The organism is Roseovarius sp. A-2, from assembly GCF_002072155.1.
GTDB lineage: Bacteria > Pseudomonadota > Alphaproteobacteria > Rhodobacterales > Rhodobacteraceae > Roseovarius.
Window position 1 is genome coordinate 55,380 of record NZ_BDIY01000012.1, and the last position, 47,196, is coordinate 102,575.

Genomic DNA, 47,196 nt, shown 5'->3' on the forward strand with positions numbered 1-47,196 from the left:
CCGAATTTATCGAGGTGACGTTCGAGAAGGGTGACGCGGTGGCGATCAATGGCGCGGCGATGAGCCCGGCCACGATCCTCACAAAGCTTAATGAATTGGGCGGCAAGCATGGCATTGGGCGGCTCGACTTCGTGGAAAACCGATTCGTGGGCATGAAGTCGCGCGGTATTTACGAGACCCCGGGCGGCACGGTTCTGCTGGAGGCGCATCGCGGGATCGAGCAGATCACGCTCGACAGCGGTGCAGGGCATCTCAAGGATTCGCTGATGCCGCGATATGCGGAGCTGATTTACAACGGTTTCTGGTTCAGCCCCGAACGCGAGATGTTGCAGGCGGCCATCGACAAGAGCCAGGAACATGTCAGCGGCACGGTGCGGCTCAAGCTCTACAAGGGGGCGGCGACGACCGTCGGGCGCTGGTCCGATCACAGCCTTTATTCCGAGGCACATGTGACCTTTGAGGAGGATGCCGGGGCCTATGATCAGAAGGACGCGGCGGGCTTCATTCAGTTGAATGCGTTGCGGCTGAAATTGCTGGCCGCGCGCAACAGGCGCCTCAAGGGCTGAGGGCCACAGCGCGCAGTCGGTCATAGGCGGGCATCGCCGCCTCGGCCAATGCGGCGCGCGCACCATCAAGCGCGGGCGGGGGCCCCTCGGCGGCGGCAAAGCCGGTGCTGTCATGCACCGCCCCGTACCAATGCGCCGCCCAGACCCCGTCATCAGCATGGCCACCGCGCGGCCACGCGAGCATGGAGGGCGTCCAGTTCAGGCCGATGGCGGCGCAGAGACGTTGCAGCATGGTCTCGGGGTCACGGCGGATATCGGCGGAATCGATGACGACTGGCGATTGCCCTGCGGATACCAGTTGATCGTAAAGCTCAACCTGCTGGACAAAGCCGATATCGGCGAGCGTCGGGTTGTCATACTTGGCCGAGAAACTGGCGGCGACGCGCGCCGGGTGGCGGATGAGAAAAACGTTGGTCAGCTCATTCACCCAGTCGCGCGGCACGCCGGGAATCATGTGCTGGGCCATGTGTTTCTGATAGAAATGCGGCTTTTGGGCCGGAACAGGACCTAATAGACCTTCCACCACGCGCAGGGGGTCTTGCGGCTGCGCAGCCATGATCGCGTCGCGCATCGGGTGATCGAGCCTGGTCTGCGCGAGGTAGGTGGCATAGAATGGCTCATCCACCACGGCACAATCGCCACGCGCGGCAAAGCTGTACATCATGGCGGTGGAAAGGTTCCGCGGCCCGGACCACGTGGCGATGCGCATCTCAGCCCCGCCCGGCAATGTGATCATTCGTCATCGTCAATCGCCCATCCCCCATGTTCACGGCATGCTAATCCTGTCTAGGATCGTCGAATCACCGATGCAACAAGAGAGGCAGGCAATGGACGCGAAGTTCTGGCATGATCGCTGGCAAGAGGGGCGGCTCGGCTTTCACGAGGGAAAGGTCAACCGGCTGCTGGAGGCGCATATCGGCGCACTGGCGCTGGGCGAGGGCGCGCGGATCTTTGTCCCGCTCTGCGGCAAGGCCGTCGATATTCCATGGCTGTTGTCGCGCGGCTATCGTGTGGCCGGGGCCGAGCTGAGCGAGATCGCGGTGCGCGATCTGTTTGACGAAATGGGCGTAACGCCAGAGGTCACCGAATTGGGTGCGCTTCGGCGCTACGTGGCGCAGGGTGTCGAGATTTTCGTGGGCGACATCTTCGATCTGACCGCTGAAACGCTTGGCGCGGTGGACGCGGTCTATGACCGCGCCGCGCTCGTGGCCCTTCCGCAGGAGATGCGCCGCCGCTATGCCGCGCATCTGGCCGCGATCACGGAACGCGCGCCACAGCTTCTGGTGACCTTCGAATACGACCAGTCGGTGATGCCGGGGCCGCCCTTTTCGCTAAGCGAGGCGGAGGTGCGCGCCTGCCACGCCGAACGCTTCACCATCGCCGAACTGGCGGATGAGGAGGTGCCGGGCGGCCTCAAGGGCATATGCCCGGCGCGGGAAAAGGCGGTGCTCCTGCGGTCGCGCTAGGCACCGCTCACCGGCCCCAAGGCCATGTGGCGATTGACATCCTTGTAGAGCAGGTAGCGGAAGGGCCCCGGTCCGCCCGCATAACAGGCCTGCGGGCAGAAGGCGCGCAGCCACATGAAATCGCCGGCCTCGACCTCGACCCAATCCTGGTTGAGCCGGTAGACCGCCTTGCCCTCGAGGACGTAGAGCCCGTGCTCCATCACATGAGTTTCGGCAAATGGGATGACGCCGCCGGGCTGAAGGGTGACAATGGTCACATGCATATCGTGGCGCAGATCCTCGGGGTCGACAAAGCGGGTGGTGGCCCAGACTCCGTTTGTGTCGGGCATCGGCGTGGGGGCGATGTCCCGCTCGTTCAGAATCAACGGTTCGGGCGCGTCGAGCCCATCGACCCACTGATACCGCTTGCGCAGCCAGTGAAACCGCACCGCCGTATCGCCGTGATTTCGCAGTGTCCAGGCAGCACCGGGCGGGATATAGGCGTAGCCACCCTCGGCCATGTCATGGGCCTTGCCCTCGATGGTCAGGTGCAGCGCTCCCTCGACGACGAAGAGCACCGCCTCGGTGCCCGGTTCGGTCTCAGGGCGGTCGCTGCCACCGCCGGGCTGCACCTCGGCGATATATTGCGAGAATGTCTCGGCAAAGCCTGATAGCGGCCGCGCGATCACCCAGAAGCGCGCCTTGTCCCAGAACGGTAGCAGGCTGGTTACGATATCGCTGAACGTGCCCTTGGGAATGACGGCATAGGCCTCGGTAAAGACGGCACGATCCGTCAGAAGCTGGGTTTGCGGTGGCAGTCCGCCCTGCGGGGCGTGGTAGCGGGGCGGGTGCATTGCGGGCCTTTCATGATCCTGTGATAGGTTGCTTATGCCATGCCGCGCGGGGCCGACACATCCCCGGGAATATTTGAAAGCCTCTCAGCAAAAGCCGGAAACTGCGCCGACGCGGTCCAGCGGGGCGTCCGGACAAAGGCTCTTGCGCGATTCCGGTAGATCGGCGGCGGCATCGCCCGCGATATGCCGCGCAACAACGGTGTCGCTGTAGCTCGGTTGGTAGAGCACGTCATTCGTGATGAGTGACACTGCACGAAATTTTTAAAACATCATCAAGACGTTAGGTGTTTTCGAGAATCGCGTCTTTGAGAGTACTTCGAGAATTTTCAGTTGCGCACGTTGTTGCGCTTTCGCATCGCCAAATGAAGCGGATGGTGCCTCAAGAGGGACTCGAACCCCCGACCTTGTCCTTACGAAGGACCTGCTCTACCAGCTGAGCTATTGAGGCGGACCGTTCGTGCGTTTAAACGCAGGGGGAGGCCCGATCAAGCGATTTCACATGGAAAGCGGAGAGAATCTCGTCGTCCTTAGGGTCTGGTCGCTCACATTCCATGATGGAGCACCAGTCGCCGCACGACCGCGAAGAATTTGTCTCATAGTGCGCCCTTCTGGTTGTCACAGATCAGTAGATCATCACACACTGGGCCTAAGCGCCCGGGCTCGCGGGTACGTGATTTGCTGCGGCGTATAGTTCCGCGTAGCCCTCCGGGTATCAATACGGAGGTGTATTCATGCGACCATTTCTGAAACTTCTCGCAATCCTCACCATCCTTGCCGCGCCGGCGCAGGCGCTGGAGCCGCGCGAGGGCTGGGTGATCCACGACACGGGCAAGAGCTTTGACGATCTGGTGCAGGCGGTGCGTGACGCGGTGAGTGCTGCGCCTATTGCCGTGGTCACACAGGCGAGCGCCTCGGACGGGGCGCGGATGCAGGGGCACAGCATCCCCGGCAACCGGGTCTTCGGCCTCTACCGCAATGATTACGCCCGTCGCATGTTGGAGGCGAGCGTCGCCGCCGGGATCGAAGCCCCGATTCGGATGTACGTCACCGAAGACGCCGACGGCACCGCGAGCCTGAGCTACAAGGCACCGACGGCGGTTTTCGCCCCTTATTTCGACGAGGGCGGAGATACGCTGCGTGATCTGGCGGCGGAACTGGATGGAATTTTCGAAACTGTCGCGGAATCCGCCATCGCCGAGTGATCTTTGGGCGGCGGGCGGGCTCCTGTTCTAGCTCTAGGCAGAAAGACGCCTATTTCGTTCGTCTTATGCGGTAGCAAGCCTGCCCTGGTCCCGTGATATGCGTTAAACTGCGGATAACGTATTGGTGAGGACCGCCCCGCACTTGTTGCGGGTGTCATATATAGCGGGCTAGCTGAGACTTGAGTGATTGCCGAAAAAGGATACCGGGCCATGCGTCATGATCAATTCGGGTGCGAGATTTCCGTATCATCCGCTACCGCCCTTGCGGCATGGGACAAGTTGGTGCTGGCCTTTCTCGCCCATGCCGCGACAACGCCCGAACATCTTGGCACGGTGCTGAGCGAGGCCCCGGAATTCGCGATGGCGCATGCCACCAAGGGGCTGTTCCTGCTGATGCTGGGCCGCAGGGAGATGAACGAGACCGCGCAGGAGGCCTATCAGGCCGCTCTTGCCTGCGCGCGGGAAGGCAATCCGACGGCGCGCGAGATGGGCTATGTGCGCAGCTTGGGCGCATGGCTCGACGGGCACCCGTCCGAGTCGGTGCGCGAGATGGAGGCGGTGCTGGCGCGCTGGCCCGAGGATGCGCTGGCGATGAAGATCAGCCACGCCATCCGGTTCATCCTTGGCGACCGGCACGGCATGCGCGCCTCGCTTGAGGCGCTGTTGCCCGCCTATGACGCGCAGAATCCAGCGCGCGGCTATCTGTTCGGCTGTCACGCTTTTTCGCTCGAGGAAACCGGCGATTATGCCCGCGCCGAGACCGCCGGGCGCATGGGGCTGAGCCTGTCGCCCGACGATGCCTGGGGGCTGCACGCGGTGGCGCATGTCTTTGACATGACTTGCAACGCGCGCGCCGGGCTCGACTGGCTGGAGGGCCGCGAAGGGGCCTGGGCCCATTGCAACAACTTTCGATACCACGTGTGGTGGCACAAGGCGCTGATGCATCTCGATCAGGGCGAGTTAGAGTCTGTCTTTGCCCTTTATGACCACGAGATTCGCCAAGACAAGACCGACGATTTCCGCGATATTTCCAACGGCACATCATTGCTGATGCGGCTGGAACTGGAGGGCCATGACGTGGGCGATCGCTGGGAAGAACTGGCTGATATCTCCGAACGGCGCTCTGAGGATGCCTGCCTGATTTTCGCCGATCTGCATTACATGCTGGCGCTGGTTGGCGACAATCGCGAGACGGCGATCAAGCAGATGATGGCGCGCATGCATCGTGACGCGAAAAAGACCAACGCGGGCGAGTTGATGGCGCGCATGGCGAATCCTGGCCTGTCGGCTGCGACGGGGCTTGAGGCCTTTGGGGAAGGGGATTACAAGACGGCGTTCCTCAACCTTGGAAGGGCGCGTCGTTCCATGCAACTGGTCGGGGGCAGTCATGCCCAACGTGATGTCTTTGAGCGGCTCACCATAGATTGCGCGATTCGCGGCGGCTTTCTGGACGAGGCAGAGACCATGCTCGAGGAACGCACGACGCAGCGCGCCGGGCGTCTCGACAGCTATGCAAGCACGCGGCTCGACCTGATCAACGTCTCGCGCGGGGACTGGGATGAGGCCGATCGCCTGCCCGCCGAGTAACCCCGACCCCACATTGCAAAAGGAGCCGACACCGCGATGACGAGTGTTGCTGATCCGGCCATGCTAAAGAGCCGCCCCAAAGAGGCGGTGGCCCCTGCCGCAACGACCCGCGATATCCGGCTGGATTTCTTTCGCGGGCTGGCGATGTTCATCATTCTCTGCGCCCATACCCCGAGAAATTTCTTTACCAGCTGGATACCGGCGCGATGGGGCTTTTCGGACGCGACCGAGATCTTCGTGTTCTGCTCCGGCATGGCCTCGGCTATCGCCTTTGGCCGCACCTTTGACCGGGCGGGATGGGCGCTCGGCTCGGGGCGCGTCGGCTTTCGCGTCTGGCAGGTCTACTGGGCGCATATCGGCATGTTCTTTGCCATTGCCACGCTGCTGGCGGCGTTCGATCACTTCGGCGATTTCGAAAAGACCTATATCGGCACGCTGAACCTGTGGAAGTTCTTTGCCGATCCGGGGCCGCAGTTGGTGGGGATCTTCACCCTGACCTATGTGCCCAACTATTTCGATATCCTGCCGATGTATATGGTCATCCTGGTGATGATGCCCCTGATGATGGCGCTGAGTCGGGTTAGTGTCTGGGCGGTATTCGCTGCGATGGGGCTGATCTGGCTCTTCGCGCAACGCGCCGTGCTTGACGCGCTGGGCCTGATTGACCTGCATCTGGGCTTCCCGGCAGAGCCCTGGTCGGATCGAAAATGGTTCTTCAACCCGTTCGGCTGGCAACTGGTGTTTTTTACCGGCTTTGCCCTGATGCGCGGCTGGCTTCCGAAACCGCCGGTGAACAAGGTTCTGATCGGGCTGGCGCTGGTGATCGTCATCGCCAATGTGCCGCTGTCGCATATCGGCATGCGCGAGCTTGGGTTTGACTGGGCGCGCGGCTGGCGCATCGCCAACTCGGGCCTCTTCAACAAGTCCGATTTCGGCATCCTGCGATACGTGCATTTCCTGAGTCTCGCCTACCTGTGCTGGGTGGCAGCGGGCGATGGTGGTGCACGACTGAAAACCGTCGGCACGGGGCTGTTGTCCCGGGCTTGGGGCGCGCTGCTCAGGATGATCCTCAAGGTCGGGCAGCAATCGCTCGCGGTTTTTGTGTTTTCGATGGCCTTTGCCCGGCTCTCGGGGTTCGTGATGGATCAAATCGGGCGCACGACATGGAACATGGTGGTGGCCAACTGCGTTGGGTTCGTATCGTTGATCCTCGTGGCCTACTCGGTGGCGTGGTTCAAATCACATCCCTGGCGAGGCGTAAAATGATCCGGCGTGACGTTTTGAAATCCTTTGGCGCGTTTGCGCTCTGGCCCGGTCTGGCGCAGGCCGGGTCCGGCACGCCCTTTTCCGAGGAGGGGCTGCTTGATCTCGCGCGCGAGGTGGCGGCGAATCCTTATGCCGAGCGCCCGAGCGTGCCCGAGGCATGGCGCGACCTGACCTATGATCAATATCGCGCCATCCGCTTCGATACCGATCAGGCGATCTGGGCTGGCACCGACACGACGCTGGAATTCGACGTGTTTCCGCCCGGCCTCTATTTCCCGCGTGCGGTTGAGGTCAATCTGGTCGAGAACGGCCAGACGCGGCGGCTCGATTTCGACCTGTCGCTTTATGAAAAGCACGAAATCGTGCCGGATCTGCCGACCGAAGGGGACTTGGGATATTCCGGGGTTCGTCTGCGCGCCGAGTTGGAGAAGCCAGGGATCTTTCAGGAATACGCGGTGTTTCAGGGGGCCAGCTATTTCCGGGTGATCGCGCGCGATCTGGTTTACGGCCTGTCGGCGCGGGGGCTGGCGGTGAATACCGGCGGGCCGGAGGGTGAGGAATTTCCTGATTTCACCCGCTTCTGGATCGAGAAACCGGCCCCCGGCGTCAGCATCCACAAGATGCATGCTCTGATGGAAAGCCCGTCGGTGACCGGGATTTACCATTTCACGATGCGTCCCGAGGGGGCGGAGACCGAGGTGGATGTGCGTTGCACGCTGATGCCGCGCGTGCCGCTGGAGAATGTGGGCATCGCGCCGCTGACGTCAATGTTCTATTTCGACGCGACCAATCGCCACCAGTTCGATGATTTCCGTGCCGGCGTGCATGACAGCGACGGGCTGAGCATTCTCAATGGCAACGGTGAGATGCTCTGGCGGCCCTTGGCCAATCCGCGCGATCTGCAAATCTCCAGCTTCGTGGACACCAACCCGCAGGGCTTTGGCCTGTCGCAGCGGTCGCGCGCCTATTCGGATTTCCACGATTTGGAGGCGCATTATCATGAGCGCCCAAGTCTGTGGATCACCCCGGGTGAAGAGTGGGGGCGTGGTGCGGTCACGCTGGTCGAGATCCCGACCGACAAGGAGATCTACGACAATATCGTGGCCTATTGGCGCCCGCGCGAGCCGCTGGCCGAGGGGACCGAGCACAGTTTCAGCTATGGCATGACATGGACCGGCGGCATCGAGGAGAAAAAGCCGGTGGCGCGGGTGATCGAGACCCGGATCGGGCGTGGTTTTCCCAATGACCTGCGCAAGGTGGTGACGATTGATTTCGCCCCGCATGACGCGCTGCCCGAAATGTATGATGACCTCGTGGTCTATGTGTATTCCAGCCGGTTGGAGATTGCCGGGGGTTTCGTGCAGCGCAATCCCGAAACCGGCGGTCCGCGCCTTGCCTTTTCGTTTGACCCGGGTGAGGTGACGGCGGCTGAAATCCGTGCGCAGCTTTTCCACGAGGGGCGCGGCGTGTCGGAAGTGTGGCTGTACCGATGGACCGCCTGACCCCCTTTCCCGGCGCGGCGCATATGCCGCCTCCTGCCCCTCTGGATCACCCGATTCAGAGCCTGAGTCGGGTGCATCGCGACCCCAACGCGCCTGCATGGCGGCCCAATCTCAATTACTGGTGGCGGCGCGCCGCTACGTTCCTGCCTGCCACGCTGATTACGGGCGCGCTTGGTTTTGCCTTTGGCGAGTGGCTTTCGGTGGGGGGAATGTGGTGGCTGGAATGGGTGCTGCTGGCGCTGGTGATGGTCACGTTCTTCTGGATCGCGCTGGCCGTGGGCACGGCGACGCTCGGACTGGCCTGTCACATGATGCACAAGCGCGCGCAGGCGCGTGCCACGCCCGCACCGCTGAGCGTAGCGCTCTTGGTGCCGATCTATAACGAGGACACGTCCGAGGTGTTCGGCAATGCCTGCGCCATGATGTCGGCGCTGCGCGCGGCAGGGGCTGCGCACTGCTTTGACCTGTTCATCCTGTCAGACACGCAGGATGCCTCTGTCGCCATGGCCGAGCAACGCGCCTTTGCCACGCTGCGCGCCGCGCTGCCCGCAGATTGCGCGGTCTGGTATCGCCGCCGGGTGCGCAATACCGGGCGCAAGGTGGGCAATATCGGGCAATGGCTGGAAAACTGGGGGGCGGCACATGACGCGATGCTGGTGCTCGATGCCGACAGCCTGATGAGCGCCGAGGCGATTGTCGCGCTGTCGGACGAGATGTCGGCCGATCCCACGGCGGGCCTTATTCAATCGGCGCCGCTGGTTGTGGGCTCGGACACGCTCTTTGGCCGGATGCAGCAGTTTTCGGCGGCGGTCTATGGCACGCTGCTGTCCGAGGGGCTGGCGGGATGGACCGGCTCCGAGGGCAATTACTGGGGCCATAACGCCATCCTGCGCACCCGCGCCTTTGCCGATTGCGCGGGGCTGCCGGAGATGCCGTCGCTGATCGGGCAGGGCGGGCTGATCCTGAGCCACGATTTCGTTGAGGCGGGGCTGTTGCGCCGGGCCGGGTGGGCGGTGCGATTCATGCCTTCGGTCAAGGGTAGCTACGAAGAGCCGCCCGCCACCCTGATCGACTATGCCCTGCGCGACCGGCGCTGGTGCCATGGCAACCTGCAGCATCTCAGTCTGCTGGCCACGCGCGGCTTTCATGCCGTCTCGCGGTTCCACCTTTTCCACGGCGCGATGAGCTATCTTCTGTCGCCCGCATGGTTCGGCCTGCTGGTGGTCTGGGCGCTTCTGGGCAATGGGCATAACAGCGTGATCAGCTATTTCTCGATGGAAAACCCGCTATACCCGGTCTGGCCGGAAATGAGCCGGGTGAGTTCGGTTCTGATCCTGCTGTTTATGTACGGCATGTTGCTGGCGCCCAAGCTGATGGGCGCGATGGCGCTTGGGCTTACGGATGTGTCGATCCGCAGTTTTGGCGGGGCGCTGCGGTTCACCGTGTCGTTGGTGGTGGAGATCGTGCTGTCGATCCTGTTCGCGCCGATCATGATGGTGCAACAGCTTGTGGCGGTGCTGCGCTCGATCATCGGGATGCGACCGATCTGGTCACCGCCGGCGCGCAAGGGCGGCGATTACAGCCCCGGCACGGTGCTGAAATTTCACCTGCTGGAGACGGTGAGCGGGGCGCTGCTGTTCGCGGGCATGGCGGCGGGCACGGTATCGCTCTGGCTGTTGCCGATCGCGATAAGCCTGGTCGCCGCCGTGCCGCTTTCGATGCTGTCGGGGCTACGTCTGGGGGATTGGCGCGGGCTGCGTCATGTCATGGCCACGCCAGAAATGATCGACACCCCGCCGATCCTGCTGCTTGCCCGCAACCACCGCACGCTGTTCCGCGCGGCGGAGATGCCGCCGATGGCGGCGGAATAGGGGCCGTCGCTCGCGTTCGCGTGTGCAGGATTGATATCCGGTTTCGGTTTCTCGCATCGACAACGCGTCCCGACGCCTCTAGTCTGCCCTGCGAAAGGGACCGTTTCATGCCTCTTCCCCAGCCTGTCTATGCCTCGCGGCCCTCTGGCTTTGATCAGGCGACGCTATCCGCGATCCGCATGGATGCCCGCCCGGAGAGCTAACAGATGAGGCCGAGGTGCTGGAATTTTTTCAGTGCCTTGCAGATCAGGCGGTGGTGGCGCGGCACGATACGTGACCTGCTACATGCCTTTGGATGTCCGGTAGCGGTATAATTCGACGTTAGATTGTCGAGCGGCCGGGCCTGCAAGCGGCGATGCACTTTAAATCCCGTAAATCACGTGCTTTGGTCAAGTTATATTACCAGAATACTTGTTTTTGCATCGCCAATCTTTACGATGGCGCGGGTGTGGTAGGCATTCAGCACCGAATCGCCTTTGCAATTGACGTGCGCCTGCCATCGGACACGACTGATGCATACGCATAAATGGGAGGATACCATGACAGACAAGGCGAAGTTTGACCGCCGTACGTTCCTGCGCCGCGCGGCGGTAGGGGCACCGGTGGCTGCTGCGAGCACGCTCGCGGCACCGGCGGTATTGGCGCAAGCGCCGATCGTGCTGAAAATGCAGACATCCTGGGGGGCCGGGAACATCTGGCAGGAATTCGCACAGGATTATGCCGACCGGGTGGAGGAAATGTCCGGTGGCCGTCTCAAGATCGACGTGCTGCCCGCAGGCGCCGTCGTGGCTGCGTTTCAGGTTCTCGATGCCGTGAATGACGGCGTCCTTGATGCTGCGCACTCGGTGCCGGTCTATTGGTACGGCAAGAACAAGGCGGCCTCGCTCTTTGGCACCGGCCCGGTCTTTGGTGGCTCGGCCACCACGATGCTGAGCTGGTTCTACGAGGGCGGCGGCAAGGCGCTCTATGACGAGTTGACGCAGGACATTCTGGGCATGGACGTCGATGGCTACATGGGCTTTCCGATGTTCGCGCAGCCCTTCGGCTGGTTCAAGGGCGAGGTTAACACTGCCGAAGACCTCAACGGCTTCAAGTATCGCACCGTGGGCCTTGCGGCGGATCTGCTGCAGAGCATGGGCATGTCGGTGGCGCAGCTTCCGGGTGGCGAGATCGTCCCCGCGATGGAGCGAGGCGTGATCGACGCGTTCGAGTTCAACAACCCGTCCTCGGACAAGGATTTCGGCGCGCATGACGTGGCGAAGAATTACTACCTGTCGTCCTACCACCAGGCGTCGGAAAGCTTCGAGTTCCTGTTCTCCAAGTTCACCATGGAAGAGCTGGACCCGGATCTGCGCGCGATCCTGAAATACGGCGTCGAGGCCGTGTCGACCGCGAACACCGCCAAGGCGATGCGTCGCTACTCGGCCGACCTCAAGTGGCTGCAGGAAGAGGCGGGTGTCACCGTGCACCGCACCTCGGAAAACATCCTGGCAGCTCAGCTCGAGGCATGGGACAAGCTGATCCCGGAACTAGAGGAAGATCCATTCATGAAGAAGACCCTCGACAGCCAGCGCGCCTGGGTCGAGCAGGTCACCTTCTATGAGCTGATGAACGCGCCGGATCTGGAGCTGGCCTACGATCACTATTTCCCGGGCAAGCTCAATCTCTGAGTTCGGGCAAAGACCTGATTGAAACAGGCCCCGGCGCAAAAAACGCCGGGGCCGCTTTCCAACTAACGGGGGCATCTCGTGATCGGTTTCATACGCTTCGCCGACAACCTGTCGGCCTGGTTCGGCAAGGCTTTTGCCTGGCTCATTGTCCTGATGTCGGTGGGGACCGGCTATGAGGTGGTTTCGCGCTACCTGTTCAACGCGCCTACGGCCTGGGCGCTCGATGTGTCGTTTATCATGTATGGTACGCTGTTCATGATGGGCGGTGCTTATACATTGTCGCGGGGCGGTCATGTGAGGGGCGATTTCCTCTATCGTCTGTGGCAGCCGCGCAATCAGGCCAAGATCGACTTTGTGCTTTATATACTCTTCTTTTTCCCAGGCGTAACCGCGCTGATCTTTGCCGGCTGGAAATATGCCGCAGCCTCATGGTCCTATAGCGAGGTGTCGGTCAACAGCCCGGCCGGCGTGCCGATCTACCAGTTCAAGACGGTGATCGTGGCCGCCGGTATCCTGCTTTTCATTCAGGGGATAGCGCAGGTCTGCCGCTGCATTCTGGCGATGCGCACCAACGAATGGCTACCCGCTGACGAGGATGTCTTCGAGACCGAAGACCTGTTGATGCAAAAGGCCTCTGAGGCCGAAAAGGACGCACATCCATGACCGATCCGCAAATCGCCCTGATGATGCTGGGCCTGTTCATCGTCTTTGTGTTTCTGGGCTTTCCGATCGCCTTCACGCTCATGGCCATGGGCATCGGCTTTGGCTATTACGCCTATTTCCAAGAGCGCCGGATGTGGCGTGACTACAACCGCCTTGACGAGGAGTTGGCCAGCACATGGGATCAATGGTCCCTCTGGCTGGAAGGGTTCTTCAACAACCGAATATTCGATCTGTTCGTGAACCAGACATTCACGGTGATGTCGAACGAGGTTCTGACCGCCGTGCCGCTGTTCTTGTTCATGGGCTATATCGTCGAGCGTGCCAACATCGTGGACCGGCTGTTTTCCACGCTCAACGTCGCGGCCAGGAACATGCCCGGCTCGATGGGCGTCGCCGCACTGATCACCTGCGCGCTGTTTGCGACCGCCACCGGCATCGTCGGCGCGGTGGTGACGCTAATGGGCCTCTTGGCGCTGCCCGCAATGCTCAAGGCGCGCTATGATCCGTCGTTTGCGAGCGGCATCATCTGCGCGGGCGGCACGCTGGGCATTCTCATTCCGCCCTCGATCATGCTGATCGTCTATGCGGCGGCCTCGAACGTGTCGATCGTGCGGCTTTACGCGGCGGCGCTGTTGCCGGGGCTGGTTCTGGTGGGGCTTTACCTGACCTACGTGATCGGGCGTGCGATCATTCAACCATCGGTCGCGCCGAAACCCAGCAAGGAAGAAGTGCCCGACATCCCGATGACCAAGCTCATCGCGATGATCGTGACCTCCTTCGTGCCGTTGGCGTTCCTTATTATGGCGGTGCTGGGCTCGATCCTGTTTGGCCTCGCGACGCCGACCGAGGCGGCCTCGATCGGGGCGCTGGGCGGGATCTTCCTCGCCTTCGTCTACCGGGCGATGACGTGGCAGCGGATGCGTGAGAGCGTCTATCTCACGGTGCGCACCACGGCTATGGTCTGCTGGCTCTTTGTCGGTTCCTACACCTTCTCGGCGGTGTTCTCCTATCTGGGCGGCGAGCATATCATCTCGGACTTCGTGCAGGGGTTGGATCTCAGCCCGCTGGAATTCCTGCTCTTGGCGCAGCTGATCATCTTCCTGCTCGGCTGGCCGCTGGAGTGGTCCGAGATCATCATCATCTTCGTGCCGATCTTCCTGCCGCTGTTGCAGTTCTTCGAGGTCGATCCGCTGTTCTTTGGCATCCTCGTGGCGCTGAACCTGCAAACCAGCTTCCTGACGCCTCCGATGGCGATGTCGGCCTATTACCTCAAGGGGATCGCGCCACCGGAGATCAAGCTGACGCAGATTTTCTCGGGCGTGATGCCGTTCCTGTTCTGCGTGTTCGTCTCCATGGCGCTGATGTATATCTATCCGCAGATCGTCTTCTATTTGCCGGAGCTGATGTATGGCGGATAAGATCGACATGCTCTCGCTGGACGCTTGCGCCTTGCGCGAGCGTCTGGCCTCCGGGGCGCTCAGGGCTGTTGAACTGATCGAGGCCTGCATCGCCCGGATCGAGGCGCGCGAACCCGAGGTGCAGGCCTGGGCATGGTTCGATCCCGACTTTGCCCGCCACCAGGCCAGGGCGCTCGATGCGCATCGGCAAGCGGGGCGGGCGATCGGCCCGCTACACGGACTGCCGGTGGCGCTCAAGGATATCATCGACACCGCGAAGATACCGACCGAGAATGGCTGCGTCCTCGATCAGGGGCGCGTGCCGAACAAGGATGCGGCTTTGGTGGAGCGGCTCAAAGCGGCGGGCGCGGTGATCATGGGCAAGACGGTCACCACCGAACTGGCCTATATGCAGGCGGGCAAGACCCGCAATCCGCACAATCCCGGGCACAGCCCTGGCGGGTCGTCCTCTGGCTCTGCCGCCGCGGTGGCCGACGGGATGGTGCCGCTCGCGGTGGGCACACAGACCGGCGGCTCGGTGATCCGGCCTGCCTCCTATTGCGGAGTGACCGGGTTCAAGCCCAGCTTTGGCGCGATCCCGCGCACCGGCGTGCTAATGCAGTCGCCGACGCTCGATACAGTGGGGGTGTTCGCCCGCACGCCCGCCGATGCGGCGCTGCTGACGCAGGTGCTGATGGGGCATGATGCGGGCGACAGGGCGACGTCGCCGCAGCCCGTGCCAGACCTGCCGGGCATCGCGCAGTCCAAGCCGCCGGTGAAGCCGGTCTTTGCCTTCGTCAAGCCGCCCGGCTGGGCCGAGGCCGACCCGCAGCTTCACGCCGCCTTTGCCGAACTGACCGAGGCGCTTGGCGATCAGGTCTTCGAGGTGGATTTGCCCAAGGCTTTCGACGAAGCTGCCGAGGTGCGCGAGCGGATCAATTTCGCGGAGATGGCGCGCTATTACTACCGCTATTCCAAGCAGAGCGACACGCTCGGCCCTCGCACGCAGGAGGCGCTGACCAAGGGCAACGCGATCCTTGCGCGCGATTATCTTGCCGCGCTCGACTGGCCGGATGTGCTTTATGCCGGTCTGGACGAGATCTTCGAGCGCTGCGACGCGATCCTGTGCCCCGCCGCCACAGGGCCCGCCCCCGAGGGGCTGGAGTTTACCGGCAGCGCGATCTTCAACGGGCTCTGGACCCTAACCGGCGTGCCGGCCGTGACCGTGCCCGCCTTCACATCCGAAAACGGCCTGCCGATGGGCGTGCAGTTGGTCGCCACGCGCGGTCAGGATGCCCGGCTCCTGCGCTCGGCGAACTGGTTTCACACCTGGCTTCACGATGCCGGGGACTGACGAAAGGAAGACGATATGAACAGGCTACTGGCGCTCTTCGCCTTCGCGGTGCTGGCCGCGTTTCTCTATATCCTCGCCAGCGAGATCGGCGAGACCGATCTGTGGATCGTTACGGTCTTTTCCGCCGGGCTGGCGGCTTATGATTTCATCACCTCCAGCAAGAACAAGAGTTGAGCCATGTCCAAACCGGTTATCTGGATTCCACGCCGCCTGTCGGATGCCACGTTGGAGCGCGCACGCCGCGATTACGAGGTGATCGTGAACGAGGCCGATACCCCCGGCAGCGCCGAGGATATCATCGCGATGAGCGCAAAGGTGGACGGGATGATTCCCTGTCATTCCGAGCATTTTTCAGCAGATGTGGTGGCGCGGCTTGATCCGCGGCTCAGGATCGTCGCCAATCATTCGGTGGGTGTCGATCATTGCGATCTCGACGCGCTGAAGGGCGCGGGCGTGGTGGTGACGAACACGCCCGACGTGCTGTCGGATGCTACCGCCGAGATTGCCATGCTGCTGATGCTGGGCGCGGCGCGCCACGCGGTGCGCGGTGATCGGCTGGTGCGGCAGGGGCAATGGGACAGCTGGTCGCCCTCGTTCATGGTGGGCAAACAGATGACTGGTGCGCGACTGGGTATCGTGGGCATGGGCCGCGTCGGTCGCGCCTTTGCCGAGAAAGCACGCGGCTTCGGCATGGAAATTCATTACCACAACCGCTCGCGGCTAACCCCTGAGGTCGAGCAGGGCGCGGTCTTTCACAAGGATGTGGACAGCCTGCTGGAGGTTGCCGATTTCCTGTCGCTGCATTGCCCGGCGACCCCCGACACCGTCGATCTGCTCAATGCCGAGCGCATCGCCAAGCTGCCCAAGGGTGCGGTCGTGGTGAACACGGCACGCGGCGCGCTGGTGGATGAAGACGCCCTCGTTGCGGGCATCGAATCGGGCCATATCGCCGCTGCCGGTCTCGATTGTTTCAAGGTCGAGCCGGGCGGCAACCCGGCCTTTGCGGCGCATGAAAACATCTTCATGTTGCCCCATATCGGCAGCGCCACCCGTGCGACGCGAGACGCCATGGGGTTCCGCGCGCTCGACAATCTCGACGCATTCTTTGCGGGGCGAGAGCCGGGCGACCGTCTGGTCTGAGGCGCAAAAGCAGGCGCCTGGATGTCACGAACCGTAGGGTGGATAAAGGGCCCACCCTACGGTCGTCAGGTCTTACCTGCTCAACCCGCCATGCAACGTCGGCACGTCCAGAGACGCGAACCCGTAATGCCGCAGCCAGCGCAGGTCTGAATCAAAGAACGCCCGCAGATCGGGAATGCCGTATTTCAGCATCGCGATTCGGTCGATCCCCATGCCGAAGGCAAAGCCCTGCCACTTGTTCGGGTCGATATTCCCGGCCTCCAGCACGCGTGGGTGCACCATGCCGGATCCGAGGATTTCCAGCCAGTCATCGCCCTCGCCGACCTTCAAGGTGCCGCCCTCCCAGCTACAGCGGATATCGACCTCGGCCGAGGGTTCGGTGAACGGGAAATGCGACGCGCGAAAGCGCAGTTCCACATCGTCCACCTCGAAGAACGCCTTGACGAATTCTTCCAGCACCCATTTCAGGTTGGCCATCGAGATATCGCGGCCAATCGCCAGCCCCTCGACCTGATGGAACATCGGCGTGTGGGTCTGGTCGTAATCGGCGCGATAGACGCGGCCCGGCGCGATCACCCGGATGGGTGCGCCCTCGGCCTGCATGGTGCGGATCTGCACCGGGCTCGTGTGGGTACGCAGGACGTGCGGCGGGCGGTCATCGCCGTCGGAGCGATGGGTATAGAACGTGTCCATCTCGGCCCGTGCCGGGTGATGGCCGGGAATGTTCAGCGCGTCGAAATTGTACCAGTCGCTCTCGATTTGCGGCCCCTCGGCCACGGCAAAGCCCATATCGGCAAAGATCGCCGTGACCTCCTCGGTCACCTGGCTCACAGGATGGATCGTGCCCTGCCGACGCGGCCGCCCCGGCAGCGTCACGTCAAGCCATTCGCCCCGCAGCCGCGCGTCGAGCGCGGCATCGCCCAGCGCCTCTTTCTTGGCCGCCAGCGCCGAATTGATCTCGTCCTTGAGCGCGTTGAGCGCCGGGCCCGCCACCTGCCGTTCCTCGGGCGTCATCTTGCCCAACTCGCGCATCTTGAGGCTGATCTCGCCTTTCTTGCCCACGGCCTGCACCCGCAGATCCTCGAGCGCGGATTCGTCGCCCGCATTGGCAATCGCCGTCAGATATTTGTCCCGCAGATTGTTCATGGCTCTTATCCCGCTGATGTCAGGGGCGAGTTACCGCGCCTTGCCCCCGCGTGCAAGCATCTGCACCCGTCACGCGATATTGTGCAGCGAGACCTCGACCGCGTGCAGAAAGGATTTGGCCGAGGAACTCGCCGACAATAGCAGGTAGTCATCCTCGCCCGTGCGCAGGATCAGCACGCCCAGATGCTCCATCACCGTGCGCGCGGCGTGACCCAGGCCAAACACCTGTGGATGCAGGTCAATCGGGCAAATCCGCTCCAATGCACGGCGAGCGTCGGGGCCAGACAGCGCCAGCGCCACCCAGACATCGGTCTGATCGGTGGTATAGAGTGCGTCGTTCAGGCGTTGCGCCACGACGCGTCCGGCATCGGGGGTCGCGTGGGTGAAAAGCGCGAAGGCCAGATCCGGGGCCAGCCGGATAAGGCGCGTGTCATCCTCGGCGAGCACGGACCGGCCAATCTCGGGGAGGTCCACCCCATAGGCGGACTTGATCGCCCGATCTGCTGCATCCTCTCTGCCCAGCGGCAGCGCCAGCGACACCAGCGCCAGATCGGCGGGTGCCCAGAGGCGCACGCCCGCAATCTCCATCTTCGTGCCCGCCAGTGGCGGCTCTGCCTGCAAAGTATACTCAGCCACGCAACCGCTCTCCTTCCGGGTCGATGAAATGCGCCGGAACCACCTCGACCTCCATCTCCCTGCCATGCACCGGGCTGACGGCGCGCAGGATTTCGCCCAACCGCGCATCGCCCCGCTTGAGAAAGCCCAGCCCGATGGAATGCCCCAGGCTCGGCGAATAGGCGACCGAGGACATCCAGCCCTGATCGTTGTCCATCATCACGGCATCCCCTTGCCCGATGAAATGCGATCCCGCGATCAGCCCCGTGTCGCGGTTCACAGGCCGGAACCCGACCAGCTTGACCGCATCCTCGCGCAACAGCTCGGGGCGGTGCGACAGCACGTTGCCGATACAGTCCTTTTTCCGGCTGACCATCCGCCCCATCCCTAGGTTATGCGCCGTGGTCTGACCGTTGAGCTCATTGCCCGCCGCATGCCCCTTTTCGATGCGCATCACGCCAAGCGCCTCGGTGCCATAGGGTACGGCGTCGAATTCCCGGCCCGCCTCCATCAGCACGCCCATCATGGCATTGCCAAACCGCGCGGGCACCGCGACCTCATAGGCCAACTCGCCCGAGAAGGAGATCCGGAACAGCCGTGCGGGCATCCCGCCGCAAACAGTCACCTCACCGCAGCCCATGAAAGGAAACGCCTCGTTCGAGAGATCATGAGCCTTATCCACCACCTTGCGCAGCAGGTTGCGCGCGTTCGGCCCGGCGACGGCGAACTGCGCCCAGCCGTCAGTGGTGGAAATCAGGTGCACATCCAGATCGGGCCACAGGCATTGTCGTGCAAACTCCAGCCGACGGAACACCGTGACGGCATTGGCGGTGGTGGTGGTCATCACGTAGTGATGCTCGCCCATCCGTGCGGTGGTGCCATCGTCATAGGCGATGCCATCCTCGCGCAGCATCAGGCCATAGCGCACGCGGCCCACCGCCAGCGTAGCAAACCCGTTGCAATAGACCCGGTTCAGGAACTCGCCCGCGTCGCGCCCCTGAATGTCGATCTTGCCCAGCGTGGTCACGTCGCAGATCCCCACCGACCGGCGCGTCATCAGCACCTCGCGATCCACAGAATCGCGCCAGCCCTGTTCCCCCTCCCGCGCGAACCACTGCGCGCGTAGCCAGTTGCCGACCTCGACAAAGGTTGCGCCATTGGCCTCGGCCCAGCGATGCGAGGGCGTCAGGCGATAGGGCCGGAAATCGCGGCCCCGAGCACGGCCTGCCAGCGCACCGATGGGCACCGGCGTATAGGGCGGGCGAAAGATCGTCGTGCCGGTTTCGGGAATCGTCTTGCCGGTGCATTCCGCCATGACCGCAAGCGCGGGGATATTGGCCGTCTTGCCCTGATCGGTGGCCATGCCAAGCGTGGTGTAGCGCTTTAGATGTTCGACCGAGCGAAAGCCTTCCTGATGCGCCTGTTTCACGTCCTTGACGGTCACGTCGTTCTGCAGGTCGAGCCAGGCGCGCGCCCGGCTTTGCGATACATGCCAGATGGGCGCGCCGTCGCGCGGTTCGTCCTCGGCACGGGGCAGATCGCCCGTGTCGGTATAGCCCAGACGCTCCGTCACCGCGACCCCATCGCGCAGCGCCGCTGCCAGTGTCATCGCCCCATTCGCGGCCCCCGCCACCACCATGCCGGGCGGCAAGTCACGCCCGGGCACGAAGGCCGCCAGATCGTCGCGCCATTCGGGTCGTCCGCGCTGATGGCAGGTCAGGTGCACATTCGGGTTCCAGCCGCCCGACACCGCGAGGCAATCGACGTCGATCATCTGCCCGTCGATCAGCGAGATCTGCCTCAGCCCCTTGCGCCCTTTCGTGTCCATCACCGCAGCGCCCCGGATATGCCGCGCGCCGTGCACATCGCAGACGGCGGGCGCGTCGCGCGTGTCGATCACGGCGGGCACCTCGACCCCCTTGGCCACCAGGTCGGCGGCGCTGCGCCAGCCGTCGTCGTTATTGGTAAAGACCGCCACGCGCCGCCCCGGCGCCACGCCCCAGCGATTTGCATAGGCACGCACAGCCCCCGCCAGCATCACCCCGGGCCGGTCGTTGTTGCCAAAGGCTATGGGGCGTTCCGTCGCCCCCGCCGCCAGCACCGCGTGCCGGGAATAGACGCGCCACAGAACCTGCCGGGGCTTGCCGCCGCTGAATGCCAGGTGATCGGTACACCGCTCCAGCATGCCATAGATGCCGTGATCATAGGCCCCGTAGACCGTGCTGCGCGGCATCAGGCGCACATTCTCCATCGCCGCCAGTTCGGCCACGACAGTGGCGGCCCAATCGGCCCCGGGCATTCCGTCCACCTCCAGCGTCTCGGCGTTGAGCCGCCCGCCCATGACGAAATCCTCGTCCGCCAGGATCACCCGCACGCCTGCGCGCGCCGCCGTGCGCGCCGCCATCAACCCGGCAGGCCCCGCGCCGATCACGAGCAGATCGCAATGCAGATAGCCCTTGTCGTAGCAGTCCGGGTCCTCCTCCATCGACAGCTGCCCGAGACCGGCAGAGGCCCGGATCGCGGGTTCGTAGAGCTTTTCCCAGAACGCGCGCGGCCACATGAAGGTCTTGTAATAGAATCCCGCCGAGAGGAACGGCGACAGCAGGTCCGTCACCGCCATCAGGTCAAACTCGAGCGAGCCGCGATGGTTCTGGCTGCGCGCCTCCAGCCCGTCGAAGAGCTCGGCTACCGTGGCGCGGGTATTGGGCTCCTGCGCGGCCCCCTTGCGCAATTCCACCAGCGCATTGGGCTCTTCCGACCCGGCGGTGAAGATGCCACGCGGGCGGTGATATTTGAACGACCGCCCCACCAGCCGCTGCCCGTTGGCTAATAGCGCTGAGGCCAGCGTATCGCCCGGATGGCCCTGCATCGCCTTGCCGTTGAAGGAAAAGCTGATCTCGGTGGAGCGGTCGATGAGACCGCCCTTGATGCGATTGACCTGGCTCATCGGCCCCGTCCCCGGGCACGCGCCACGTCGCGCGCGAGTTCGACCCGGCTGATCTCGTGGTTCACCGTGTTGCGGGTCACCACCAGCCAGGACCGGTCGCCCTGCTCGTGATACCACAGTTCCTGATGCACCCCCGCCGGGTTGTCGCGCAGGTAGCCATAGGCGTGAAAGGCCTCGGCGGCGTTTTCGGCCTGCCAGTCGGGCCGGTCGATCAGCGCGGCATCGCCGAGATAAACGAATTCGGCGGCGTCGCGCGGGCCCAGGAGCGGGTGATGGATGATCATGCGTCCGTGCCCTGTGTCAGTGGTTGGATTTGAGTATTTTGGGAACGATGAAAGGTCATGGCATGCCCTCAATGCAGGTTGGGCTGGTTGCCCATACCCTTTTCGTCGATCAGATGCCCGCGCGCGAAGCGGTCGAGGCGCATTTCGGTGGCCACCGGGTGCGGCGCATCCCTGGCCAGCAGATGAGCGTAGCACATCCCGCTTGCCGGGGTCGCCTTGAAGCCGCCATAGCACCAGCCGCCGTTGAAATAGAGCCCATCGATATGGGTGCGGTCGATAAAGGGTGAGCCATCCATCGACATGTCCATGATCCCGCCCCAGTTGCGCAAGAGGCGCGCGCGCCCGATCATCGGCATGATCGCCATGCCTCCTTCGGCCACGTCCTCGACCACCGGCAGGTTGCCGCGCTGCGCGTAGGAATTGTAGCCGTCGATATCGCCGCCGAAGACTAGCCCGCCCTTGTCGGACTGACTGACATAGAAATGCCCCGCCCCGAAGGTGATGACCCCCGGCAGCACCGGCTTCAGCCCCTCGGTGACGAAGGCTTGCAAGACATGGGATTCAATCGGCAGGCGCATCCCCGCCAGCGCCATCACCCGGCCAGAGGAGCCCGCGACGCAGACCGCGACCTTACGCGCGCGAATGGCCCCGCGCGTCGTCTCGACACCCCGGCATTTGCCGTTTTCGATGTCGAACCCGGTGACCTCGCAATTCTGGATGATATCGACGCCCCGCGCATCGGCACCGCGCGCATAGCCCCAGGCCACCGCGTCATGCCGCACCGTGCCACCGCGCCGTTGAAAAAGCCCGCCCTTGATCGGAAAGCGGGCATTGTCGAAATCGAGAAACGGCAACTCGGCGCGCAGCTGATCGGCATCGGCCAGTTCCGCATCGGCGCCTGCCAGAAACATCGCATTGGCCCGCCGCACGAAAGCATCGCGCTGCGCGTCCGAATGGATGAGGTTCAGGATCGAGCGCTGGCTGACCATTGCGTTGTAATTGAAATCCTGTTCCAGCCCTTCCCACAGCTTGAGCGACATCTCGTAGAACGGCTCGTTGCCGGGCAGCAGGTAGTTTGAGCGGATGATGGTGGTGTTGCGCCCCACATTGCCCGACCCGATCCAGCCCTTTTCCAGCACCGCCACATTGCGCAGGCCGAATTCCTTGGCGAGGTAATAGGCGGTGGCGAGGCCGTGCCCGCCGCCGCCGATGATGACGATATCATATTCGGGTTTCGGCTCCGGGTCGCGCCAAGCGGGTGTCCAGCCTTTGTTGCCGGTCAGCCCTTCGCGGAAGATCTTGAAGGCGGAATAGCGCATGGGGTCTGTCCTACGGCTCGTTCTCGCTAAATCATGGCTGATCTATCGGGGCTATACTTGTCTAATATAGTCAGTTACATGACGTTTATGGACAGAAACGGCAGACTGCGCCCTGGACCGCATCGAATTGGCATCCTGCCGATACACGGCTTTGCGCTGATGTCGTATGCCGCCACGGTCGAGCCGCTGCGCGCCGCCAACCTGTTCGCGGGGCGCACGCTCTACGAGGTGATCCATATCGCCCCGACGCCCGACCCGGTATGCAGTTCCGGCGCAGCACAGGTCAGGCCCGAGGCGGGGCTTGTCGACGATCTCAACCTCGATCATCTGTTTATCGTGGCGGGGGGCGATCCGGCCACCTACCCGGCGCGCGCGCTCACCCCGTGGCTCGCGCGTCAGGCGCGGGCGGGGGTGGTGCTGGGCGGTGTCTCGGGCGGGCCGATCATTCTGGCGCGCGCCGGGCTGATGAGCGACAGGCGGATGACCGTGCACTGGGAATATGCCGCCGCCCTGGCCGAGGTCGCGCCCGACCTGCGCATCGAACGCACGCTCTATGTCATTGGCCGCGACCGGATGACCTGCGCGGGCGGCACCGCGCCGATGGACATGATGCACGCGCTTATCGCCAGCCATCATGGGCGCACCTTTGCGCGCGAGGTCAGCGACTGGTTCATGCATACCGAGATCCGCCCGCCCACCGGCCCGCAACGCTCTGGCCTGGTGGAGCGCGTCGGCACGCAAAGCGCGGCAATTCTCGATGCGGTCGAGGCGATGGAGGGCAATATCGCCGATCCGCTAACCCTGGCGCATCTGGCGCAGATCGCCCGGCTGTCGCCGCGACAGCTCAACCGGGTGTTCCGGCAGCATCTGGGCCAGACCACCCTTGGCTATTACCGCCGCCTGCGGCTCGAAAAGGCGCGCAACCTGTTGCGCAATTCGGCGCTGTCGCTGACCGAGGTGGCGCTCGCCACCGGCTTTGCCAGTTCCTCGCATTTCTCGCGCGCCTATCGCGCGGAATACGGCCAGCCGCCGTCGCGCTACCGCTCGTCCTGATCGCGCCGCTCTCGAATGAGCGCCTCCAGGTCCGCCAGCCGGGTCAGCACCTCGTCGCGGTAGGTGTCGGTCTTTTCCGCGTCCTCGGCGTGATGCGCGTCCTGCATCGAGTTGACGATGAGACCGACCAGAAGGTTCACCACCGCAAAGGTCGTGACCATGATAAAGGGTACGAAGAAGGCCCAGGCATAGGAAAACACCTCCATTACCGGGCGCACGATGCCCATCGACCACGACTCCAGCGTCATGATCTGGAAGAGCGAATAGGCCGAACGCCCGAGGTCGCCGAACCAGTCGGGAAAGGCCGCGCCAAAGAGCTTGGTCGCCATGACCGAGCCGATATAGAAGATCATGCCCATCAGCAGAAATACCGAGCCCATCCCCGGCAGCGCCGTCACCAGCCCCTCGACCACGCGGCGCAGCGAGGGCGCAACCGACACCACGCGCAAAAGGCGCAGGATGCGCAGCGCCCGCAGCACCGACAAGCCTTGCGTTGCGGGCACCAGCGAGATGCCGACGATGATGAAATCGAAGATGTTCCAGCCGCGCCGGAAAAACCCGGTGATACCGCGCGCATAGAGCTTGGCCGCGATCTCGACCACGAAGACCGACAGGCACAGCTTGTCCAGCAGGATGACCAGTCCGCCTGCCTTCGCCATGAGCGGTTCAGATGTTTCCATCCCGAGGATCACGGCGTTGAACAGGATCACGCCGAGAATCGTGTTCTGAAAGAGCGGCGTGTCGAGAATGGCACCGATACGTTTTCGAAATGTCATGTCCTGCCTGTGGGTTCGCGCTGCAATCGCGGGTCATATGGGCGCGGCACGACGGCACCGCAAGCGGGAGCGGACGGCCCTACATCTTTTGCAGCATCCGGCCCAGCGGGCGGCCACCAATGATATGCAGGTGGAAATGCGGCACCTCCTGCACGCCATTCTCACCGGCATTGGTGATCGCGCGAAAGCCACCATCGCCAAGCTGCACGCCGGACTGACGGCAGATCTCGGCCACGGCGCGGTTGAAATCGACGATCTCGGCATCGCTGGCCTCGGTCGCGAAATGATCGTAGCTGACATAGGCCCCCTTGGGGATCACCAGCACATGCACCGGCGCCTGCGGCTGGATATCCTCGAAGGCGAGCGTGTGCCCGGTCTCCAGCACGGTTTTGTTCGGGATCTCGCCACGCAGGATCTTGGCAAAGATGTTCTGATCGTCATAGGCATAAGACATGGGCGTCCTCAATCTGCAAAAAGATGGTCGAGTGCAGCGATTTCCTGCGCCTTTTCGGGCGGAATATCAAGGAACCGCGACAACAGATCCGGGTAGCGCGCGGTATCGTCGTTTTCGCGCAGGATCAGGTGGTTCTCGAATTCGGAATCACGGATCTGATCGCTCTCATGGGTCATGTCCCCGCGGATCGTGGGTAGCAGCCGCTCCAGCGTCTCGGGCGGGGTCTGCTCGCCGGCAAGGCCTACGCGCATGGCGTGGCCAGTAAGGTAGGAATCGGTGAAATGGCACTGAATTTCCAGCAACTTGGTTACCGACCGATCGCCGCAGAAATCCTGCAATAGGTCGATGCTGCCCGGGTCCATGCAGACGATCAGGCGGTCAGTCTCGTAATAGTCGAACAGCATCCGCATCAGCGCGCGGCGATGGCGGGTGCGCTTGGCCAAGGTGCCCTGAATGCCACCCAGATCAGGCAGCGCAGTGCCCTCCTCGTTAAAGAGATACTCGATTGCGGGCAGGTTGGTGACCTGCCGGATCCGGTCGAGCAGGCGCTTGGCGACATGCCACTTCTTGCACACCACGATCATCAGCTCACGCTCGCGGCCCAGCGTGCTCTCGGTTTCCCAAAACCGCTGGGCAAAGCGCCGCCCCTCACGGCCACGCCCGGTGAGGAACTTGAACAGGCTGCGTCCCTCGTTCGAAATCTGGAACTCGGCCCGCGTGTTGTTGTAGAGCGCGCCGAGGCGGCGCTTGAGCTCCAGCGACTCGGGGCTGATCTTGCGGGCAAAGAGATAATCCTGGCTGAGCAACAGGTCGTAATGGTCGTTGTAGAACGTAACCGGCATGCCGTAATCGGTGAACATCAGAAAGGTCAGTGTGCGCGTCTCGATCTCGGTCTCGGGCACGAGATGACGCACCAGCGTCTGAAAGAACGTCTCGTCGGGAATCCAGGTGGTGCGGAAAAACCGCATCACGTCGCGCCGCCGTCGCGTGAAATCCAGGATCCATTCCACGGTGCGGCGGCGCAGGCACCACCACTGGCTGCCGATCTGCACCTGGATGTCATTCGGGATATCACGCGTGATGCCAAGTTTGCGTTGCAGGTTGAACGACGTGTAGAACCGCTTGGGCTGTGTCCGCTCGTTAAAAAAATGGCGGTAGATTAGCCGCTCCTGCTTCATCCCGGTCTTGATCCAGTCGCTGTCGAAATAATCGAAACTTTCGACGTAATCGAGATCGCGCGCATCGAGATACTCATGCGCGAAGCGGGCGGACTTGATCGGCGCGCAATCGCCTGACAGCATGTAAAAATGCGTGGCGCGCGGGAACTGATCGACCGCCGCCTCCACGGCATAGAGCGTCGCCTGCACCAATGACCATTCACCCCAACCACATTTGATGCGCTTTTTCGCGAAGGTCACGTTGGGGTTGTCGCCAAGCGCTTCACGGATCTCGCGGAACGCCTCGGGCTTGGCGCGGGCATCGAAATGGATCGACATGTAATCGCCCCCAGCCGTCAGCATCTCGGCCTGGCGAATGATCGCCTCAGGGTCTTTATGGCACAGTAGGATAAACGCGATTTTTGCCATTTCAGGAACTGTGCAAGCCTTTTTTCATAGATTGTGTATAGCATTAACCTTGAAGGTCGTCTGAATAAACAGGCTTTCTTTGGTTTTTTGAACAGGTTACAAAGCATTGAGCCCATAAAAACCGGGCCGGACGTGCGGAGGCAGCGACAATGGGGTTTCCAGGAACATGGATGACCGAGAGCCAGAGCGTGGTCTACCGCGTGGTGCCGAAATGCGCCTGCTCGACCATCGGGCAGATCATGTATTACTCCGATCACGGTGAATTCTTCGACGGCGACATCCACGATGCCACCACCGGGCTGCACAAATGGGCGCGTGAGGACAGCCAGAAACTGATCAACGCCAATGTGCGCACCCATACTTCTTATGCCTTCACTTGCGTGCGCAATCCCTACACCCGTATCCTGTCGTCCTTCTTCGACAAGATCTGCGGCATCCAGCGCAATGGCAAGCGCTATCGCGGCAAGCTGGTGCCGATGCTGATCCAGAAATACGGCATCGAAGTCGGCGGCGAGGACGGCAAACAGGAGTTCGACCAGATCAAGAGCTTTCGGCGCTTCCTGCTTTTTGCGCGCGACTCGATCCGCTTCAAGCGTCCGATGGAGCCCGATATCCACTGGTCGGCGATGTCAGGTCATGTCTCGACCTTCATCGTCAATGGCGGCACCTATGACAAGATCTTCTGGACCGAGACCTTCAATGATGGCATGGCAGAGGTGCTCAAGTCGATTGACACGCCGCATAAGGTCAATCTCAAGACCATCCCGCGTTTCAACGAATCCGAAGGCCACGGACCCAAGCGCGCCCACCCGGTCGAGGATTATTTCGACGACCTATCGATGCATCTGATCCGCGAGATCTACAAACGCGATTTCGAGGTCTTCAAATACGATTTCGAGAATCCCGCCAACAAGATGCCCGTGGGCGAGATCGACCTCGAAGAGGTTCACGCCAAGCTGGGTGAGTAAGGTGGCCTGACCGGACGTCGCAGATGAGTATTTGATCCATAAAGACGCCGGGGCTTGCATTCCGCGTCAATCGGGATAAAAGGCGCGTCATATATGCGCGTGATGCCCGCTCAGGCAAGAATCATTACCCCGGAGATCGGGGGCCCGGTTGGGTATCCGTGCGTCACACCTAGTTACCAAACCTTGAAAGGGTCTGATTCACATGGCCAACACACCCCAGTCCAAAAAGCGCGCACGCCAGAACGAAAAGCGCTTTGAAATCAACAAAGCCCGCCGTTCGCGGATTCGCACGCATCTGCGCAAAGTCGAAGAGGCGATCGCCTCGGGTGACAAAGATGCCGCAGTTTCGGCCCTTCGTGCCGCTCAGCCCGAACTGATGCGCGGCGTCACCAAAGGCGTCTTCCACAAGAACACCGCCTCGCGCAAGATTTCGCGCCTCGCATCGCGGGTCAAGGCGCTCGGTTAAGGGTCTCCCCTAAGCCGTTGAAGGATAAAGGCACCGCCGCGCGCGGTGCCTTTTTGTTTCTTCGGGTCGGTCCGATGGCCGCCAGATTCTTTTCTGTCAAAGCCGCTGTCAAGCACATTGATCAGTTGCCCAGCGGGCCGGGACGTTGCTAATTTCGGACCTGCGATTCACGCTTGGGGGGACTAGGCTGCATCAACTCATGGGCTCGATGGAACCGATCTGGCCTTGGCTTGAAACGAGCATTACTGCTTTGGCTTTGTCCATATAAACGTATTTTCAAAGACGACGGGGATAGTGGCCGGTTGGGACGGGCCGCTCTTGCCCGACGCTTTTGAGATGCGCGGTGATCTGTCGAAGGATCTTGCTACCGTAGCCTTGCGCAACGGTGCCGGGTGACCTTTGCCCCTCATCCGGTGATCGCACAGCACGGGCGAACCGGCCGGCGGATTCTCCGCCGGGCGGGGATGAGAAAGCAGCGGAATAGGGTATCATGACGCAAGAACAATGGGGACGGCTGAAGCAGCAGATTCAGCAATCCGTCGGGCAGAGCAATTTCAGAAACTGGATCGAGCCGCTGGAGATCGCCGAAGTGTCGAATGGCGTCGCGACGCTGCAAGTACCCACCAGTTTTCTCGGTGATTACGTCTCGCAGCATTTCGGCGAACTGATCCTCTATCAGATTGCCAGCGTCGATCCGAACGTGCGCCGTCTCAATTTCCGGGTGGCCGCTAATCACGCCGCGCGCCCGTCCGCCGCACCTGCGCCCAAGACCTCTGCGGCCTCGTCATATGGCAAGACCGACGGTAACCTGCCCTCCGCCCCGCTGGACGAGCGGTTCCGCTTTGACACCTTCGTCGTGGGTAAGCCAAACGAGTTGGCGCACGCTGCCGCCAAACGCGTCGCCGAAGGCGGGCCAACCACCTTCAATCCGCTCTTTCTCTATGGCGGTGTTGGTCTGGGCAAGACCCACCTGATGCACGCCATCGCCTGGGAGTTGACTGACGCAAGCCCTGAGCTCAACGTACTCTATCTCTCGGCAGAGCAGTTCATGTACCGTTTCGTGCAGGCCCTGCGCGACCGTAAAATGATGAATTTCAAAGAGATGTTCCGCTCGGTCGATATCCTGATGGTCGACGACGTTCAGTTCATCGCCGGCAAGGATAGCACCCAGGAGGAGTTCTTTCACACCTTCAATGCGCTGGTCGATCAGAACAAGCAGATCGTGATTTCCGCTGACTGCGCCCCCGGCGAGATCGCCAATCTCGAGGACCGGATCAAGTCACGCCTGCAATGCGGCCTCGTCGTCGATCTGCACCCCACCGATTACGAATTGCGTCTCGGCATTCTGCAATCCAAGATCGAGCGTCACCGCGAACAGTATCCCGATCTGCTGCTGCATGACGGCGTGCTCGAATTCCTCGCCCACCGGATCAGCACCAATGTCCGCGTGCTGGAAGGCGCGCTGACCCGGCTTTTTGCCTTCGCCTCGCTGGTGCGCCAGCCGATCACGTTGGAACTGACGCAGGACTGCCTCGCCGACGTGCTGCGCGCCTCCGAGCGCAAGGTCTCTGTCGAGGAGATTCAGCGCAAGGTTTCCGATCACTACAACATCCGCCTGTCTGACATGATCGGGCCCAAGCGCCTGCGCGCCTTCGCCCGCCCACGTCAGGTGGCGATGTATCTGTGCAAGCAGATGACCTCGCGCTCGCTGCCCGAGATCGGTCGCCGTTTCGGCGGGCGCGACCACACCACCGTGATGCACGGGGTCAAGCGCATTGAGGAGTTGCGCGTTCAGGATGCCCAGATCGCCGACGATCTGGAGCTTTTGCGCCGTACGCTCGAAGGCTGAGCGCGGCTTTAGCGCCGCAAACGCCCTCCCGCGCGGCATGCCGTGCGGGCTGTGGCCCTTGACGCTGCCAGATTTCCAGCCGAAAACACGACAAAGCGCTTGAGCCGCAGGGGAATATTGCTACCGTGCCCCTCCCGGCGCAAGACCGGCACCTGACAGGAGCGAGGGCATGAAACTCAGCATCGAACGCGGCACGTTGCTCAAGGCCGTGGCACAGGCACAATCCGTGGTCGAGCGGCGCAACACTATTCCGATCCTCGCCAATGTGCTGATCGAAGCCGATGGCGACGCGGTGCATTTCCGCGCTACCGATCTCGATATCGAGGTGGTCGATAAGGCCCCGGCACAGGTCGAGCGTGCGGGCGCCACCACCGTCTCGGCGGTGATGCTGCACGAAATCGTGCGCAAACTGCCCGACGGGGCCCTCGTCACGCTGGCCGATGACGGCAGCGCCGGTCGCCTTACCGTGCAGGCGGGCCGGTCGAACTTCAACCTGGCGACCCTTCCCAAGGAAGATTTCCCGGTGATGGCATCATCGGAATATGCCAGCAATTTCTCGGCCCCCGCGCCGGTACTGCGGCGGCTTTTCGACAAGTCGAAGTTCGCCATTTCCACCGAGGAAACCCGCTATTACCTGAACGGCGTCTACATGCACGTCTCCGAGGCCGATGGCGGCAAGGTCCTGCGCTGCGTCGCAACAGACGGCCACCGCCTCGCCCGGATCGACGCCGACCTGCCCGAGGGGGCGTCGGAGATGCCCGGCGTCATCGTCCCGCGCAAGACAGTCGGCGAGTTGCGCAAGCTGCTGGAAGATGACGAGATGAAGATCGCGGTCTCGGTCTCGGAGACCAAGATCCGGTTTGCCACGCCCGATATCACCCTGACCTCCAAGGTGATCGACGGCACCTTTCCCGATTACACCCGCGTTATCCCGCAGGGCAACACCCGCCGGATGGAGGTGGATGCTGCTGAATTCGCGCAGGCCGTGGACCGCGTGGCGACGGTGAGTTCCGAACGCTCGCGCGCGGTGAAGCTGGCGCTTGACGAGGATCGGCTGATCCTCTCGGTCAACGCCCCCGATAGCGGTGCCGCCGAGGAAGAGCTGGCCGTGGCCTATGGCGATGAACGCCTGGAGATCGGCTTCAACGCCAAGTACCTGCTGGAAATCGCCAGCCAGGTCGACCGCGAGAACGCCGTGTTCCTGTTCAATTCCTCGGGCGATCCGACGCTGATGCGCGAGGGCAATGACACGACGGCGGTCTATGTCGTCATGCCGATGCGGGTGTGACATCTGTCGGAGCCTCCGGCGGGGATATTTCTGGCAAGATGAAAGGGTCGTGAATGCCCGGCCTCTATCTGTCGGAACTGACCCTTTCGCATTTCCGCTCGCATAAATCCGGGCGTCTCAACCTCGATGCGCGCCCCGTGGCGATCCATGGCCCCAACGGTGCGGGCAAGACCAACCTGATCGAGGCAGTCTCGCTCCTGTCGCCCGGGCGCGGCTTGCGGCGCGCGGCGGCGCAGGATATGGCGCGGCGGCCCGAAGCCCTCGGTTGGAAAATCACCGGCATTGTGCACTTGCTGACCCGCGTCCACGAGGTCGAAATCCTGTCGCAAGAAGGCGCGGCGCGGCAGGTGCGGGTCGACGGAAAATCCGCGACCCAACTGGCGCTGGGCCGGATCGCCCGGGTGCTGTGGCTGATCCCGGCGATGGACCGGCTCTGGATCGAGGGGGCCGAGGGGCGCAGGAGGTTTCTGGACCGGATGACCATGAGCTTTCTGCCCGATCACGGCGACGCGGCGCTGGCCTATGAAAAGGCGATGCGAGAGCGCAACCGCCTGCTCAAGGATCAGGTGCGCGACGGGCATTGGTATATGGCGCTGGAGCGGCAGATGGCCGAGGCGGGTGCGCAGATCCACGCCAATCGCAAACATGCCCTCGCCCTTATCGCGGGGGCGCAGATGCAGGCCGAAACCGCCTTTCCCGCCGCCGAACTGGACCTGATCCAGACCGAAGGTGAGATGCCGGAGGGGGCGGATGACCTGCGCGAGGCGCTGGCCGAGAGCCGGTTTCGCGATCTGATTGCAGGGCGCACTCTAGTGGGTCCGCACCGCGCCGATCTCTACGGGGTCTATGCCGCCAAGGGGGTGCCCGCCGCCGACTGTTCCACCGGCGAGCAGAAGGCGCTGCTTGTCTCGCTCATCCTTGCTAACGCCCGCGCGCTCGCCCGCGATTACGGTGCACCGCCGATTTTGTTGCTGGATGAGGTCGCGGCCCATCTTGACGCCACCCGCCGCGCGGCGCTTTATGACGAAATCTGCGCGCTCGAGGCCCAGGCCTGGATGACCGGTACCGGGCCGGAACTGTTCACCGAACTGGGCCCGCGCGCGCAACACGTCCACGTCACCGACACCGACGGCACCAGCCGGATCACAGCAGAGGCCCCATGACCCCGCAACGTGTCACCCTCATCACCCTTGGCGTCGAGGATCTCGACCGGTCGCGCGCGTTTTACGCCGCCCTTGGCTGGACCCCGGCAGAATCGCTGGACAAGGTTGCCTTCTACCAGATGAACGGGTTTGTTCTGGGGCTGTTCGGCAGATCCGACCTCGCCTCCGATCAGGGTCGCCCCGAGGCCACGCTTGGCACCGGCGCGATGACGCTGGCGCAGAACTTCATGACTGAGGCCGAGGTGGATAGCGCCTACGCCACCGCCCTTGCTGCCGGGGCGACCGCGCTCAAAGCCCCGGAAAAGGTGTTCTGGGGCGGCTATTCGGGCTATTTCGCCGATCCCGACGGCCATGTCTGGGAACTGGCGATGAACCCGTTCTGGCCGCTCTCCCCCGATGGCAGCCTCACATTGCCCGACGTTCCATGACCCTCGCCGCCCCTGATCTGGCGCTCTATGCGCTTGCCATCTTCATCCTGTTTCTCACCCCAGGCCCGGTCTGGCTGGCGCTGGTGGCGCGGGCGATGTCGGGCGGGTTTCACGCCGCATGGCCTCTGGCGCTCGGCGTGGTGGTGGGGGATGTGCTCTGGCCGTTCCTCGCCATTCTCGGGGTCACCTGGATCGTCTCGGTGTTTTCCGGCTTCATGCTGGCGTTGCGCATCCTCGCCACTGCGATGTTCGTCGGCATGGGCCTGCTGCTCATTCATAATGCCGACCGCACGATCAGTGCCGACAGCCGCCTGACGCGCCCCGGGATCTGGGCCGGCTTCATGGCCGGGCTTGCGGCGATCCTCGGCAACCCCAAGGCGGTGCTGTTCTACATGGGCGTGCTGCCGGGGTTTTTCGATTTGTCGCGCATCACGCCATGGGACATGGTGGCGGTGGTTGGCATTTCCTTCTCGGTGCCACTGATCTGCAACCTCGGACTGGCTCTCTTCGTTGATCGGATCAGGGGTCTCATCACCTCGCCGGGGGCGCTCAGACGCACCAATATCATCTCCGGTGTGCTGCTGATTCTGGTGGGGCTTGTCATTCCCTTCACCTGAGGGCAGGACATCCGCAAAATATAGCGGTTGGGCGTGACATTCCCCCCAATAAAACGTATAAAATCACAAAAATACGAAGGAACACGCGCATGTCCGAACCCGCCATCGTGCCCGAAGAATACGGGGCCGATTCCATCAAGGTTCTCAAAGGGTTGGAGGCCGTCCGCAAGCGCCCCGGCATGTATATCGGGGATACCGATGACGGCTCCGGTCTGCATCACATGGTCTACGAGGTCGTGGATAACGGCATCGACGAGGCATTGGCCGGTCACGCTGACGCGGTCAATGTCACGATCCACGCCGATTCCAGCGTCTCGGTCAGCGACAATGGCCGTGGCATCCCGGTGGACATGCATGAGGGCGAAGGTGTCTCGGCGGCCGAGGTGATCATGACGCAGCTGCATGCGGGTGGTAAATTCGACCAGAACTCCTACAAGGTGTCAGGCGGTCTGCATGGCGTCGGCGTCTCGGTGGTCAACGCGCTGTCCGAATGGCTGGAACTACGCATCTGGCGGGGCGGCAAGGAACATGTCGCGCGGTTCGAAGGCGGCTTTACCACCGAACCGCTGCGCGTCGTGGGCGATGCCGAGGGGCGCAAGGGCACCGAGGTGCGCTTTCTCGCCTCGACCGAGACGTTCTCGAACCTCGACTACAGCTTCGATACGCTGGAAAAGCGCCTGCGCGAACTGGCCTTCCTCAATTCTGGTGTGCGGATCATCCTGCGTGACGAACGGCCCGCCGAACACCTCGAATCAGAGCTGTTCTACGAGGGCGGGGTCAAGGAATTCGTCAAGTATCTCGACCGCCACAAGACCCCCGCCATGCCCGAGCCGATCTTTATCACCGGCGAGCGCGACGAGATCGGTATCGAGGTGGCGATGTGGTGGAACGACAGCTATCACGAGACGGTGCTGCCCTTCACCAACAACATCCCGCAGCGCGATGGCGGCACCCATATGGCGGGCTTTCGCGGCGCGCTGACCCGAACCATCAACGCCTATGCCCAGACCACCGGTATCGCCAAAAAGGAAAAGGTCAGCTTTACAGGCGACGACGCCCGTGAGGGGCTGACTTGTGTGCTCTCGGTCAAGGTGCCCGATCCGAAATTCTCCAGCCAGACCAAGGACAAGCTGGTGAGTTCCGAGGTGCGACCGGCGGTTGAGGGTCTGATGAACGAGAAACTCGCCGAATGGTTCGAGGAAAACCCGCAGGTGGCCAAGGTCATCGTGTCCAAGATCATCGAGGCCGCCCACGCCCGCGAGGCCGCGCGCAAGGCGCGTGAACTTACCCGGCGCAAGAACCCGATGGATGTGAATTTCCTTGCAGGCAAGCTCAAGGATTGCTCAAGCAAAGACCCGTCCAAGACCGAAGTGTTCCTCGTCGAGGGCGATAGCGCCGGCGGCTCTGCCCAGACCGGGCGCGACCGGGGCACGCAGGCGGTTCTGCCGCTGCGCGGCAAGATCCTCAATGTCGAGCGCGCGCGTTTTGACCGCATGCTGGGGTCTCAGGAAATCGGCAATCTGGTGATGGCGCTGGGCACCGGCATTGGCCGGGACGAATTCGACATCTCGAAACTACGCTACCACAAGATCGTCATCATGACCGATGCCGATGTCGACGGCGCGCATATCCGCACGCTCTTGCTGACCTTCTTTTACCGGCAGATGCCCGAACTGATCGAGGGTGGCTATCTCTATATCGCGCAACCGCCGCTCTACAAGGTGATGCGCGGCAAGTCAGAGGTCTATCTCAAGGATCACCCCTCGCTCGAGGATTACCTGATCGACCAGGGCACCACCGATGCCGCCCTGCGATTGGGGTCGGGCGAGGAAATCGCCGGGCCGGACCTCGTGCGCGTGGTCGAAGAGGCGCGGCAGGCCAAGCGCAGTCTCGAGGCGTTCCCGACGCATTATCCGCGCCACATTCTCGAACAGGCGGCCATCGCCGAGGCGTTCCTGCCCGGTCGCGTCGATAGTGACCTGCAAGGCGTGGCTGATACCGTGGCCACGCGGCTCGACATGATTTCCAACGAATACGAGCGCGGCTGGCAGGGCCGCCCGACGCAGGATCAGGGCATCCGCCTGACCCGCGTGGTGCGCGGGGTCGAGGAAATGCGCACGCTTGACGGCCCGGTGCTGCGCGGTGGCGACGCCCGAAGGCTGTCACAGATGACGAAGGCGTTGCGCGACATTTACCGCGAGCGCGCGACACTGCTGCGCAAGGACCGCTCACAGCCGATTTTCGGCCCGCTCGACCTGCTCGACGCGATCCTGAAGGAGGGGGAAAAGGGCCTGACGCTGCAGCGCTACAAGGGTCTGGGCGAAATGAACCCCGATCAGCTTTGGGAAACCACGCTCGACCCGGACGCGCGCACGCTCTTGCAGGTCAAGATCGACGACGTGGCCGAGGCCGACGATCTCTTTACCAAGCTGATGGGCGACGTGGTCGAGCCGCGCCGCGAATTCATCCAGGCCAACGCGCTCAACGTCGAGAATCTCGATGCCTGAATGTCTTGTCAACCACCCCGCAAGCGTGCGTTTCATCCTGTCCCATATGTCTGACCCAACTTGCCTGATCAAGATACTGTCGCGTCCAATGGGCATAGGAAGGAAAATCTGCGACGCAGGCCGCTGAAATGCAGTCCACCCCCGCGAAACGGAGTTTCAGAACCAGACGAGGCTTGTCGCCTTGCGGCGCGTGATACGGTCCGACGCACGCGGGCCAAGATGCCGGGCGGTCAAGCCGCGCATCCTGTCCGTGCAGATCGAATAGACGCCGCCGTCGTCTACTCTTCCGGTGTCAGCCCCACGGCCTCGATCCCTGCAACGGCGGCGATCACGTCATTGTCGGAACTGTCGCCGGTTACGCCCACAGCCCCGATGATCGTGCCACGCTTGTCACGCACCAGAACGCCCCCCGGCACCGGTACGACCTTGCCGCCAAAGACGCCGTTCATCGCCGCGAAGAAATAGGCCTGCTGTTCGGCGCGCGCCATCTGCGCGCGGCCCCCAATGCCCAGCATGATCGCGCCATAGGCCTTACCCTGCGCGATCCCGAAGCGGCCCGGCGAGGCGCCATCCTCGCGCTCGAACGCCTTTACATGGCCACCGGTGTCGAGCACCACCACCGAAAGCGGCTTGAAGCCTTCCTCGCGGCCCTTGGTGAGGGTCTTGCGGATGATCGTGCGGGCGCGGGTGAGCGAAAGTTCTGCCATGGGTATCTGTCTCCTGTCGGTCGGGATTACGAGGATTGCGCGGCCTTGAGTTCCAGCCGGCGACGGTGCAGCACTGGTTCGGTATAGCCCGAGGGCTGTTCGCGGCCCTTGAAGACCAGATCGCAGGCCGCTTGAAAGGCGATGCCGTCAAAGCCAGGGGCCATGGGCTGATATTGCGGATCATCGGAATTCTGCCGGTCCACCACCTGCGCCATCTTCTTCATCGCGGCCATCGCCTCTGCTTCGCTGACCACGCCGTGATGCAGCCAGTTGGCGATATGCTGAGAGCTGATGCGACAGGTGGCGCGGTCCTCCATCAGGCCGATATCGTTGATGTCGGGCACCTTGGAGCAGCCGACCCCCTGATCAATCCAGCGCACCACATAGCCCAGGATGCCTTGCGCGTTGTTCTCGACTTCCCGGATGATCTGCTCTCTCGACCATTTGCGGTAGGCGGCGACGGGAATGTCCAGCAGCGTGTCGACAAAGGCCCGCCGCCCGCCAGCCTTGAGCCTGTCCTGCACGGCAAAGACATCGACCTTGTGATAATGCAGCGCGTGCAGCGTGGCCGCCGTGGGCGAGGGCACCCAGGCGCAGTTGGCCCCGGCCTTGGGGTGTTCGATCTTCTGCTCGAGCATGGCGGCCATCATGTCGGGCATGGCCCACATGCCCTTGCCGATCTGTGCCTTGCCCGAGAGCCCGCATTCCAGCCCGATATCGACATTCTGGTTCTCGTAGCCGCCGATCCACGCCTTGCGTTTGATGAAATCCTTACGGCTGAAGGGCCCGGCCTCCATGCTGGTATGGATCTCGTCGCCGGTCCGGTCGAGGAACCCGGTATTGATGAAGGCCACGCGATGCCGGGCGGCGCGGATGCATTCCTTGAGATTGACCGAGGTGCGGCGCTCCTCGTCCATGACACCTATCTTGACGGTATGCTGCGGCAGGCCGAGAAATTCTTCGACGCGGGTGAAGATCTCGTCGGTGAATGCCACCTCATCGGGGCCGTGCAGCTTGGGCTTGACCACATAGATCGAGCCATGCAGTGAATTGCCGCTGTCGCGCTTTAGGTCGTGCATGCCGATCAGCGTAGTGATCGCGGCATCCATCAACCCCTCGAAGATCTCGTTGCCCTCGGCATCCAGAATGGCCGGGTTGGTCATCAGATGCCCGACATTGCGCACCCACATCAGTGCCCGCCCCTTGAGCGTCAGTTCGCTGCCATCCGGCGCGGTATAATTGCGGTCGTCATTGAGACGGCGGGTGACGCGCTTGCCGCCCTTGTCTAGCGTGGTCTCGAGAGTGCCTTGCATCAAGCCCAGCCAGTTATCATAGGCAAGCACCTTGTCCTCGGCATCGACGCAGGCGACAGAATCCTCGCAATCCATGATCACCGTGACGGCACTTTCCATCCGCACATCGGCCAAGAGCGCCTGATCGCGGCAGCCAATGAAATGCGCCCGGTCAAAGACCAGTTCGACATGCAGCCCGTGATTGCGCAGCAGGATTGCATCGGGGGCGCGGGGGTTGCCCCGGTAGCCCGCGAATTGCTCGGGTGCCGCCAGCGGGCAGTCATCGACCACAAGCGCGCCGTCCTGCACATGGTAGCGGCGCACATCGGCATGGCTGGTGCCGACCAGCGGAAACGCCTCGTCGAGAAACACCCGCGCCCGCGCCACGACCCGCGCGCCTCGGCCCCGGTCATAGCCGCCACCCGGCGGCGGCGTTCCCATCGCGTCGGTGCCATATAGGCAATCGTAAAGGCTGCCCCAGCGGGCATTCGCGGCATTGAGCGCGTAGCGTGCATTGGTGACCGGCACCACGAGTTGCGGCCCCGGCACCAGCGCGATCTCGGGATCGACATTCGAGGTCTCGATCTCGAAATCCGGGCCTTCCTCGACGAGATAGCCGATCTCCTCAAGGAACCGCTTGTAAGCCTCGTGGTCATGCGGCTGGTTGCGGTGGCGGATGTGCCAGTCGTCGATTTGGTTTTGCAACTCTTCACGCCGCGCGAGCAAAGCCTTGTTCTTCGGGGTCACCTCCTCGACCAGAGTGGCGAAGCCGGACCAGAAATCGTCACCGGAAACCCCAGAGCTCGGAAGGGCCTTCTCATCGACAAAGCGAGCCAGTTGCTCCGCCACCCTCAGGCCATGCTTTTCGATACGTTGCACCATGTCTCGTTCCTCCGCTTGTGATCCGGTCAGGCATACAGTTGCATGCCGTCTTGTGGCTATCTATTCCGAAAGTTTTCGTTAGACCACAAGATTGGTAAAGATTTTTTGCCAAAATATAGGGAGTGCACGCGGTGCTACGACCCAAAGCCGGGCTCAGATCTCCAGTATCGTACTGCCGGTTGTCTTGCGCGCCTCCAGCGCCTCATGCGCCTTTGCCACATCGCGCAACGCGAATCGCTGCCCGATATTGATTGTCACATCCCCTGCCAGCACCTTTTCGGCCAGATGCCGCGCCATGGCCTGACATGTCGCGTGATCCGCAATATGCGTGAACAGCGTCGGGCGGGTGATCTTGAGTGACCCCTTTTTGCCCAGAAGGCCAATGTCGAAAGGCGGCACCGGCCCCGAGGCATTTCCGAACGAGATCATCATGCCCAAGGGTCGCAGGGACTCGAGCGATCCGTCGAACGTATCCTTGCCCACGGCATCCATCACCACGTCGACGCCCTTGCCGTCTGTCAGGCTACGCAGCTGCGCCACCCAATCGCCGCTGCGGTAATTCAGGCAATGGGCTGCACCGTGATCCAGCGCGAGTTGGCATTTTTCGTCCGTTCCCGCCGTGCCGATCAACGTGATTCCTTCCGAGCGCGCCCATTGGCATGCCAGTAGACCCACGCCCCCCGCCGCCGCGTGAAACAACACCGTGTCCCCCGACGTCAGAGGCGTTGTGCGGTGAAACAGATACTCCACCGTCAACCCCTTGAGCATCATCGCGGCCCCTTCCTCGAAGGAGATGCCATCGGGCAAGGGGCAGACCTGCGCGGCGGGCATCACACGTGCCTCGGCGTAGGCACCCGGCGGATTCGAGGCGTAGGCGGCCCGATCACCCACCTTCAGATGGGTGACGCCTTCGCCCACGGCCTCGATCACGCCTGCGGCTTCCATGCCCATGGCGTGGGGCAATTGCATCGGATAGAGGCCAGTGCGCTGATAGACATCAATGAAATTCAGGCCCACAGCCTTGTGAGCGATGCGGACCTCGCCCTTGCCCGGTTCCCCGACATCGAGATCCACCAACTTGAACTGTTCCGGTCCGCCATGCGCTTCGATAATCGCTGTTAACGCCATTTTCGATCCTCTCCATTTTTCTGCACCATGAGGATAATATTCCCCGGATGTCCAATGTTACCTAGGCTTTTTGTGCTGGGCATTCCGAACTTGGCCGAGAGGCATGGGGCGGATTTTGCGGCGATTTATGCCTTTGCTGCCGGTATCCGTGCTGCTGGCGTTGATCTGCGGTTGTATGATGCCGGGACACGATGCAAAGGCTGGCGTATCACCAAGCTGTGAACGCAGACTTGCCGGGTTTGCAGGGCCGCGACTCGGAATCGGCGCGTGATGCCCTATAATCTGCGTCATAGGCGACCAGAGAGTCTCAAACCCACGAAAGGACGCGCCATGCCGACCAGTTTCTTCACCCGCCGCGCCTTTATCGCCGCCGGTTGCGCTATTGCCGGGGGCGGGGCCTCGGACCTGATCGTGCCCGCCCACGCGTCAGGGCTCGAACCCACTCGCACCATGCGGGGCGGCTCGAACAATTACCTGCCCGATGCACCCATCGTCGAACGAATCGGCGGCGGCGGCTTCTGGATGACGGGCACTGTGCGCCGTGCAGGCGACGGCGCACCGCTACCCGGTCAGCGCATCCAGATCTGGGCGCACACGACCGAGGGGCACGAACGCGACCCACACAGCCATGGCGCGACGCTCACCGATGAAAACGGCCAGTTCCGGCTCGAAATGCCGCAGATCGTGCCCGCTTTCGGCCAGCCGCACGGCCATCTCGCCTATGACAGCGGCGATTTCGAGACGGTGTTCCTTCGCCCCGTCATGCCAAGCGCGAGCAGCACCAGCCTCGAGGCGCATTTCGTCCTGCAACCCGCCTGATCTGGCAAGTTGAAAGACGTGCCGCGTATCCGCGCCATCGTGATCTGGAGTGCGCTGCTTCTGGCCGCCGCGATACCGGTCATCGCCGCCGGCCAAAGCCCGCTTCTGGCCTGGCGCAGCCCGATCTATATCGCGGCCGGTTTCGCCGGGGTGATCGGTCTCGTCCTCATCCTGTTGCAATCCCTGCTGATCGGCGGCTACCTGCCGGGCCTCTCACAGAACCGGCGCCTGCACAGACTGGCAGGCATACTTCTGGTGGTGATGGTGATCGTGCATGTTGCAGGCCTTTGGATCACCAGCCCTCCGGATGTCATCGACGCGCTGACCTTCACCTCACCCACCCCATTTTCGGACTGGGGCGTCATCGCCATGTGGATGGTGTTTCTTGCCGCGGTTCTAGGCGCCCTGCGCCGCCGGTGGCCATGGCGGTTGCGCAGTTGGCGGCTGGCGCATACCGGGGCCGTTCTGGTGGTCGTGACGGGCACGGTCGTGCATGCGCTGCTGATCCAGGGTACGATGGAGACCGTCTCGAAATCCCTGCTCTGCTTGGTGGCGGTGATCGCACTCGCCAAGGTCATCGCCGACCGGCGCGTCTGGACATCGGGGATGCGCCGCCGAAGGTGAGTTGAGCGCTTACCCCATGATCCGGCAGCCCCATATTATGCCTGCGCAGTTTGCGGCAGATGAATGCGAAAACAACTGCCCTCGCCCGGGGTGGAGGTGACACTCAATTGCCCGCCCGCGCGGGTGATCAGGGTCTGGCTGATCGACAGGCCCAGGCCGGTGCCCTCGGCCTGCTTGGTGGTGTAGAACGGATCAAATATGCGCTTGCGCACCTCCGGCGTGATGCCGTGGCCGGTATCCTCGACATGAATCGCCACGCCCGCCCCCTCGTCAAAGACCCGGATCGTCAGGGTGCCGCCCCCGGCCATCGCATGCACCGCGTTGAGGATCAGGTTGACGATCACCTGCTGCAATTCGGTCCGCGCCATCAGCACCGTGCGGTCGCTGTCGAGCCGCAGGACGACCCTGACGCCCGCGGCCTCGATCTGGTGCTTCGTCAGCACGATGCAATCGCGCGCCACCTCGGCGGGGTGGATCGTGCTGCTTGCCCCGGAATACTCCTCTGGCTTGGCGAATTGCAGCAGTTTCGAGACGATGGCGCTGATCCGGTAGACCTGATCGTCAATCAGGTCGAACTCGGTCTTCACGGCGTCGGCCTCGCGCCGGAGCGTGTTGCGCGCCACCTCCAGATTACCCTGAATGACGGCGATGGGGTTGTTGATCTCATGTGCGACGCTGGCGGTGATCTCGCCCACGGCGGCCAGCTTTTCCGACATGATCAGACGTTCGGTGGTCTTTTCCAGCTTGCGGGTGGCCCCGCGCAGATCGCGGGTGCGCTCCTCGACCTTGTGCTCCAGGCTCTCGCCCCATTCGCGCAGCTGGCGGTCGCGTTCCTGGATCCGGTCCAGTAAGGTGTCGAGATGGGCGGCGACCTGCGCGATCTCGCCGGTATCGGCCTCGGGGCGGTTGCGCGCGTCCATGTCGCCCGTCTCGACCCGGGCGATGGTCTGGGTCATGCGCTCCAGGGGGCGAAAGATATGGCCCGCCCATCGCAGGAAGATCGGCACCGATAGGATGGCGATCAGCACGAACAGGGCGGCGAGGATGATGATGGTGTTGGTCTTGGCGGCCTGAAAGGGGGTCTCCAGAAAGCCGACATAGAGCATGCCGACCCGCGCGCCGCGGCTGTCCAAGATCGGTTCATAGGCCGAGATGTACCAGTCATTGACCACAAAGGCCCGGTCGAGCCAGATCTGCCCCTCGCTCAGCACCCGCGCCCGTACCTCGGCCGAAACCCGCGTGCCGAGCGCGCGCACGTTCTCGAAAAGGCGCACATTGGTCGAGACGCGCACATCGTCGAGAAACAGTGTCGCGGTGCCCTGACTGCCCTCGGGCAGGCTCTGGTCGCGGTAGACAAGCGCGTTGATCGTGTCGATGAAACCGAGATTGCGGTTGAGCAGCATGCCCCCCACCAATGCGCCGGGCCGCCCGTCGGGCAGGGGGATCGGGGCGGCGGAATGGATGATCATGCCGCGATCCTCGACCGCGCGGTCGGTGGGCACGGCGGCGCGCGTCTCGACCAGCCGGATCGCCGCCTGTTCCGCCATGCCGGGTGCGAGCGCATTCATCTGATCCCGGGAGAGAATATCCACCGCGCTGCGCCATTGGCCCTGCAAGGCGCTGCGCACCACCGGCCAACCCGTCGGGTCGAACCCGTCCCGCACAGCCGTGTCATCGGTCAGATAGAGGAAATCCAGTCCGAGCCTTTCACGCTCCGCATCCAGCAGCGCCGCCCGCGCCTGAGGTGTTTCCATCGCCTCGCGCAGGGCCACGGAGTTGGCGATGGCATCCAGCCGCTCGCCCGAATTCTCCAGCAACCGTTTCAGATACTGTTCGGCAATCGTCAGGTCGCCATTGACCTTGGTGATCAGCAGATCGTCGATCCGGCTGGTCCACCGCAGGGTCGTGCCGCCCAGCAGAAGCGGCAGCAGGACCAGCATCGGCAAGAGCGCGATGACAAGAAGACGGATGCGCACGGAGGAGAAAAGCCGTTTCAGCATGATCGAGACCGTTTCCTCCCCGTGGTCAGGATGCACAGCTCGGTATTATGGACCGCGCGACGGGCAAGATAAACGGGTTTCGAGCATAGTCGACCGTCACCGGGCCGAGGTCAGAGCCCGCCACGCGTCGTATTGCGACAGAAACACTTGGCCTGTCACGTCGTCGAGGAAATGACTGCGCCGGAGCCGGTCCATCACCGGGCCCTTTACCTCGCTCAGATGCAGGGTGATGCCCGCCGTCTTGAGCCGTTCATTGATCGCCTCCAGACTTTCGAGTGCCGAAAAGTCGATCTCGTTCACCGCAGAGCACATCAGCACCACGTGACGCAGGTCGCAATCCCCGGCGATGCGGTTCTGGATCAGATCCTCGAGAAACCGCGCATTGGCGAAATAGAGGCTCTGATCCACCCGCAGCGTCAGCAGGGTTGGATCGGTCTTGACCTCGTGGCGCAGGATGTTGCGAAAATGCTGCGTGCCCGGTACCAGCCCCACTTCGGCCACATGCGGGTGCGATGTCTTGTAGAGATGCAGCGCCAGCGACAGGAGCACCCCGGCGGAGACTCCCGCCTCCACCCCCATCCCGAGGGTGAGCAGGATGGTGGCTAGCACGGCGGCGAAATCGGCCTTGGAATAGCCCCAGGATTTGCGAAGGATCGAAAAATCGACCAAGGTTAGGACAGCCACGATGATCGTCGCCGCCAGCACCGCCTTGGGCAGAAAGAAGATGAGCGGCGTCAGCGCCAGCGCCGCGATGGCCAGCCCGACGGCGGTGAACGCCCCGGCGGCGGGTGTCTCGGCGCCTGCATCGAAATTCACCACCGAGCGGGCAAAGCCCCCGGTGACCGGATAACCCCCGGTAAAAGCCGCGCCGAGATTGGCGGCCCCCAGCCCGATCAGTTCCTGGTCGGGGTCGATCCTTTGGCGTTTCTTGGCAGCCAGCGTCTGCGCCACCGAGACCGATTCGACAAAGCCGATCACCGAAATGAGCAGCGCGGGCACCAGCAACGCGCCCAGAAGATCGGGCGAAAGATCGGGCATCGTGAGCGGCGGCAGTCCTTGCGGAACCGCCCCCACGATCGCCACGCCGCGCGCATCGAGGCCCATCAGCCAGACCGCTGCCGTGCTCAGCGCCACCGCTACCACCGGTCCCGCCTTGGCGAGGATATCGGCGGCGCGCGGGGCAAGTCCCATCCGCATCAACAAGGGTTTCAGCCCCTTGCGCACCCAGAACAGGAACGCCGCCGCCAGTGTCCCGATCACCAGCGTGGCCAGATGCACATCCCCCAGATGTGCCGCCAGAGACCGCAGCATCTCGACCAGCGTATGCCCGCCCGCAGGCACCCCGAGGATATGTTTGAGCTGGCTTGTGGCGATGAGCAGCCCGCTTGCGGTGATGAACCCCGCGATCACCGGATGGCTGAGGAAATTGGCGACAAAGCCCAGCCTGAGCAACCCCATCCCCAAGAGCATCGCCCCCGACAGGAGCGCCAGCGTTAACGCCGCTGCGGCGTAGCCCATGCTGCCCGTCTCGGCGACCTGCCCGATGGCCGCTGCCGTCATCAGAGACACCACCGCCACCGGCCCCACGGCCAGCGCGCGGGAGGTGCCAAAGAGCGCATAGAGCATGATCGGCACGATCGAGGCGTAGATCCCCGCCTGCGCGGGCAGCCCGGCCAGCAGCGCATAGGCCAGAGATTGAGGGATCAGCATGATCGTCACGATCACCGCCGCCACCAGATCGTTGGTCAGCGTGGTGCGGCCATAGCTGCGCCCCCAGTCGAGCGGCGGAAGGTAGCGGGCAATGCGGGGCATTCGGGGTGGTCTTTCAATCAAGAAGTGTCAGGCGGAGCGGCAGGCCGGCACCTCACCCCCCGGCGCTGATCTTTTCGGGGCGGGCCATCCATTCGCGACCCCTGAGCATCGCCTTCCAGTAGATCGGCGGTAGCATTTTTTCCTTGAGCAGCCAGGCCAGACGGCTCGGCTTGGTGCCATCAATCAGAAACTTCGGAAAGCTGGGCTTCATCACGCCGCCATAGCCAAACTCGGCCAGCACGATCTTGCCGCGCTCCACCGTCAGCGGGCAGGAGCCGTAGCCGTCATATTGCGCCACCGGCTCGCGGCCCGCGATGTCGGCGACGATGTTCTCGGCCACCACCGGGGCCTGTATTCGGGCCGCAGCGGCGGTCTTGGCATTGGGCGCGTTCATCACATCGCCGAGCGACCAGATATTGTCATGGCTCCTGTGGCGCAGCGTCGCCTGATCCACGTCGATCCATCCGGCGGCATCCGCCAGTGGCGAGACCCGGATGAAATCCGGCGCGCATTGTGGCGGGCAGACATGGATCATGTCGAAATCAAGCGTCACGCACTCCGGCGTGCAATCGGGCTTTGTGACCTCGAAAGTGGCCTGCCTTGCCGGGCCATCCACCGCCACGAGGTTGTGAAAGAAATTCAGTCGTGCGCTGTATTTGTCCATGTAGGATTGCAGCGCGGGCACGTAATCCTTGACCCCGAAGAGCACCCCGCCCGCGTTGCAGAACCCGATCTCGATATCCCTGAGGCGGCCCGTGCGGTGCCAGTGATCGGCCGAGAGATAGAGCGCCTTTTGCGGCGCGCCTGCGCATTTGATCGGCATCGGCGGCTGAGTGAAAAGTGCGCGGCCCGTCTTCAGCCCCTGCACCAGTTCCCATGTATACGGGGCCAGATCGTAGCGGTAATTCGAGGTGACGCCATTGCGCCCCAGGGTCTCTTCCAGCCCGTCGATCTTTGCCCAATCGAGCTTGAGCCCCGGACAGATCACGAGGCGGTCGTATTTCACAACCCGGCAGCCATCGAGAATTACGGCGTTGTCGGTGGGCTCGAACGCGGCGACGGCGGATTTGATCCAATGCACTCCGCGCGGAATGAGGCTGCCCATGGTCTTGGCGGTCTCGGCGGGTGCAAAGATACCGCCGCCAACCATGGTCCATCCGGGCTGATAGTAATGGATTTCCGCCGGGTCGATCAGCGCGATCTCCAGTCCCGGCTTGCGCGCCCGGAGGCTCGCGGCCACGGCAATGCCGCCCGCGCCGCCGCCCACGATCACCACATCGAACTTCGCGTCGCCCGAATCGGTGGGCGTCTTGCCGCCATTGACGATCCGCCGCGCGACCCCGGCCATGTCATAGCCTGCGGCATTGGTCGCGGCGAGGATGTCGGGCACCGGGCGGGTCTTGGCCTGGCTCAACGACCAGAGTGTGGCCGAGCGTGTGCCGGTGCGGCAATAGGCCAGAACCGGGCCGGGCAGTTCCATCAGCGCCGCACCAAAGCTCTCGGCGTCCTCATCGCGCACCAGGCCGGAGGTCACCGGCAGGTAACGTGCTACAAGCCCCGTCGCTTTCGCCGCCGCCTCGATCTCATCGAAATTCGGCTGGTCGACCCCTTCACCATCGGGACGGTTGCAGATGATGGCCCGGTACCCCGCATCACGGATCGCGGGCATGTCATCCGTACCGATCTGAGGGCTGACCGACAGCGCGTCGCTTAGCTCGTTAATTTGCATCGCATGTCCTCCCGTTTGGGGTTGTTTGCGCTGAAATCAGAGCGCGTTGATCGGCACTTTCAGCATCGGGTTTCCGTCGCGGTCCGTCGGCATCTCGCCTGCGCGCATGTTCACCTGAAGCGAGGGCAGGATCAGCCGAGGCATGGCCAATTGCGCATCGCGTTCGGTGCGGAACCTGACAAATTCCTCACGGGTCTTGCCGCCGCCCACGTGGATGTTG

41 protein-coding genes, 1 tRNA gene and 1 pseudogene (1 of these 43 cut by a window edge) are annotated in these 47,196 nt (G+C 62.9%); 24 read left to right on the forward strand and 19 right to left on the reverse strand.

All coding sequences use genetic code 11. The features are described 5' to 3' along the window. Positions 1–566, forward strand: the end of a protein-coding gene (locus BHD06_RS14070; protein ID WP_080457613.1) for an argininosuccinate synthase. It extends 661 nt beyond the left edge of the window; 566 of the gene's 1,227 nt are visible here — the last part of the coding sequence; the start codon falls outside the window, past its left edge; its stop codon occupies positions 564–566. Here the strand turns inward: BHD06_RS14070 and BHD06_RS14075 are convergent. Next, positions 556–1,275: a sulfotransferase family protein gene (locus BHD06_RS14075; RefSeq protein WP_080457652.1), complete on the reverse strand. Its 720-nt coding sequence runs from the start codon at positions 1,273–1,275 to the stop codon at positions 556–558. The two genes, BHD06_RS14070 and BHD06_RS14075, sit on opposite strands and share 11 nt — an antisense overlap. Positions 1,276–1,393: 118 nt before the next feature. On the opposite strand from BHD06_RS14075, the gene tmpT reads away from it, so the two are divergent. Then, on the forward strand, positions 1,394–2,032 hold the full coding sequence (gene tmpT, locus BHD06_RS14080) for a thiopurine S-methyltransferase (RefSeq protein ID WP_080457614.1): 639 nt from the start codon (positions 1,394–1,396) through the stop codon (positions 2,030–2,032). Here tmpT and BHD06_RS14085 read toward each other — a convergent pair. The 3 genes from BHD06_RS14085 to BHD06_RS14090 all read right to left on the reverse strand — a co-directional run bounded on the left by BHD06_RS14085 (position 2,029) and on the right by BHD06_RS14090 (position 3,313). Next, a complete protein-coding gene (locus tag BHD06_RS14085) occupies positions 2,029–2,865 on the reverse strand; it encodes a bifunctional allantoicase/(S)-ureidoglycine aminohydrolase (protein ID WP_080457615.1) in 837 nt (278 codons plus the stop codon). The two genes, tmpT and BHD06_RS14085, sit on opposite strands and share 4 nt — an antisense overlap. 84 nt (positions 2,866–2,949) lie before the next feature. Further along, positions 2,950–3,114 (reverse strand): hypothetical protein, encoded by a 165-nt coding sequence (locus BHD06_RS23775; protein WP_176214360.1) that lies wholly within the window; start codon positions 3,112–3,114, stop codon positions 2,950–2,952. A gap of 123 nt (positions 3,115–3,237) precedes the next feature. Beyond that, positions 3,238–3,313: transfer RNA gene (locus BHD06_RS14090), tRNA-Thr, on the reverse strand. Positions 3,314–3,596: 283 nt separating this feature from the next. On the opposite strand from BHD06_RS14090, the gene BHD06_RS14095 reads away from it, so the two are divergent. The 11 genes from BHD06_RS14095 (at position 3,597) to BHD06_RS14140 (ending at position 16,517) form a co-directional block, all read left to right on the forward strand. Next, positions 3,597–4,067, forward strand: a complete 471-nt coding sequence (locus tag BHD06_RS14095) for a DUF302 domain-containing protein (protein WP_080457616.1) — start codon at positions 3,597–3,599, stop codon at positions 4,065–4,067. A 210-nt stretch (positions 4,068–4,277) separates the two neighbouring features. Continuing rightward, entirely contained in the window at positions 4,278–5,654 is a 1,377-nt protein-coding gene (locus tag BHD06_RS14100; RefSeq protein WP_080457617.1) for a tetratricopeptide repeat protein, read from the forward strand. 36 nt (positions 5,655–5,690) lie between these two features. Next, on the forward strand, positions 5,691–6,920 hold the full coding sequence (locus tag BHD06_RS14105) for an OpgC family protein (RefSeq protein ID WP_080457618.1): 1,230 nt from the start codon (positions 5,691–5,693) through the stop codon (positions 6,918–6,920). Then, positions 6,917–8,422, forward strand: coding sequence for a glucan biosynthesis protein (locus BHD06_RS14110; RefSeq protein ID WP_080457619.1), 1,506 nt, complete (start codon positions 6,917–6,919; stop codon positions 8,420–8,422). The genes BHD06_RS14105 and BHD06_RS14110 overlap by 4 nt, the downstream gene beginning before the upstream one ends. Then, complete coding sequence (gene mdoH, locus BHD06_RS14115; protein WP_080457620.1) at positions 8,410–10,293, forward strand: glucans biosynthesis glucosyltransferase MdoH; 1,884 nt, start codon at positions 8,410–8,412, stop codon at positions 10,291–10,293. Before BHD06_RS14110 ends, mdoH begins: the two co-directional genes overlap by 13 nt. A 539-nt stretch (positions 10,294–10,832) precedes the next feature. After that, positions 10,833–11,963: a TRAP transporter substrate-binding protein gene (locus BHD06_RS14120; RefSeq protein ID WP_080457653.1), complete on the forward strand. Its 1,131-nt coding sequence runs from the start codon at positions 10,833–10,835 to the stop codon at positions 11,961–11,963. 78 nt (positions 11,964–12,041) lie between these two features. After that, positions 12,042–12,626: a TRAP transporter small permease subunit gene (locus tag BHD06_RS14125; RefSeq protein WP_080457621.1), complete on the forward strand. Its 585-nt coding sequence runs from the start codon at positions 12,042–12,044 to the stop codon at positions 12,624–12,626. After that, positions 12,623–14,044 (forward strand): TRAP transporter large permease subunit, encoded by a 1,422-nt coding sequence (locus tag BHD06_RS14130; protein WP_080457622.1) that lies wholly within the window; start codon positions 12,623–12,625, stop codon positions 14,042–14,044. The genes BHD06_RS14125 and BHD06_RS14130 overlap by 4 nt, the downstream gene beginning before the upstream one ends. Further along, positions 14,034–15,377 carry an amidase gene (locus BHD06_RS14135; RefSeq protein WP_080457623.1) on the forward strand — a complete coding sequence of 448 codons (1,344 nt, stop codon included), beginning with the start codon at positions 14,034–14,036 and terminating at the stop codon, positions 15,375–15,377. The genes BHD06_RS14130 and BHD06_RS14135 overlap by 11 nt, the downstream gene beginning before the upstream one ends. A gap of 15 nt (positions 15,378–15,392) precedes the next feature. Then, complete coding sequence (locus BHD06_RS23780; RefSeq protein ID WP_176214361.1) at positions 15,393–15,551, forward strand: hypothetical protein; 159 nt, start codon at positions 15,393–15,395, stop codon at positions 15,549–15,551. Between the two features lie 3 nt (positions 15,552–15,554). After that, positions 15,555–16,517: a D-glycerate dehydrogenase gene (locus BHD06_RS14140; RefSeq protein WP_080457624.1), complete on the forward strand. Its 963-nt coding sequence runs from the start codon at positions 15,555–15,557 to the stop codon at positions 16,515–16,517. Between the two features lie 72 nt (positions 16,518–16,589). Here the strand turns inward: BHD06_RS14140 and pheS are convergent, their stop codons facing one another. The 5 genes from pheS to BHD06_RS14165 form a co-directional block, all read right to left on the reverse strand. Then, positions 16,590–17,663, reverse strand: a complete 1,074-nt coding sequence (gene pheS, locus BHD06_RS14145; RefSeq protein WP_080457625.1) for a phenylalanine--tRNA ligase subunit alpha — start codon at positions 17,661–17,663, stop codon at positions 16,590–16,592. 69 nt (positions 17,664–17,732) lie between these two features. Further along, on the reverse strand, positions 17,733–18,299 hold the full coding sequence (locus BHD06_RS14150) for a sarcosine oxidase subunit gamma (protein ID WP_254892425.1): 567 nt from the start codon (positions 18,297–18,299) through the stop codon (positions 17,733–17,735). Further along, on the reverse strand, positions 18,292–21,225 hold the full coding sequence (locus BHD06_RS14155) for a sarcosine oxidase subunit alpha family protein (protein WP_080457627.1): 2,934 nt from the start codon (positions 21,223–21,225) through the stop codon (positions 18,292–18,294). Before BHD06_RS14155 ends, BHD06_RS14150 begins: the two co-directional genes overlap by 8 nt. Beyond that, on the reverse strand, positions 21,222–21,509 hold the full coding sequence (locus tag BHD06_RS14160) for a sarcosine oxidase subunit delta (protein ID WP_080457628.1): 288 nt from the start codon (positions 21,507–21,509) through the stop codon (positions 21,222–21,224). Before BHD06_RS14160 ends, BHD06_RS14155 begins: the two co-directional genes overlap by 4 nt. A gap of 68 nt (positions 21,510–21,577) precedes the next feature. Then, complete coding sequence (locus BHD06_RS14165) at positions 21,578–22,828, reverse strand: sarcosine oxidase subunit beta family protein (protein ID WP_080457629.1); 1,251 nt, start codon at positions 22,826–22,828, stop codon at positions 21,578–21,580. 87 nt (positions 22,829–22,915) lie between these two features. Between BHD06_RS14165 and BHD06_RS14170 the strand changes: the two genes are divergently transcribed. After that, positions 22,916–23,881, forward strand: coding sequence for a GlxA family transcriptional regulator (locus tag BHD06_RS14170; RefSeq protein ID WP_254892427.1), 966 nt, complete (start codon positions 22,916–22,918; stop codon positions 23,879–23,881). Here BHD06_RS14170 and BHD06_RS14175 read toward each other — a convergent pair. From BHD06_RS14175 to BHD06_RS14185, 3 genes are all read right to left on the reverse strand, one after another. Further along, positions 23,866–24,657 (reverse strand): ion transporter, encoded by a 792-nt coding sequence (locus tag BHD06_RS14175; RefSeq protein WP_080457631.1) that lies wholly within the window; start codon positions 24,655–24,657, stop codon positions 23,866–23,868. The two genes, BHD06_RS14170 and BHD06_RS14175, sit on opposite strands and share 16 nt — an antisense overlap. Before the next feature lie 79 nt (positions 24,658–24,736). Continuing rightward, the gene (locus BHD06_RS14180; protein WP_080457632.1) at positions 24,737–25,111 is read right to left on the reverse strand and encodes an HIT domain-containing protein; all 375 of its coding nucleotides are present in this window, start codon (positions 25,109–25,111) and stop codon (positions 24,737–24,739) included. Positions 25,112–25,119: 8 nt separating this feature from the next. Then, positions 25,120–26,697 carry a DUF5928 domain-containing protein gene (locus BHD06_RS14185; protein WP_080457633.1) on the reverse strand — a complete coding sequence of 526 codons (1,578 nt, stop codon included), beginning with the start codon at positions 26,695–26,697 and terminating at the stop codon, positions 25,120–25,122. 149 nt (positions 26,698–26,846) lie between these two features. Here BHD06_RS14185 and BHD06_RS14190 point away from each other — a divergent pair, with 149 nt between their 5' ends. From BHD06_RS14190 to gyrB, 8 genes are all read left to right on the forward strand, one after another. Further along, entirely contained in the window at positions 26,847–27,665 is an 819-nt protein-coding gene (locus BHD06_RS14190) for a sulfotransferase family protein (protein WP_080457634.1), read from the forward strand. 202 nt (positions 27,666–27,867) lie between these two features. Then, positions 27,868–28,131, forward strand: a complete 264-nt coding sequence (gene rpsT / locus BHD06_RS14195) for a 30S ribosomal protein S20 (RefSeq protein WP_080457635.1) — start codon at positions 27,868–27,870, stop codon at positions 28,129–28,131. 490 nt (positions 28,132–28,621) lie between these two features. Continuing rightward, positions 28,622–29,980, forward strand: a complete 1,359-nt coding sequence (gene dnaA / locus BHD06_RS14200; RefSeq protein ID WP_080457636.1) for a chromosomal replication initiator protein DnaA — start codon at positions 28,622–28,624, stop codon at positions 29,978–29,980. 169 nt (positions 29,981–30,149) lie between these two features. Then, on the forward strand, positions 30,150–31,268 hold the full coding sequence (gene dnaN, locus BHD06_RS14205; protein WP_080457637.1) for a DNA polymerase III subunit beta: 1,119 nt from the start codon (positions 30,150–30,152) through the stop codon (positions 31,266–31,268). A gap of 53 nt (positions 31,269–31,321) precedes the next feature. Beyond that, positions 31,322–32,431, forward strand: coding sequence for a DNA replication/repair protein RecF (gene recF / locus BHD06_RS14210; RefSeq protein ID WP_080457638.1), 1,110 nt, complete (start codon positions 31,322–31,324; stop codon positions 32,429–32,431). Then, positions 32,428–32,859 carry a VOC family protein gene (locus BHD06_RS14215; RefSeq protein ID WP_080457639.1) on the forward strand — a complete coding sequence of 144 codons (432 nt, stop codon included), beginning with the start codon at positions 32,428–32,430 and terminating at the stop codon, positions 32,857–32,859. Before recF ends, BHD06_RS14215 begins: the two co-directional genes overlap by 4 nt. Then, complete coding sequence (locus tag BHD06_RS14220; RefSeq protein WP_080457640.1) at positions 32,856–33,476, forward strand: LysE family translocator; 621 nt, start codon at positions 32,856–32,858, stop codon at positions 33,474–33,476. The genes BHD06_RS14215 and BHD06_RS14220 overlap by 4 nt, the downstream gene beginning before the upstream one ends. A gap of 89 nt (positions 33,477–33,565) precedes the next feature. Next, entirely contained in the window at positions 33,566–35,983 is a 2,418-nt protein-coding gene (gene gyrB, locus BHD06_RS14225) for a DNA topoisomerase (ATP-hydrolyzing) subunit B (protein ID WP_080457641.1), read from the forward strand. 278 nt (positions 35,984–36,261) lie between these two features. Here the strand turns inward: gyrB and BHD06_RS14230 are convergent, their stop codons facing one another. The 3 genes from BHD06_RS14230 to BHD06_RS14240 all read right to left on the reverse strand — a co-directional run bounded on the left by BHD06_RS14230 (position 36,262) and on the right by BHD06_RS14240 (position 39,992). Then, a complete protein-coding gene (locus tag BHD06_RS14230; protein ID WP_080457642.1) occupies positions 36,262–36,690 on the reverse strand; it encodes a heme-binding protein in 429 nt (142 codons plus the stop codon). Between the two features lie 26 nt (positions 36,691–36,716). Beyond that, positions 36,717–38,864 carry a malate synthase G gene (locus BHD06_RS14235; RefSeq protein WP_080457643.1) on the reverse strand — a complete coding sequence of 716 codons (2,148 nt, stop codon included), beginning with the start codon at positions 38,862–38,864 and terminating at the stop codon, positions 36,717–36,719. A gap of 153 nt (positions 38,865–39,017) precedes the next feature. Further along, on the reverse strand, positions 39,018–39,992 hold the full coding sequence (locus BHD06_RS14240; protein WP_080457644.1) for a quinone oxidoreductase: 975 nt from the start codon (positions 39,990–39,992) through the stop codon (positions 39,018–39,020). 330 nt (positions 39,993–40,322) lie between these two features. Here BHD06_RS14240 and BHD06_RS14245 point away from each other — a divergent pair, with 330 nt between their 5' ends. Together BHD06_RS14245 and BHD06_RS14250 are read left to right on the forward strand one after the other, a co-directional pair. After that, on the forward strand, positions 40,323–40,811 hold the full coding sequence (locus BHD06_RS14245) for a twin-arginine translocation pathway signal (protein WP_080457645.1): 489 nt from the start codon (positions 40,323–40,325) through the stop codon (positions 40,809–40,811). Positions 40,812–40,829: 18 nt separating this feature from the next. Beyond that, positions 40,830–41,435 carry a ferric reductase-like transmembrane domain-containing protein gene (locus BHD06_RS14250; protein ID WP_080457646.1) on the forward strand — a complete coding sequence of 202 codons (606 nt, stop codon included), beginning with the start codon at positions 40,830–40,832 and terminating at the stop codon, positions 41,433–41,435. A 35-nt stretch (positions 41,436–41,470) separates the two neighbouring features. Here the strand turns inward: BHD06_RS14250 and BHD06_RS14255 are convergent, their stop codons facing one another. The 4 genes and pseudogenes from BHD06_RS14255 to BHD06_RS14270 all read right to left on the reverse strand — a co-directional run. Beyond that, positions 41,471–43,435 (reverse strand): cache domain-containing protein, encoded by a 1,965-nt coding sequence (locus BHD06_RS14255; protein WP_080457647.1) that lies wholly within the window; start codon positions 43,433–43,435, stop codon positions 41,471–41,473. 96 nt (positions 43,436–43,531) lie between these two features. Next, positions 43,532–45,247, reverse strand: coding sequence for a SulP family inorganic anion transporter (locus tag BHD06_RS14260; protein ID WP_080457648.1), 1,716 nt, complete (start codon positions 45,245–45,247; stop codon positions 43,532–43,534). A gap of 52 nt (positions 45,248–45,299) precedes the next feature. Further along, entirely contained in the window at positions 45,300–46,976 is a 1,677-nt protein-coding gene (locus tag BHD06_RS14265; RefSeq protein WP_080457649.1) for a bifunctional protein tyrosine phosphatase family protein/NAD(P)/FAD-dependent oxidoreductase, read from the reverse strand. A gap of 36 nt (positions 46,977–47,012) precedes the next feature. After that, a pseudogene (locus BHD06_RS14270) lies at positions 47,013–47,196 on the reverse strand (MBL fold metallo-hydrolase); the annotation flags it as partial.

Bases quoted from the DNA above. Each gene is read 5' to 3' on its own strand.
- BHD06_RS14165 (WP_080457629.1), bottom strand. From the start codon at position 22,828: ATGCGCTATTCCGCCTTCAAGATCTTCCGCGAAGGGCTGACCGGCAAC.
- BHD06_RS14220 (WP_080457640.1), top strand. From the start codon at position 32,856: ATGACCCTCGCCGCCCCTGATCTGGCGCTCTATGCGCTTGCCATCTTC.
- BHD06_RS14100 (WP_080457617.1), top strand. From the start codon at position 4,278: ATGCGTCATGATCAATTCGGGTGCGAGATTTCCGTATCATCCGCTACC.
- dnaN (WP_080457637.1), top strand. From the start codon at position 30,150: ATGAAACTCAGCATCGAACGCGGCACGTTGCTCAAGGCCGTGGCACAG.
- BHD06_RS14130 (WP_080457622.1), top strand. From the start codon at position 12,623: ATGACCGATCCGCAAATCGCCCTGATGATGCTGGGCCTGTTCATCGTC.
- BHD06_RS14075 (WP_080457652.1), bottom strand. From the start codon at position 1,275: ATGCGCATCGCCACGTGGTCCGGGCCGCGGAACCTTTCCACCGCCATG.
- BHD06_RS14215 (WP_080457639.1), top strand. From the start codon at position 32,428: ATGACCCCGCAACGTGTCACCCTCATCACCCTTGGCGTCGAGGATCTC.
- rpsT (WP_080457635.1), top strand. From the start codon at position 27,868: ATGGCCAACACACCCCAGTCCAAAAAGCGCGCACGCCAGAACGAAAAG.
- BHD06_RS14245 (WP_080457645.1), top strand. From the start codon at position 40,323: ATGCCGACCAGTTTCTTCACCCGCCGCGCCTTTATCGCCGCCGGTTGC.
- BHD06_RS14265 (WP_080457649.1), bottom strand. From the start codon at position 46,976: ATGCAAATTAACGAGCTAAGCGACGCGCTGTCGGTCAGCCCTCAGATC.
- BHD06_RS14235 (WP_080457643.1), bottom strand. From the start codon at position 38,864: ATGGTGCAACGTATCGAAAAGCATGGCCTGAGGGTGGCGGAGCAACTG.
- BHD06_RS14260 (WP_080457648.1), bottom strand. From the start codon at position 45,247: ATGCCCCGCATTGCCCGCTACCTTCCGCCGCTCGACTGGGGGCGCAGC.
- BHD06_RS14095 (WP_080457616.1), top strand. From the start codon at position 3,597: ATGCGACCATTTCTGAAACTTCTCGCAATCCTCACCATCCTTGCCGCG.
- BHD06_RS14190 (WP_080457634.1), top strand. From the start codon at position 26,847: ATGGGGTTTCCAGGAACATGGATGACCGAGAGCCAGAGCGTGGTCTAC.
- BHD06_RS14140 (WP_080457624.1), top strand. From the start codon at position 15,555: ATGTCCAAACCGGTTATCTGGATTCCACGCCGCCTGTCGGATGCCACG.
- tmpT (WP_080457614.1), top strand. From the start codon at position 1,394: ATGGACGCGAAGTTCTGGCATGATCGCTGGCAAGAGGGGCGGCTCGGC.
- BHD06_RS23780 (WP_176214361.1), top strand. From the start codon at position 15,393: ATGAACAGGCTACTGGCGCTCTTCGCCTTCGCGGTGCTGGCCGCGTTT.
- BHD06_RS14135 (WP_080457623.1), top strand. From the start codon at position 14,034: ATGGCGGATAAGATCGACATGCTCTCGCTGGACGCTTGCGCCTTGCGC.
- recF (WP_080457638.1), top strand. From the start codon at position 31,322: ATGCCCGGCCTCTATCTGTCGGAACTGACCCTTTCGCATTTCCGCTCG.
- gyrB (WP_080457641.1), top strand. From the start codon at position 33,566: ATGTCCGAACCCGCCATCGTGCCCGAAGAATACGGGGCCGATTCCATC.
- BHD06_RS14240 (WP_080457644.1), bottom strand. From the start codon at position 39,992: ATGGCGTTAACAGCGATTATCGAAGCGCATGGCGGACCGGAACAGTTC.
- mdoH (WP_080457620.1), top strand. From the start codon at position 8,410: ATGGACCGCCTGACCCCCTTTCCCGGCGCGGCGCATATGCCGCCTCCT.
- BHD06_RS14120 (WP_080457653.1), top strand. From the start codon at position 10,833: ATGACAGACAAGGCGAAGTTTGACCGCCGTACGTTCCTGCGCCGCGCG.
- BHD06_RS14160 (WP_080457628.1), bottom strand. From the start codon at position 21,509: ATGATCATCCATCACCCGCTCCTGGGCCCGCGCGACGCCGCCGAATTC.
- BHD06_RS14185 (WP_080457633.1), bottom strand. From the start codon at position 26,697: ATGGCAAAAATCGCGTTTATCCTACTGTGCCATAAAGACCCTGAGGCG.
- BHD06_RS14155 (WP_080457627.1), bottom strand. From the start codon at position 21,225: ATGAGCCAGGTCAATCGCATCAAGGGCGGTCTCATCGACCGCTCCACC.
- dnaA (WP_080457636.1), top strand. From the start codon at position 28,622: ATGACGCAAGAACAATGGGGACGGCTGAAGCAGCAGATTCAGCAATCC.
- BHD06_RS14255 (WP_080457647.1), bottom strand. From the start codon at position 43,435: ATGCTGAAACGGCTTTTCTCCTCCGTGCGCATCCGTCTTCTTGTCATC.
- BHD06_RS14110 (WP_080457619.1), top strand. From the start codon at position 6,917: ATGATCCGGCGTGACGTTTTGAAATCCTTTGGCGCGTTTGCGCTCTGG.
- pheS (WP_080457625.1), bottom strand. From the start codon at position 17,663: ATGAACAATCTGCGGGACAAATATCTGACGGCGATTGCCAATGCGGGC.
- BHD06_RS14230 (WP_080457642.1), bottom strand. From the start codon at position 36,690: ATGGCAGAACTTTCGCTCACCCGCGCCCGCACGATCATCCGCAAGACC.
- BHD06_RS14180 (WP_080457632.1), bottom strand. From the start codon at position 25,111: ATGTCTTATGCCTATGACGATCAGAACATCTTTGCCAAGATCCTGCGT.
- BHD06_RS14085 (WP_080457615.1), bottom strand. From the start codon at position 2,865: ATGCACCCGCCCCGCTACCACGCCCCGCAGGGCGGACTGCCACCGCAA.
- BHD06_RS14170 (WP_254892427.1), top strand. From the start codon at position 22,916: ATGGACAGAAACGGCAGACTGCGCCCTGGACCGCATCGAATTGGCATC.
- BHD06_RS14105 (WP_080457618.1), top strand. From the start codon at position 5,691: ATGACGAGTGTTGCTGATCCGGCCATGCTAAAGAGCCGCCCCAAAGAG.
- BHD06_RS14175 (WP_080457631.1), bottom strand. From the start codon at position 24,657: ATGACATTTCGAAAACGTATCGGTGCCATTCTCGACACGCCGCTCTTT.